Origin of the sequence: Micromonospora sp. AKA38, from assembly GCF_027925725.1 — a bacterium.
GTDB lineage: Bacteria > Actinomycetota > Actinomycetes > Mycobacteriales > Micromonosporaceae > Micromonospora.
In genome coordinates this window covers 342838-399107 of the sequence record NZ_BNEI01000002.1, presented here as the reverse complement: position 1 = coordinate 399107, position 56270 = coordinate 342838, and the positions used below count along the sequence as shown (strand labels likewise).

The 56270-nt window shown below is 74.3% G+C and carries 50 protein-coding genes and 5 tRNA genes (2 of these 55 only partly in view); 30 read left to right on the top strand and 25 right to left on the bottom strand.

Annotated features, from left to right (window positions below; all coding sequences use genetic code 11):
- Positions 1 to 669, bottom strand: the 5' portion of a protein-coding gene (locus TPA0908_RS05355) for a phosphotransferase family protein (protein WP_281935205.1). The gene continues 405 nt to the left of window position 1, outside the view; only the first 669 of its 1074 coding nucleotides appear in the window; the start codon lies at positions 667 to 669; its stop codon lies off the left edge, out of view.
- A 147-nt stretch (positions 670 to 816) separates the two neighbouring features.
- On the opposite strand from TPA0908_RS05355, the gene TPA0908_RS05350 reads away from it, so the two are divergent.
- A complete protein-coding gene (locus TPA0908_RS05350) occupies positions 817 to 1521 on the top strand; it encodes an ACT domain-containing protein (RefSeq protein ID WP_281935203.1) in 705 nt (234 codons plus the stop codon).
- 81 nt (positions 1522 to 1602) lie between these two features.
- Positions 1603 to 2730, top strand: a complete 1128-nt coding sequence (locus TPA0908_RS05345; RefSeq protein WP_281935201.1) for a GNAT family N-acetyltransferase — start codon at positions 1603 to 1605, stop codon at positions 2728 to 2730.
- A 637-nt stretch (positions 2731 to 3367) separates the two neighbouring features.
- Here the strand turns inward: TPA0908_RS05345 and TPA0908_RS05340 are convergent.
- Positions 3368 to 3559, bottom strand: coding sequence for a DUF397 domain-containing protein (locus TPA0908_RS05340; protein ID WP_281935198.1), 192 nt, complete (start codon positions 3557 to 3559; stop codon positions 3368 to 3370).
- Positions 3550 to 4353, bottom strand: a complete 804-nt coding sequence (locus TPA0908_RS05335) for a helix-turn-helix domain-containing protein (RefSeq protein ID WP_281935196.1) — start codon at positions 4351 to 4353, stop codon at positions 3550 to 3552. The genes TPA0908_RS05340 and TPA0908_RS05335 overlap by 10 nt, the downstream gene beginning before the upstream one ends.
- A 256-nt stretch (positions 4354 to 4609) precedes the next feature.
- Between TPA0908_RS05335 and TPA0908_RS05330 the strand changes: the two genes are divergently transcribed.
- The 5 genes from TPA0908_RS05330 (at position 4610) to TPA0908_RS05310 (ending at position 11029) form a co-directional block, all read left to right on the top strand.
- On the top strand, positions 4610 to 4750 hold the full coding sequence (locus TPA0908_RS05330; RefSeq protein WP_281935194.1) for a hypothetical protein: 141 nt from the start codon (positions 4610 to 4612) through the stop codon (positions 4748 to 4750).
- Positions 4747 to 5040, top strand: coding sequence for a hypothetical protein (locus TPA0908_RS05325; protein ID WP_281935192.1), 294 nt, complete (start codon positions 4747 to 4749; stop codon positions 5038 to 5040). Before TPA0908_RS05330 ends, TPA0908_RS05325 begins: the two co-directional genes overlap by 4 nt.
- A 68-nt stretch (positions 5041 to 5108) precedes the next feature.
- Positions 5109 to 5297: a flavin reductase gene (locus TPA0908_RS05320; RefSeq protein WP_281935190.1), complete on the top strand. Its 189-nt coding sequence runs from the start codon at positions 5109 to 5111 to the stop codon at positions 5295 to 5297.
- Between the two features lie 198 nt (positions 5298 to 5495).
- Complete coding sequence (locus TPA0908_RS05315; RefSeq protein ID WP_281935188.1) at positions 5496 to 8381, top strand: glycoside hydrolase family 9 protein; 2886 nt, start codon at positions 5496 to 5498, stop codon at positions 8379 to 8381.
- A 200-nt stretch (positions 8382 to 8581) separates the two neighbouring features.
- Positions 8582 to 11029, top strand: coding sequence for a non-reducing end alpha-L-arabinofuranosidase family hydrolase (locus TPA0908_RS05310; protein WP_281935186.1), 2448 nt, complete (start codon positions 8582 to 8584; stop codon positions 11027 to 11029).
- A 74-nt stretch (positions 11030 to 11103) separates the two neighbouring features.
- Here TPA0908_RS05310 and TPA0908_RS05305 read toward each other — a convergent pair whose 3' ends face one another.
- The 3 genes from TPA0908_RS05305 to bioB form a co-directional block, all read right to left on the bottom strand.
- Positions 11104 to 11610, bottom strand: coding sequence for a GNAT family N-acetyltransferase (locus tag TPA0908_RS05305; RefSeq protein WP_281935184.1), 507 nt, complete (start codon positions 11608 to 11610; stop codon positions 11104 to 11106).
- Positions 11611 to 11614: 4 nt separating this feature from the next.
- Positions 11615 to 11797, bottom strand: coding sequence for a biotin synthase auxiliary protein BsaP (gene bsaP, locus TPA0908_RS05300; RefSeq protein ID WP_281936254.1), 183 nt, complete (start codon positions 11795 to 11797; stop codon positions 11615 to 11617).
- Between the two features lie 91 nt (positions 11798 to 11888).
- Positions 11889 to 12884, bottom strand: coding sequence for a biotin synthase BioB (bioB, locus tag TPA0908_RS05295; RefSeq protein WP_281935182.1), 996 nt, complete (start codon positions 12882 to 12884; stop codon positions 11889 to 11891).
- 156 nt (positions 12885 to 13040) lie between these two features.
- On the opposite strand from bioB, the gene TPA0908_RS05290 reads away from it, so the two are divergent.
- The 4 genes from TPA0908_RS05290 to TPA0908_RS05275 all read left to right on the top strand — a co-directional run bounded on the left by TPA0908_RS05290 (position 13041) and on the right by TPA0908_RS05275 (position 17398).
- Complete coding sequence (locus TPA0908_RS05290; protein WP_281935180.1) at positions 13041 to 14198, top strand: 8-amino-7-oxononanoate synthase; 1158 nt, start codon at positions 13041 to 13043, stop codon at positions 14196 to 14198.
- Positions 14195 to 14923, top strand: coding sequence for a dethiobiotin synthase (gene bioD, locus TPA0908_RS05285; protein WP_281935178.1), 729 nt, complete (start codon positions 14195 to 14197; stop codon positions 14921 to 14923). The genes TPA0908_RS05290 and bioD overlap by 4 nt, the downstream gene beginning before the upstream one ends.
- Positions 14924 to 15098: 175 nt before the next feature.
- Positions 15099 to 16724 (top strand): sensor histidine kinase, encoded by a 1626-nt coding sequence (locus tag TPA0908_RS05280; protein ID WP_281935176.1) that lies wholly within the window; start codon positions 15099 to 15101, stop codon positions 16722 to 16724.
- A complete protein-coding gene (locus TPA0908_RS05275) occupies positions 16721 to 17398 on the top strand; it encodes a response regulator (protein ID WP_281935174.1) in 678 nt (225 codons plus the stop codon). The genes TPA0908_RS05280 and TPA0908_RS05275 overlap by 4 nt, the downstream gene beginning before the upstream one ends.
- Before the next feature lie 24 nt (positions 17399 to 17422).
- Here TPA0908_RS05275 and TPA0908_RS05270 read toward each other — a convergent pair whose 3' ends face one another.
- From TPA0908_RS05270 to TPA0908_RS05260, 3 genes are all read right to left on the bottom strand, one after another.
- Positions 17423 to 18244, bottom strand: a complete 822-nt coding sequence (locus TPA0908_RS05270; RefSeq protein ID WP_281935173.1) for an ABC transporter permease — start codon at positions 18242 to 18244, stop codon at positions 17423 to 17425.
- A complete protein-coding gene (locus TPA0908_RS05265) occupies positions 18241 to 19173 on the bottom strand; it encodes an ABC transporter ATP-binding protein (RefSeq protein ID WP_281935171.1) in 933 nt (310 codons plus the stop codon). Before TPA0908_RS05265 ends, TPA0908_RS05270 begins: the two co-directional genes overlap by 4 nt.
- A 114-nt stretch (positions 19174 to 19287) precedes the next feature.
- Complete coding sequence (locus TPA0908_RS05260; RefSeq protein ID WP_281935170.1) at positions 19288 to 19965, bottom strand: class I SAM-dependent methyltransferase; 678 nt, start codon at positions 19963 to 19965, stop codon at positions 19288 to 19290.
- Between the two features lie 181 nt (positions 19966 to 20146).
- Here TPA0908_RS05260 and TPA0908_RS05255 point away from each other — a divergent pair, with 181 nt between their 5' ends.
- On the top strand, positions 20147 to 21001 hold the full coding sequence (locus tag TPA0908_RS05255) for a hypothetical protein (RefSeq protein ID WP_281935168.1): 855 nt from the start codon (positions 20147 to 20149) through the stop codon (positions 20999 to 21001).
- A gap of 30 nt (positions 21002 to 21031) precedes the next feature.
- Here the strand turns inward: TPA0908_RS05255 and TPA0908_RS05250 are convergent, their stop codons facing one another.
- Positions 21032 to 22390 (bottom strand): glycosyltransferase family 2 protein, encoded by a 1359-nt coding sequence (locus tag TPA0908_RS05250; protein WP_281935166.1) that lies wholly within the window; start codon positions 22388 to 22390, stop codon positions 21032 to 21034.
- A gap of 286 nt (positions 22391 to 22676) precedes the next feature.
- On the opposite strand from TPA0908_RS05250, the gene TPA0908_RS05245 reads away from it, so the two are divergent.
- Positions 22677 to 23849 carry an alkane 1-monooxygenase gene (locus TPA0908_RS05245; RefSeq protein WP_281935164.1) on the top strand — a complete coding sequence of 391 codons (1173 nt, stop codon included), beginning with the start codon at positions 22677 to 22679 and terminating at the stop codon, positions 23847 to 23849.
- A 127-nt stretch (positions 23850 to 23976) separates the two neighbouring features.
- On the opposite strand, the gene TPA0908_RS05240 is transcribed toward TPA0908_RS05245, so the two are convergent.
- Positions 23977 to 24579, bottom strand: a complete 603-nt coding sequence (locus TPA0908_RS05240) for a TetR/AcrR family transcriptional regulator (protein ID WP_199199863.1) — start codon at positions 24577 to 24579, stop codon at positions 23977 to 23979.
- Positions 24580 to 24852: 273 nt separating this feature from the next.
- On the opposite strand from TPA0908_RS05240, the gene TPA0908_RS05235 reads away from it, so the two are divergent.
- The 4 genes from TPA0908_RS05235 (at position 24853) to TPA0908_RS05220 (ending at position 26025) form a co-directional block, all read left to right on the top strand.
- Positions 24853 to 24925 (top strand) — tRNA-Gly (locus tag TPA0908_RS05235).
- Positions 24926 to 24960: 35 nt separating this feature from the next.
- A tRNA-Cys gene (locus tag TPA0908_RS05230) sits at positions 24961 to 25031 on the top strand.
- A gap of 13 nt (positions 25032 to 25044) precedes the next feature.
- A tRNA-Val gene (locus TPA0908_RS05225) sits at positions 25045 to 25119 on the top strand.
- A gap of 87 nt (positions 25120 to 25206) precedes the next feature.
- Entirely contained in the window at positions 25207 to 26025 is an 819-nt protein-coding gene (locus tag TPA0908_RS05220; RefSeq protein ID WP_281935161.1) for an isocitrate lyase/PEP mutase family protein, read from the top strand.
- A 95-nt stretch (positions 26026 to 26120) separates the two neighbouring features.
- Here the strand turns inward: TPA0908_RS05220 and TPA0908_RS05215 are convergent, their stop codons facing one another.
- Complete coding sequence (locus TPA0908_RS05215) at positions 26121 to 26363, bottom strand: DUF6458 family protein (RefSeq protein WP_107159425.1); 243 nt, start codon at positions 26361 to 26363, stop codon at positions 26121 to 26123.
- Between the two features lie 149 nt (positions 26364 to 26512).
- Here TPA0908_RS05215 and TPA0908_RS05210 point away from each other — a divergent pair.
- The 3 genes from TPA0908_RS05210 to TPA0908_RS05200 all read left to right on the top strand — a co-directional run bounded on the left by TPA0908_RS05210 (position 26513) and on the right by TPA0908_RS05200 (position 28494).
- A tRNA-Gly gene (locus TPA0908_RS05210) sits at positions 26513 to 26585 on the top strand.
- A gap of 13 nt (positions 26586 to 26598) precedes the next feature.
- Positions 26599 to 26670, top strand: a tRNA-Val gene (locus tag TPA0908_RS05205).
- A gap of 177 nt (positions 26671 to 26847) precedes the next feature.
- On the top strand, positions 26848 to 28494 hold the full coding sequence (locus TPA0908_RS05200; RefSeq protein ID WP_281935158.1) for a PKD domain-containing protein: 1647 nt from the start codon (positions 26848 to 26850) through the stop codon (positions 28492 to 28494).
- 65 nt (positions 28495 to 28559) lie between these two features.
- Here the strand turns inward: TPA0908_RS05200 and TPA0908_RS05195 are convergent, their stop codons facing one another.
- Positions 28560 to 29114 (bottom strand): hypothetical protein, encoded by a 555-nt coding sequence (locus TPA0908_RS05195; RefSeq protein ID WP_281935157.1) that lies wholly within the window; start codon positions 29112 to 29114, stop codon positions 28560 to 28562.
- A gap of 741 nt (positions 29115 to 29855) precedes the next feature.
- Between TPA0908_RS05195 and TPA0908_RS05190 the strand changes: the two genes are divergently transcribed.
- Positions 29856 to 30857 carry an NAD-dependent epimerase/dehydratase family protein gene (locus TPA0908_RS05190; protein WP_281935155.1) on the top strand — a complete coding sequence of 334 codons (1002 nt, stop codon included), beginning with the start codon at positions 29856 to 29858 and terminating at the stop codon, positions 30855 to 30857.
- 211 nt (positions 30858 to 31068) lie between these two features.
- On the opposite strand, the gene TPA0908_RS05185 is transcribed toward TPA0908_RS05190, so the two are convergent.
- The 3 genes from TPA0908_RS05185 to TPA0908_RS05175 form a co-directional block, all read right to left on the bottom strand.
- Positions 31069 to 32073: a twin-arginine translocation signal domain-containing protein gene (locus TPA0908_RS05185; protein ID WP_281935153.1), complete on the bottom strand. Its 1005-nt coding sequence runs from the start codon at positions 32071 to 32073 to the stop codon at positions 31069 to 31071.
- A gap of 65 nt (positions 32074 to 32138) precedes the next feature.
- Positions 32139 to 35057, bottom strand: coding sequence for an AfsR/SARP family transcriptional regulator (locus tag TPA0908_RS05180; RefSeq protein ID WP_281935152.1), 2919 nt, complete (start codon positions 35055 to 35057; stop codon positions 32139 to 32141).
- 56 nt (positions 35058 to 35113) lie between these two features.
- Positions 35114 to 36088, bottom strand: a complete 975-nt coding sequence (locus TPA0908_RS05175) for an Acg family FMN-binding oxidoreductase (protein WP_281935149.1) — start codon at positions 36086 to 36088, stop codon at positions 35114 to 35116.
- 175 nt (positions 36089 to 36263) lie between these two features.
- Here TPA0908_RS05175 and TPA0908_RS05170 point away from each other — a divergent pair, with 175 nt between their 5' ends.
- Positions 36264 to 36902, top strand: a complete 639-nt coding sequence (locus TPA0908_RS05170) for a response regulator (RefSeq protein ID WP_281935148.1) — start codon at positions 36264 to 36266, stop codon at positions 36900 to 36902.
- A gap of 12 nt (positions 36903 to 36914) precedes the next feature.
- On the opposite strand, the gene TPA0908_RS05165 is transcribed toward TPA0908_RS05170, so the two are convergent.
- Entirely contained in the window at positions 36915 to 38582 is a 1668-nt protein-coding gene (locus TPA0908_RS05165; RefSeq protein WP_281936251.1) for a sensor histidine kinase, read from the bottom strand.
- Positions 38583 to 38674: 92 nt separating this feature from the next.
- Positions 38675 to 39685 carry an Acg family FMN-binding oxidoreductase gene (locus TPA0908_RS05160; protein ID WP_281935146.1) on the bottom strand — a complete coding sequence of 337 codons (1011 nt, stop codon included), beginning with the start codon at positions 39683 to 39685 and terminating at the stop codon, positions 38675 to 38677.
- Positions 39686 to 39855: 170 nt separating this feature from the next.
- Between TPA0908_RS05160 and TPA0908_RS05155 the strand changes: the two genes are divergently transcribed.
- On the top strand, positions 39856 to 42195 hold the full coding sequence (locus TPA0908_RS05155; RefSeq protein ID WP_308447812.1) for a heavy metal translocating P-type ATPase: 2340 nt from the start codon (positions 39856 to 39858) through the stop codon (positions 42193 to 42195).
- Between the two features lie 47 nt (positions 42196 to 42242).
- Here TPA0908_RS05155 and TPA0908_RS05145 read toward each other — a convergent pair whose 3' ends face one another.
- From TPA0908_RS05145 to TPA0908_RS05120, 6 genes are all read right to left on the bottom strand, one after another.
- Positions 42243 to 43106 (bottom strand): universal stress protein, encoded by an 864-nt coding sequence (locus tag TPA0908_RS05145; RefSeq protein ID WP_281935144.1) that lies wholly within the window; start codon positions 43104 to 43106, stop codon positions 42243 to 42245.
- Positions 43103 to 45505, bottom strand: a complete 2403-nt coding sequence (locus TPA0908_RS05140) for a phosphoketolase family protein (protein ID WP_281935142.1) — start codon at positions 45503 to 45505, stop codon at positions 43103 to 43105. The genes TPA0908_RS05145 and TPA0908_RS05140 overlap by 4 nt, the downstream gene beginning before the upstream one ends.
- A 128-nt stretch (positions 45506 to 45633) precedes the next feature.
- On the bottom strand, positions 45634 to 46464 hold the full coding sequence (locus TPA0908_RS05135; protein ID WP_281935140.1) for a universal stress protein: 831 nt from the start codon (positions 46462 to 46464) through the stop codon (positions 45634 to 45636).
- A 66-nt stretch (positions 46465 to 46530) separates the two neighbouring features.
- Entirely contained in the window at positions 46531 to 47355 is an 825-nt protein-coding gene (locus tag TPA0908_RS05130) for an oxidoreductase (RefSeq protein ID WP_281935138.1), read from the bottom strand.
- Positions 47352 to 47915 carry a TetR/AcrR family transcriptional regulator gene (locus TPA0908_RS05125; protein WP_281935137.1) on the bottom strand — a complete coding sequence of 188 codons (564 nt, stop codon included), beginning with the start codon at positions 47913 to 47915 and terminating at the stop codon, positions 47352 to 47354. Before TPA0908_RS05125 ends, TPA0908_RS05130 begins: the two co-directional genes overlap by 4 nt.
- A 67-nt stretch (positions 47916 to 47982) precedes the next feature.
- On the bottom strand, positions 47983 to 48783 hold the full coding sequence (locus tag TPA0908_RS05120; RefSeq protein ID WP_281935136.1) for a PP2C family protein-serine/threonine phosphatase: 801 nt from the start codon (positions 48781 to 48783) through the stop codon (positions 47983 to 47985).
- 102 nt (positions 48784 to 48885) lie between these two features.
- Between TPA0908_RS05120 and TPA0908_RS05115 the strand changes: the two genes are divergently transcribed.
- The 6 genes from TPA0908_RS05115 to TPA0908_RS05090 all read left to right on the top strand — a co-directional run bounded on the left by TPA0908_RS05115 (position 48886) and on the right by TPA0908_RS05090 (position 54265).
- Positions 48886 to 49122: an HTH domain-containing protein gene (locus TPA0908_RS05115; protein ID WP_107159391.1), complete on the top strand. Its 237-nt coding sequence runs from the start codon at positions 48886 to 48888 to the stop codon at positions 49120 to 49122.
- On the top strand, positions 49122 to 49697 hold the full coding sequence (locus TPA0908_RS05110; RefSeq protein WP_281935134.1) for a Clp protease N-terminal domain-containing protein: 576 nt from the start codon (positions 49122 to 49124) through the stop codon (positions 49695 to 49697). The genes TPA0908_RS05115 and TPA0908_RS05110 overlap by 1 nt, the downstream gene beginning before the upstream one ends.
- A 91-nt stretch (positions 49698 to 49788) precedes the next feature.
- The gene (locus TPA0908_RS05105; protein WP_281935132.1) at positions 49789 to 50796 is read left to right on the top strand and encodes a diacylglycerol/lipid kinase family protein; all 1008 of its coding nucleotides are present in this window, start codon (positions 49789 to 49791) and stop codon (positions 50794 to 50796) included.
- Positions 50789 to 51790: a YihY/virulence factor BrkB family protein gene (locus TPA0908_RS05100; protein ID WP_281935130.1), complete on the top strand. Its 1002-nt coding sequence runs from the start codon at positions 50789 to 50791 to the stop codon at positions 51788 to 51790. The genes TPA0908_RS05105 and TPA0908_RS05100 overlap by 8 nt, the downstream gene beginning before the upstream one ends.
- Positions 51791 to 51866: 76 nt before the next feature.
- Positions 51867 to 53357 carry a phosphatase PAP2 family protein gene (locus TPA0908_RS05095; protein ID WP_281935127.1) on the top strand — a complete coding sequence of 497 codons (1491 nt, stop codon included), beginning with the start codon at positions 51867 to 51869 and terminating at the stop codon, positions 53355 to 53357.
- 5 nt (positions 53358 to 53362) lie between these two features.
- Positions 53363 to 54265 (top strand): endonuclease/exonuclease/phosphatase family protein, encoded by a 903-nt coding sequence (locus TPA0908_RS05090; protein ID WP_281935125.1) that lies wholly within the window; start codon positions 53363 to 53365, stop codon positions 54263 to 54265.
- Between the two features lie 177 nt (positions 54266 to 54442).
- Here TPA0908_RS05090 and TPA0908_RS05085 read toward each other — a convergent pair whose 3' ends face one another.
- Positions 54443 to 55405: a TIGR03557 family F420-dependent LLM class oxidoreductase gene (locus TPA0908_RS05085; RefSeq protein ID WP_281935123.1), complete on the bottom strand. Its 963-nt coding sequence runs from the start codon at positions 55403 to 55405 to the stop codon at positions 54443 to 54445.
- Between the two features lie 298 nt (positions 55406 to 55703).
- Here TPA0908_RS05085 and TPA0908_RS05080 point away from each other — a divergent pair, with 298 nt between their 5' ends.
- Positions 55704 to 56270, top strand: partial view of a cellulase family glycosylhydrolase gene (locus TPA0908_RS05080; RefSeq protein WP_281935121.1) — the 5' end (the start) only. 834 nt of this gene lie beyond the right edge of the window; 567 of the gene's 1401 nt are visible here — the first part of the coding sequence; the start codon lies at positions 55704 to 55706; its stop codon lies off the right edge, out of view.

The window sequence follows — 56270 nt, the reverse complement described above, 5'->3', positions numbered from 1 at the left end:
GTCCAGCCGGTAGTCGCCGTGCACGATCCGGCCCGCGTTCGCGCCCTCCGGCACGCTGCCGGCCAGCGCGTCGCGCAGCTCGTCGATGCCGGGCAGCGGGCGGCTGCGGGACCGGTCGAGCTGCCCGGCCCAGCGCCGGACCTGCCGGGCCAGGTAACCGTCGGGGCGGCCGAAGTCGGCCAGCCCGACCTCGGCCGGCTCCACCCGGTGCAGCGTGGCGAGCGTGTCCATCATCGCCATGGCGAGGTCACGCCGCTGGCCGGCGGTGAGCGCGTCGGTCTGCTCGCGCCGCCGGTAGACCTCGCCGTCGACGTGGGCCATCAGGTAGAACGGCGCGCCGATGACGCTCTCGTCGGCGCAGAGCAGCAGCGCCTCGGGGACCGGCACGCCGGTCGGGGCCAGCGCCGAGATCACCCGGTGTTCCCGGGCCATGTCGTGCGCGGTGGCCAGCACGTGCCCGAGCGGGGGCCGGCGCAGCACCACCTCGCGGTCACCGGCGCGCAGCAGGTAGGTCAGGTTGGACTTGCCGCCGGCGATCAGGCGCGCGGACAGCGGCCCGGCCAGCTCGGGCCGGTGGGTGGCCAGGTGGGCGGCGAGTCGGTCGAGGTCGAGCCCGCGCGGGGCCGGACCGGTCGGTGGCCGGGTGGCGTCGACGGCCGGATCGGTCATCCGGATAGTCGACGGCAGCTCAGCTTTGTTGTCAAGGTCGGATTTTCCCGGCGGGACATGCCGCGGCAACGGGGACGAAACGGCCGGCCGGCAGGCTGGGAACAGCCTGCCGGCCACGCGCCGGCCCGCCGAGCGGAGGGGATCAACATGCTGCTGAGAGTTCGGGTGACCCTGCCCGACCGACCGGGCACGCTCGGCCAGGTGGCCCGGACACTCGGTGTCTCCGGGGCGGACATCGTCCAGGTGGTGGTCCTGGAGCGGCTCGGTGGGCGGGCGGTCGACGACTTCACCGTGGTCTGGCCGGGCGCGGCGCGGGTGGAACGGCTGCTCGCCGGGCTGGCCGCGATCCCCGGCGTCCGGGTGGACGGGGTGTGGCGGGCGATCGGCACGCCGACCACCACCGGCCAGGACGCGGAGCTGCTCGCCCAGGTGGCGGCGAACCCGACCGACGGGGTGGCCACGCTCGTCGACGCCGTGCCCGGCCTGCTCGCCGCGGACTGGGCGGTGGCCGCGGTGGTGCCGCTGGACTGGGCCGCGCGTCCCGGTGGGGCCGGCTCGGCCACGGTCGGGCACGCGAGCTGGCGGACCCCGACGCCGCCCCGGTTGCCCGAGGTGACCCCGCTGCGCGCCCGCGCGCTGACCAGCCCGGAGGGGCACCACTACGCGGTGGCGCCGTTCGGCCGGGCCGGGCTGGTGCTGGTGGTCTCCCGCGACCACGGCGAGCCGCTCTCGGCGGCCGCGTTCCACGCCACCGAGGTGGACCGGCTCGCCCAACTCGTCCGCGCCAGCGCGGTGATCCTCGGTGACCGGCTGGACCTGGTGGGCACGCCGCCGGTGACCACCGTCACCTGACCCGGAGGCGGGGCGTCACCCCGGGGCAACGGGGGCGCAACAGGCGACCGGCATGGTCGGTGGTGAGGAAGGGAGACAACCATGGCGCTGTGGCGGATCCGAGCCACCGTGGACGACCGGCCGGGTTACCTGTCGGTGCTCACGGCGAGCCTCGCGTTGCGCGGGGTCAACATCCTCACCGTGCAGGTGCACACCACCGAGGTCGGCGCCGTCGACGACTTCCTGGTCGACGCGCCCGAGCAGATCACCGAGGCCGACCTGCGGGCCGCGGTCGAGCGGGGCCGGGGACGGGACTGCTGGGTGGCGCGCAGCGAGGCGCGTGGGCTGGCCGACGAGCCGACCCGGGTGCTCGGCCTGGCCGGTCGGCTGCTCCGCGATCCGGAGGGCCCCGGCGCGGCGCTGCGGACGCTGCTGGGTGCCGACGCGGTGACCTGGCGTCCGACGTCCACCGCCGCGCCGGGCGGCGTGGGCGGCACCACGATGCTGCTCGCCGACCCGGCGGGCGGCGCCTACGAGCTGCGCCGTCGGGAGCCGAGCTTCACCCCGGCCGAGTACGCCCGGGCGCAGGCGCTGGTCGAGCTGGCGGCGACGCTGGACCGCCGGGACACCCACCGGGTCACGCTGGTGCTGCCCGACGGCGGGGAGGTGTCGGTGCGGCCGGCCACCGCAGACGACGTGCCGGCCGTACGCGAACTGCACGTCGGCTGCTCGGAGCGGAGCCGGCAGCGGCGCTACCTGAGCGGCGCGTACCCGTCGCCGGCCCGGCTGCGTCGGCTGCTCGAACCGGCGCGGGGGGTGACCCTGCTCGCCACGGCGGGCTCCGGCGGGGCGGCGGAGTCGGTCGTGGCGATGGCCAACCTGCTCGGCGAGGGCGACGAGGCCGAGGCGGCGCTGCTGGTCCGGGACGACTGGCAGCGGCGGGGCCTCGGCTCGGCGCTGCTGCGTCGGCTGCTCGGGCACGCCGGCCGGGCCGGTTGCGCCGCTGTGCTGCTGCACGTGCAGGCCGAGAACACGCCGATGCTGCGGACGCTGCGCCGGCTGGACCGGCCGGTGACGCTGGACCGCGACGGCGGCGTGCTGACCGCGACGTTGCCGCTGACCCCCGCCGGCCGGGTGGGCGTGCCGGGCGGCCGAGGGCCGGGGGCCGTCCGACCGGCGTGGCCCGGCCGGGACACCGCGGCGGGCCTGCCGGCGCAGCGGCCGGGTTAGAGCTGACGGCAGCCCGGCCGGGGCCACTCGGTGAGCCGCAACGGCGCGGCACGCCGACGGGGGCCCGGCGGGGAGCCGACACCGGCGCCGATGCGGCGCCACCCTGACCGACCTCCGATGCGGGGGACGGTGACACGGACGGGGCCTCCGGTGCGGGGGCCCCGTTCGTGTCCCTGGGCGGCGGGTAGCTGACGGTTCGTCCGCCGCGACCTGCCCGCCGGCAAGATGCCGACCACGCGTCGCCAGCCCCGACGCCCGCCGACGCCCGACACGGCAGAGCGCCCCGGGCCGTACGGGTCCGGGGCAAGTGCGGCGGGCTCGAGGTGAGGGTTTCGTCGATCATGGACTTGTGGTGCCAGGAAATGTTCGATTCGGCATGAAATCGGAGGTGCCACAAGTCCAAGATCGGCAGAGGTTCGCCGCTTCCTGAAGTGTGTCGGGGTCAGCCAGGATGAATGCTCCGGGCAGCCCGGAGTGGGTGCCAGTGGACAGTGGCACGAACGCAAATGAATATGGGGCTGCTCCGCGCAGGTCATCAGGTGCTCGACCCGCTCGACCATCACGCCAGACCGCCGCAGGCCCGGCGGGGGAGCGCCCCGGGCCGCACGGGTCCGGGGCGCTCTCGGGTCAGGAGCGGTCAGCCGCGCTCGGCGATCTGGGCGACGAACGCCCGCCAGGACGCCGGCTCGAAGGCGAGCGTCGGGCCGGTCGAGTCCTTCGAGTCCCGTACGCCGACGACGCCGGGAAGGTTGTCGGCGACCTCCACGCAGGCCCCTTGGTTACTGCCGCTGCGGGTGCTCTTGCGCCAGTGCGCGCCAGTCAGGTCCATGACTTTGCCACTTCCGTTATCAGCTCGGAGGACTGTTGCAGTGTCAGCGCCTCGGCGAGGATGGCTTCCCATTGCTCGCGTAGGGCCGCCACCTCGGGGGTCCGCTCGACCACCTGACCCCGCAGCCGGTTGTCGAGGTAGCCCACGTCAACCAAGTCCGCCAGGGTCGCGACGACAAACGGCCCGTCGAGGCCAGCGTACGCGCCGACCCCACGCGGTACGACGTGGATTCTGACGCGCCGCCGGTGCTGGCTGAGCTGCGCCAGGTGGAACAGTTGCTCGCGCATCACTGCGGGGCCGCCGACGGGCCGCCGAAGGACTGCGTCGTCTAGAACGGCAACGAGGTGCGGCGGGTCGTCGCTGGCGAGGATCTGTTGCCGTGCAAGCCTTTTGGCTACTCGCGTCTCCACCTCCTCGGCGCTGATCCTGCCATCGCTGCCGAACACGGCGCGTGCGTACGCCTCGGTTTGTAAGAGTCCGGGTACCCACGCCACCTCATACCACCGCAACGTGCGGGCCTGCTGCTCGAAGGTGATCCACTCGCGTAGCCAGAGCGGCGCGGCGTCGAGTTCGGAGAGCCGATCGAGTAGGCGCGCGAACATGCCCCCGGTCTTCAGCGCGCGATCGATCGAGGCGGCGTAATCGCCGGTCGGCGGGCGCGAGCCGGTCTCAACGGCGCTGACGTGCGTGCCCGAGTAGCTGATGAGCTTGCCGAAATCGTCCTGACTGAGGCCGCGAGACGCACGTGCGTGCCGTAGCTCGTCGAGCAGGACTTCGGCGGCTGTCATGGTCATGTTCCCCAAGCCTCCCCCACCTTCAGCCGATGCGCCTCCATGGCTCCCCACCAGGGCAAACGCTGGTCGCCGCACTCTCTCCAACGTGGCCGAACACCTTCCGACACTAGGCGGTCACGCACAAGAGTGTCACCAGTGCGGCGCGGCCGGCAGGGACCACCCGAGACCCGGCGACCGTGTCAGTCAGGGGACCGCCTCGTCCGGCAGGCACCAGCGCGGGGCGGTCCCCCTTCCATTTCCCCCGCGAGAGGAGGGCGTGTCCGTGCCCGAGGAGAAGCCGACCCCCAGCCCGCAGTCGACCCCGCCGCCGGTCCGACCGAACCGCGTTCCGTCGTCGCGCTGGCTGTCGTCGCCGGCCGCGACGACGCTCTTCCCGCGACCGGGCGACGGCCGGTGACCGCGCCGCGCCGCCGCCGGCCGGAGGTGCCCGCGCTGCGTGCTGGCGACGTCCTGCACCTGACCGGGGAGGCGTCGCCGCAGTTCACCCGGCCGATCACGGTTCGGCTGATCCGTGTGTTGGACTGGACGACGTACGACGGTTGGTTGTGGGCCGACGTCTACCAACTCGGCCCGGACGGCAACGCGACCGCCCGCCGGTCCCTGTTCCTGCGGCGGAGCGGAGTGCGCGTGCTGACCCCACCGCCGCCGGTGTCGCAACGCCGCCCGCGCGTCGGCGCTCTCGTGTGATGGCCCGCCGCCCCGGCCCCGCCGACCACGTCCCGTCGCGGCCCACCTGGCGCTGCCGTGCTTGCGGGGTGGCCTGGCCGTGCTCGACGGCGAAGCTGACCCTCCTCGCGCGCTACCGCGAGCGGAAGGCCGAGCTGAGGGCGTACCTCCTGACCCTGCACGAGACTGCGGCCGAGGAACTGGCCGAGCTGGACGGCGGCCGGTGCCCGGCGGGCCTCGAAGACCGCTTCACCGCCTGGGCCGAGCCTCGCGGCTGACCCTCCCCGACCGACCCGCCTCGCTCCCGGCCGTCTTCCCAAACCGGCGGCGGCGAGATTACATTGTCAACCATCCATGGGAGCGCTCCCGCGCTCCTGCGGCCCACCCCACCACCACCGCCGCACGGCGGCCCGACCGGCACCGTCCGACGCCGATCGCGCCGCCGTGCGGCAGCCCATCCTCCACAGGAGCTCGCCATGCCCCGACCGACCCCGCCGCCGCGCGGTCGCCCGTCCCGCCGGCTGCTCGCCGCCGGCGCCGCGCTGGTGGCCGCGTTGGCCACCACCGTGCCGCTGCCGGCCGCCGCCGCGCCGGCCACCGCGTCCGCCCCGGCCGCGCAGGCCGCGGCCGCGTACAACTACGCCGAGGCGTTGCAGAAGTCGCTGTTCTTCTACGAGGCGCAGCAGTCCGGCCGCAAGCCGTCCTGGAACCGGGTCTCCTGGCGGGGCGACTCGGCGTTGACCGACGGCGCCGACGTCGGCGTCGACCTGACCGGCGGCTGGTACGACGCCGGCGACCACGTGAAGTTCGGCTTCCCGATGGCGTTCAGCACCACCATGCTGGCCTGGGGCGCGGTCGAGTACCGGGACGGTTACGTCGCCTCCGGCCAGCTCAGCTATCTGCTCAACAATCTGCGCTTCGTCAACGACTACTTCGTCAAGGCACACCCCGCGCCGAACGTCCTCTACGGCCAGGTCGGCAAGGGCGACGACGACCACAAGTGGTGGGGGCCGGCCGAGGTGCTGCCGATGGCGCGGCCCGCGTACAAGATCGACGCGAGCTGCGGTGGCGCGGACCTGGCCGGCGAGACGGCGGCGGCGATGGCCGCGTCGTCGATGGTGTTCCGCCCCACCGACGCCGCCTACGCGGACAAGCTGCTGGGCCACGCCAAGCAGCTCTACACGTTCGCCGACACGGTGCGGAAGTCGTACAGCGAGTGCATCACCGACGCGGCGTCGTTCTACAAGTCCTGGAGCGGCTACCAGGACGAGCTGGTCTGGGGCGCGACGTGGCTGTACCGGGCCACCGGCGACGCGGCCTACCTGGCCAAGGCGGAGAGCGAGTACGACAAGCTCGGCACCGAACCGCAGTCCACCACCCGCTCCTACAAGTGGACGCTCGCCTGGGACAACAAGCAGTTCGGCGCGTACGTGCTGCTGGCCAACCTGACCGGCAAGCAGAAGTACGTCGACGACGCCAACCGCTGGCTGGACTACTGGACCGTGGGCGTCAACGGGCAGAAGGTGCCCTACTCGCCGGGCGGGATGGCGGTGCTCGACTCCTGGGGCGCGCTGCGCTACGCCGCCAACACCGCGTTCGCCGCGCTGGTCTACAGCGACAGGACCACCGACGCGACGCGTAAGACGCGCTACCACGACTTCGCGGTCCGGCAGGTCAACTACGCGCTCGGCGACAACCCGCGCAACTCCAGCTACCTGATCGGGTTCGGGACCAACTCCCCGAAGAACCCGCACCACCGCACCGCGCACGGTTCCTGGTGGGACAGCCAGACCGTGCCGGTCGAGACCCGGCACGTGCTCTACGGCGCGCTGGTCGGCGGCCCGTCGGCGGCCAACGACGCGTACACCGACAGCCGGTCGGACTACGTGATGAACGAGGTGGCCACCGACTACAACGCCGGCTTCACCTCCGCGCTGGCCCGGCTGACCAACGAGTACGGAGGCAGCCCGCGCGCCGGCTTCCCGACCGCCGAGACGCCGGACATGGACGAGCTGACCGTGGAGACCACGGTGATGCAGGCCGAGCCGCGGGCCACCGGGCTCAAGGCGATCATCTACAACAAGTCGGCGTTCCCGGCCCGGGCGCTGACCACCGGAAAGTTCCGGTACTACTTCCGGCCGGACGGCACCGGCCCGGTGACCGTCACGCCCGGCTACACCCAGGGCTGCCCGTCGCCGTCGACGGCCAAGCAGTTCTCCGGCGACATCTGGTACGTCGAGGTCGACTGCACCGGCTACACCATCGCGCCGGCCGGGCAGTCGCAGCACCGGATGGAGGTGCAGTTCAAGATCGGCGTGCCGGAGGGCGGCACCTGGGACCCGACGAACGACCCGTCGTACCAGGCCACCGCCGGGCCGAACCGCAAGGTGCCGCTCTACTCCGGCGGTGTGCGGGTGTGGGGCGACGAGCCCGGCCCGGCCACTCCGGACACCACCGCGCCGACCGCCCCCGGCACCCCGGTCGCCTCCGGCGTCACGGCCACCGGCCTGACGCTGACCTGGGCCGCCGCCACCGACACCGGCGGCAGCGGCCTGGCCGGCTACGAGGTGACCCAGGCGCAGACCGGCAGCGACGCGCTGGTGCTGCGCCCGGCCACCACGAACACGCTCGCGGTGACCGGGTTGACGCCGGAGCGGACGTACCAGTTCACCGTGCGCGCGGTCGACGGCGCCGGCAACCGGTCGGTGGCCTCGGCGGCGCTGGCCGTCACCACGCCGGCCGCCCCGGCGCCGGACACCACGCCGCCGACCGCGCCCGGCACGCCCACCGCGTCGGCGGTCGGCCCGACCGGGCTCACCCTGACCTGGGGTCCGGCCACCGACGCGGTCGGGGTGACCGGGTACCGCGTCTACCGGGGCGGGACCGTGCTGGTCGGCTCCACCACCGGCACCACGCTGGCGGTGACCGGGTTGACCGCCTCCACCGCGTACACGTTCACCGTGGTCGCGGTGGACGCGGCCGGCAACGTCTCGCCGGCCTCGCCCGGCGTCACGGTCACCACCACGGCCGCGCCGACCGGCGGCGGCTGCGCGGTGACCTGGACGGCGAACACCTGGGACACCGGGTTCACCGCGAACGTCACGGTCACCAACACCGGCACCAGCGCGATCAACGGTTGGACGCTCGCCTTCACGTTCCCGAGCACCGGGCAGAAGGTCGGGCAGGGCTGGTCGGCGAACGTCACCCAGACCGGCACGGCGGTGACCGCCTCGAACCTCGCCTACAACGGGACGCTGGCGGCGGGGGCGTCGACGAGCTTCGGCTTCAACGGCACCCACACCGGCACGAACCCGAGGCCGACCGGCTTCACGCTCAACGGGAGCGCCTGCACCGTCTCCTGACCACCGATCCGGCGGGCGCGGTCGGTCATCACACCGGGTGACCGACCGCGCACGCGGTCCGGAAATCTTCCGAAACTTTTCCGAAACATATTGTCCACCCGCGCGGTCGATGGAAATATCGAAGGAATTAGATACCTCAACCTTGACGTCCAGTCGTCCCCGCCCAGACGGCTCGGGTGTTGGCCAGTAAGGAGGCCACGGTGGCAATGAGCCCATCCGCTGCTCGCGGCGGGACCCGACGGCGGCGATCGCCCGCCGTCCGAGCGCTGCTCGCCGGTGCGGTCAGCGTCGTGACGGTGGCCGCGGTCGCGGTGATGATGCCGTCGGCGAACGCCGCGGCGAGCACGCTCGGCGCGGCGGCCGCGCAGTCGGGCCGGTACTTCGGCACGGCGATCGCGGCCGGCCGGCTCGGTGACTCGACGTACAGCACCATCGCGGCGCGTGAGTTCAACATGATCACCGCCGAGAACGAGATGAAGCCGGACGCCACCGAGCCCCAGCGGGGCCAGTTCAACTTCAACTCCGGTGACCAGATCTACAACTGGGCCACCCAGCGTGGCCTGAAGGTGCGCGGTCACACGCTGGCCTGGCACGCCCAGCAGCCCGGCTGGATGCAGAGCCTCAGCGGCAGCAACCTGCGTCAGGCGATGATCGACCACATCAACGGGGTGATGGCCCACTACAAGGGCAAGCTCGCCGCGTGGGACGTGGTGAACGAGGCGTTCAACGAGGACGGCAGCCGCCGTAACTCCAACCTCCAGGGCACCGGCAACGACTGGATCGAGGTGGCGTTCCGCACCGCGCGGGCGGCCGACCCGTCGGTCAAGCTCTGCTACAACGACTACAACATCGAGAACTGGTCGTACGGCAAGACGCAGGGTGTCTACCGGATGATCCAGGACTTCAAGTCCCGGGGCGTGCCGATCGACTGCGTCGGTCTCCAGACCCACTTCACCGGCGGCAGCTCGCTGCCGAGCAACTTCCAGACCACGCTGTCCAGCTTCGCCGCGCTCGGCGTGGACGTGGCGCTCACCGAGGCCGACGTCACCAACGCCTCCACCAGCCAGTACGCCGGCCTGACCCAGGCCTGCATGAACGTGCCGCGCTGCATCGGCATCACCGTGTGGGGCGTACGCGACAGCGACTCCTGGCGCTCCGGCGAGAGCCCGCTGCTGTTCGACGGTGGCGGCAACAAGAAGGCCGCGTACACCTCGGTCCTCAACGCGCTCAACGCGGCGGCCCCGACCACCTCGCCGACCGCGACGCCGACCTCCGGGCCGACCACACCGCCGCCGTCCGGCGGCAGCGGCCGGATCGTCGGCGTGCAGTCGGGCCGGTGCGTCGACGTGCCCAACGCCACCCAGACCAACGGCACCCGGGTCCAGCTCTACGACTGCAACGGTCAGTCGAACCAGCAGTGGACGTACACCAGCAACAAGCAGCTGATGGTGTACGGCAGCAAGTGCCTCGACGCGAACGGCGCGGGCACCGCGAACGGCACCGGCATCATCATCTACGACTGCAACGGGCAGCCGAACCAGCAGTGGAACATCAACTCCAACGGCACCATCAGCGGCGTGCAGTCCGGCCGCTGCCTCGACGTCTGGGGCACCGGCAACGGCCAGCAGATCCAGCTCTACGACTGCCACGGCCAGACCAACCAGCAGTGGCGGACCGACTTCGGCACCACCACGCCGCCGCCCACCACGCCGCCGCCCACGACCACGCCGCCGCCGAGCGGCTGCGCGCTGCCGTCGACCTACCGCTGGTCGTCGACCGGCGCGCTGGCGAACCCGGCGAACGGCTGGGTCTCGGTCAAGGACTTCACCAACGTGGTCTACAACGGCAAGCACCTGGTCTACGCGTCGAACGTGAACGGCAGCGGGCAGTACGGCTCGATGAACTTCGGCCTGTTCACCAACTGGTCCGACATGGCCTCGGCCAGCCAGACCGGGATGAGCCAGGGCACGGTGGCGCCCACGCTGCTGTACTTCGCCCCGAAGAACATCTGGGTGCTGGCGTACCAGTGGGGGCCGACGTCGTTCAGCTACAAGACGTCAAGTGACCCGACCAACGCCAACGGCTGGTCCGCGGCGCAGACGCTCTCCACCGCGACCCTCCCCGACGCCCCGTACGGCGTCATCGACCAGACGCTCATCGGCGACGACCAGAACATGTACCTCTTCTTCGCCGGGGACAACGGCAAGATCTACCGGTCGAGCATGCCGCTCGGGAACTTCCCGGGCAGCTTCGGCTCGAGCTACACGACGATCATGACCGACTCGACGAACAACCTGTTCGAGGGCGTCGAGGTCTACAAGGTGGCGGGCCAGAACCAGTACCTGATGCTCGTCGAGGCGATCGGCAGCCAGGGGCGGTACTTCCGCTCCTTCACCGCCACCAGCCTGGGCGGCACCTGGACCCCGAACGCGGCCACCGAGAGCAACCCGTTCGCGGGCAAGGCCAACAGCGGTGCGACGTGGACCAACGACATCAGCCACGGTGACCTGGTCCGCAACAATCCCGACCAGACCAAGACCGTCGACGCCTGCAACCTCCAGTTGCTGTACCAGGGCAAGAACCCCAGCGCGAGCGGCGACTACAACCTGCTGCCGTGGCGGCCGGGTGTGTTGACCCTGCAACGCTGACGGATCACTGACCACCGGGGCGTGCCCGGCACCGTGCGGTGCCGGGCACGCCCGTCGGTGTGGCGCCGCCGGAATCAGTCGGCCAGGTCGTCGGCGAGCAGGTCCATCAGCAGGGCGTCGTGCCAGCGCCCGTCGGCGCCCCGCTCGTAGCGCCGCATGATGCCCACCGGCCGGAAGCCCACCTTCGCGTACGCCCGGATCGCGGCCGTGTTCGCCGCCGCCGGGTCGATGGTGAAGCGGTGGTGGCCGTACTCGTCGGCCAGGTGCCGGGCCAGCGTCCGGATCGCGTCCCCGCCCAGCCCGGCGCCGCGTACCTCCGGGTCGAGGAAGATGTCCAGGCTGGCGTGGCGGTAGTCGGGGTCGGTCTCCGCGTACCACTGGATCGCACCGACCAGCCGGCCCTCGTGCTCGACCACGAACACGGCCAGCGCGTCGTCGGCCAGGTCGGCGCGGACCGCCTCGGCCAGGTCGTCACCGCCCCGCCACCAGCGGCGCACCTCCGGGGTGGCGCGGATCGCGGCCAGCGCGGCCACATCGGCGTCCGTCGCCGGCCGCAGCGTCACCGTCCGCCCGCGCAGCATCGCGTCAGCCCCGCCGCTCGCCGTGCTCGACACAGACCGCCGACCATCCGGCCGGCACGACCTGCACCTTCATCCGCCGGCGGCAGGACGCGCACCAGCGCGGCGGCTCCCACGCCCGCGCCGCCGCGCAGGCCGGGTGCGGGCCGGCGGCCACCGACTCACCGCACCTGTCGCACCAGCGCGTCACCGCGCCGGCGTCGTCGGCCGTGCCGGCGCGGTTGGCCGCGTCGGCGTCACCGGCCGGCGCGTCGGGTCGGACCAGCTTCGTCACCGTCGCCTCACAGGGTCGCCGAGAGCGCCTTCACCGGCATCTTCAGGTCGGTCAGGAGTTGCAGGTCGTCGGTGGCCGGCCGACCCAGCGTGGTCAGGTAGTTGCCGACGATGACCGCGTTGATGCCGCCGAGCAGGCCGTCGCGGGTGCCGAGATCACCCAGGGTGAGCTCGCGACCGCCCGCGTACCGGAGGATGGTGCGCGGCATGGCCAGCCGGAACGCGGCGATGGCCCGCAGCGCGTCCTTGCCCTCGACCACCGGCCGGTCACCCAGCGGCGTGCCGGGGCGCGGGTTGAGGAAGTTCAGCGGCACCTCGTGCGGGTCCAGCTCGGCGAGTTGCGCGGCGAACTCGGCCCGCTGCTCCACCGTCTCGCCGAGCCCGAGGATGCCGCCGCAGCAGACCTCCATGCCGGACTCGCGGACCATCCGCAGCGTCTCCCAGCGCTCCTCCCAGGAGTGCGTGGTGACCACGTTCGGGAAGTAGGAGCGGCAGGTCTCCAGGTTGTGGTTGTACCGGTGCACGCCCATCGCGGCCAGCTCGTCGACCTGCTCCTGGGTGAGCATGCCGAGCGAGGCGGCGACCTGGATGTCGACCGCTTCGCGGATGGCGGCCACGCCGGCGCGCATCTGCGCCATCAGCCGGGCGTCCGGGCCACGGACGGCGGCCACGATGCAGAACTCGGTGGCCCCGGTCGCGGCGGTCTGCTTCGCGGCCTCGACCAGCGCCGGGATGTCCAGCCAGACCGACCGGACCGGCGAGGTGAACAGGCCGGACTGGGAGCAGAAGTGGCAGTCCTCCGGGCAGCCGCCGGTCTTCAGCGAGACGATGCCCTCGACCTCGACCTCCGGGCCGCACCACCGCATCCGGACCTCGTGGGCGAGTTGGAGCGCGGCCGGCAGGTGCTCGTCGGGCAGGTTCAGCACGGCGAGGATGCCGGCCTCGTCGAGGCCGACGCCGTTCTCCAGCACCCGGGTCCGGGCCTGGTCGAGGATCTCTGGCATGGCTCGTAACCTAACAGGCCGCCGGAAGCGCGGGAAACCGTCGTGAGCGGCCCGGCGAGCCGGGACCACGCCACGCCGGGGTCGCCCGCCCGGGTGGTAACTTCGCCCGGCGGAAGCGCCCGGCGGGGCGGGCGGTCGGCGGGAGGGGACGGTGCGGTGGCGGACTGGCTGGCGGCACTCGACCGCAGCGCCGAACAGCGGGCCGAGGCGGGCCTGACCCGCACGCTGCGTCCCCGCGCGGCCGACGACGACGTCGTCGACCTGGCCGGCAACGACTACCTCGGCCTGGCCACCCACCCGGAGGTCACCGCCGCCGCCGCGACGGCTTTGTCCCGGTACGGGTTGGGCGCCACCGGGTCACGACTGGTGCGCGGCTCCACCGACCTGCACCACGCGCTCGAGGACGACCTGGCCGCCTGGCTCGGCGTCGACCGGGCGCTGGTCTTCTCCTCCGGCTACCTGGCCAACCTCGCCGCCGTCCGGGGCCTGACCCAGCCGCGTACGCTGCTCGTCTCCGACGCGCACAACCACGCCTCGCTGATCGACGGCTGCCGGATCTCCCGCGCCGAGACGCTGGTGACGCCGCACCGGGACGTGGCCGCGGTGGCCGCCGCGCTGGCCGCCGCGCCGGGCCGGCCGGCCGTGGTGGTGACCGAGTCGGTCTTCTCCGTGGACGGCGACGTGGCACCGCTCGCGGAGCTGCACGCGGTGGCCCGCCGGCACGGCGCGTTGCTGCTCGTCGACGACGCGCACGCGCTCGGCGTCACCGGCCCGGCCGGCGCCGGCGGGGTGGCCGCGGCCGGGCTGGCCGGCGCGCCCGACGTGGTGGTCACCGCGACCCTGTCCAAGGCGCTCGGTGGGGCCGGCGGCGTGGTCGCCGGGCCGGCGGAGTTCGTCCGCCACCTGGTGGAGACCGGCCGCACGTTCATCTTCGACACCGCGCCGCCGCCGGCGGTGGTGGCCGGGGTGCGGGCCGCGGCGCGGCTGGCCCGGGACGGCGACGCGCTCCGCGCCGAGCTGACCGACCGGGTCGCGCTGGCGGTGCGCCGGCTGGGCGCGGCGGGGCTGCCCGTGTCCGCCCCCGACGCGGCGGTGGTCTCGGTGACCGCGCCCGGCCCGGAGGCGGCGACCGCCTGGGCGGCGGCCTGCCGCGACCGGGGCGTGGCGGTCGGCTGCTTCCGTCCGCCGTCCACGCCGGACAACCGCTCCCGGCTGCGCCTGACCATCGGCGCCGGGGTGGACCGGGCGGACTTCGAACGGGCCCTGGACGTGATCGTGGCGTGCGCCCCGCAGTCCCGAACGGAGGACTCATGAGCGACGGCTGGACCGGCGCGGTGCTGGTGACCGGCACCGACACCGGGATCGGCAAGACCGTGGTGACCGCGGCCGTCACCGCCGCCGCCCAGGCGGCCGGGCTGCGGGTGGCGGTGGTCAAGCCCGGTCAGACCGGTACCGCCACCGGCGAGCCCGGCGACGTCGACTCGGTGACCCGGCTGGCCGCCCCGCTCACCGGCCGGACGCTGGCCAGCTACCCGGACCCGCTCGCCCCGCTGGCCGCGGCCCGGGTCGCCGAGCTGCCGCCGCTGGAGCTGTACAACGCGGTCGACGCGGTCCGCGAGGAGGTCGACAAGCACGACCTGGTGCTGATCGAGGGAGCCGGCGGGCTGCTCGTACCGATGGGGTTGCGGCCGTCCGGCGAGCCCTGGACGGTGGCCGACCTGGCGGTGTCGCTGGGCGCGCCGGCCGTGGTGGTGGCGCGGGCCGGGCTCGGCACGCTCAACCACACCGCGTTGACGCTGGAGGCGCTGGAGCGGCGGGCCGTGCCGGCCGGCGTGGTGATCGGCGCCTGGCCGACCGAGCCGGAGCTGGTGCACTGGCTGAACCTGTCCGAGCTGGTGCCGAACCTGCTCGGCGCGGTGCCCGCCGGCGCCGGCGGGATGGACCCGGGCGTGTTCCGCCGGTCCGCGCCGGGTTGGCTCACCCCGGCGCTCTACGGTGTCCTCGACGACTGGCGGGCCTGGGCCGAGGAGAGCGGCTGAGGAGTAAGGCGGGGCCCCTTCTTAACGCATTCGGTATAGGCGGGGGCCCCTTTTAACGCCACCCTCGGCTCACCGCGTCGGGCGCCGGGGCGTGTTTACCCTGCCCTCTACGGCGGGCTGAGTACCTGACCTTCGTCGGTGTCCGGCCCCGGCCGGCGTGGGTAGCGTGACCGCCGTGGAACTGCGCCCGCTGTCCCCGACGGCCCGTCGCCGGGCCGGTGACCTGCTGCTCTGGGCCGTGCTCGCGACGCCGGTGACGTACGCCCGGCTCACCCCGCCGTGGCGGTCGCACGAGGTGCCCCTGCTGGTCGGCGTGTTGGCGCTGCTCGGCGTGGCGGTGGCGGTGAGCCGCCGGTGGCCGCTCGTGGCGGTGTCGGCGGTGGTGGCCGGCTCGCTCGTCGACGGCAACGTGGTGTTCGCCATCCCGGTCCTCGGCTACCTGGCCGGGCTGCGCAGCGCCCGCGCCGCCCCGGCGGCGGCGGTGTTCGCCGCCATCGCGGTGACCGGCACCGTGCTCAACCTCGGCCTGCTCGGCACCGAGCCGGCCGCCTGGTTCCAGCTCACCTCGGTGCTGCTCTTCGCCGGCGTGTTCCCCTGGCTGCTGGGCCGGCTGCGGCGCCAGCACCGGGCGCTTGCCACGGCCGGGCGACGGCACGCCGCGCAGGAGCGGCGGAGCGAGGCGGAACGGGTACGCCTGCGCGAGCGGGCCCGCATCGCCCAGGACATGCACGACTCGCTCGGCCACGACCTGAGCCTCATCGCGTTGCGGGCGGGCGCGCTGGAGCTGGCGACCGGACTGTCGCCGGCGCACCGTGCGGCGGCGGGGGAGCTGCGGGCCAGCGTCGCCGCCGCCACCGAGCGGCTGCACGAGGTCATCGGGGTGCTGCGCGAGGAGCGCCCCCGGCGCCCGCCCGGCGAGTCGGTCGCCGACCTGGTCGACGGTGCCCGCGACGCCGGCATGACCGTGCACCTGCCCGGCGAGGCGGCCGCCGACGTGGGCCTGCCGCCGCTGGTCGCGCATGCCGTGCACCGGGTGGTCCGGGAGGCGCTGACCAACGCCGCCCGGTACGCGCCGGACGCCCCGGTCACGGTCACCGTGGCGCGCGCCGCCGACGCGGTCACGGTCGCGGTGGTCAACCCGCAGGCCCCGGCCGGTCCGCTGCCCGGGCCGGCGTCGCAAGGCTCCGGCCTGCTGGCGCTGCGCGAGCGGGTACGCCTCGCCGGCGGCGCCCTGGACGCCGGCCGGTGCGACGGCGGTTGGGCGGTCACCGCTCGCCTTCCGTTGTCCAGGGGCGCGTTGTCCGCCCCGACAGACGGCCGTCGGCCGGACGTGCGACCCGGCGGCGACCCGGTGCCCGTCGCCAGCCTCGGCCCCCCGCGGGCCGGTCGGCGGCCCGGCGGCGGGCCGTGCGGCGGTGACTCGCACGACGGCGGCGATCCGTACGGCGGCGGGCGGCGCGGCGTGGAGGCCCGGCGGCTGCGGGAGGCCCGCCGGCGGGTCCGCCGCAGCCTGCTCGTCGCGTTCGGTGCGCCGGCCGGGCTGGCGCTGGTGCTCGCGCTGGTCTACTACCCGCTCGCCACCGCCGGGGCGGTGCTCGACCGGCCCGGCTTCGACCGGCTGAGGCTGGGCGAGCAGCGTGACGCGCTCGGGCTGCCCCGGCGGCAGGCCGAGCCGCCCGCCACCGGCACGGCCCCCGGCTGCGAGTTCTACACCGACGGCAACTTCCCGTTCGCGGAGCCGACCTGGCGGCTCTGCTTCAGCGACGGGAAGCTGATCAGCAAGGAGCGGATCGCGTCATGACCGACGACCACGGGCGGCCGCTGCGGGTGGTGCTCGCCGACGACGAGGCCATGGTGCGCGCCGGGGTGCGGGCGATCCTCGCCGCCGACCCGGGCGTCGAGGTGGTCGGCGAGGCGGGCGACGGCCACGCGGCGGTGGAGCTGGTGCGTGCGCACCGGCCCCGGGTGGCGCTGCTCGACATCCGGATGCCCCGCTGCGACGGGCTCGACGCGGCGGCGCAGATCCGCCGCCTGGTGCCGGAGACCGCACCGGTCATGCTCACCACGTTCGGCGACGACGACCTGATCGCCCGCGCGCTCGGCCTCGGCGCCGCCGGCTTCCTGCTGAAGTCCGGCGACCCGAGGGAGCTGCTGGCCGGGGTGCGCGCGGTGGCCGACGGCGGGGCGTACCTGTCACCCCGGGTGGCCCGCCGGGTGATCGAGTTGAGTGGGGGGCGGCTCGCCCGTGGCCCGTCCGCGCGGGATCGGCTGGCCGGGCTGACCGACCGGGAGCGGGAGGTGCTCGCGCTGGTCGGGGCAGGGCTGTCCAACGCCGAGATCGCCCGCCGGCTGCACCTGGTCGAGGGCACCGTGAAGAGCTACCTGACCAGCGTCTTCACCCGACTGGACGTGCGTAACCGGGTGCAGGCGGCGATCCTCGCGTACGAGGCGGGGCTGGTCCCGCCCACCGGCTGACCAGCCCCGCCCGTGCCGGCGCGGTCAGGCGTCGCGCCGGGCCAGCGCCCACCGGCCGCACGCCAGCGCGGCGGCGGCCCAGCCGGCGAGCAGCAGCAGCCCGACGGCCGCCGGGTACGGCTCGGTGTCGCCGGCCAGGAAGTGGCCGCCGGCGACGCCGGGGAACGCGTCGGCGATCCGGGTGAGCACCGTGATGTCCGGCTCCTGCAACGACAGCGGCACGATGTACAGCAGCGCCAGGAGCACGGTCAGCGTCAGCACCGGGCCGCGCAGCGCCGCGGCGAGCCCGAGCGCCAGCACGCTCACCAGCGCCAGGTATCCGGCGCAGGCGACGATGTCGGCCACCGTGCCGCCCAGCGGCGCCCGCCCCCACTCGCCCAGCACCGGCCGGGCCACCGCCGCGCCGACGCCGCCGAGCAGCAGCCCGACGCCGAACGTCACCGCGCCGACCACGAGCGCCTTGGCCGCCAGCACCCGACCCCGGGACGGGGTGCAGCGCAGCGTGGTGCGGATGGTGCCGGTGGCGAACTCGCTGGTGATCGCGAACAGGCCGAGCGCGAGCACGACGAACTGGGTCAGCTCCAGCGAGCCGGCCACCACGTCCCCGACCGGCAGCACGCCCGGGTCCACGGTCGGGTCGTCGTCGGTGTTCGCGTTCACCGCGTAGATGGCGAGCTGGGCGGCGGTGGCCGCCATGGTGACGAGCGCCGCGACCAGCGTCCACCAGGTGGAGCGGACCGACCAGAGCTTGGTCCACTCGGCGGCCACCGCGCCGACGAGCGGACGGCCGGCCGGGGTGGGCCGGGACGTCGGCCGGGTCTCCTGGAGCGTGGGCGGTGCGGTCATCGGGTTTCGCCTCCGGTCGGGCCGGCGACGTACTCGACGCTGGCGGCGGTCAGTTCCAGGAACGCCTCTTCCAGGGAGGGCGCGACGGCGGTCAGCTCGTGCAGCCGCACCCCCAGTTCGTACGCCAGGTCACCGACCCGGTCGGCGGTGCTGCCGGCGACGGAAAGGCCGTCGTGCCCGGCGGTGACGGTCGCGCCCTCGGCGGCCAGTCGGTCGCCGAGCGCGGCGAGCGCGGCCGGTTCCGGCCCGCGTACCCGGATCGAGGCGGCGGGCCGGGTGGCGATCAGCTCGGCCAGCGGCGCGTCGGCGACCAGCCGGCCGCGGCCGAGCACCACCACCCGGTCGGCGGTCTGCTGCATCTCGCTCATCAGGTGGCTGGAGATCAGCACGGTGCGTCCCTCGTCGGCGAGTCGGCGGGTGAACCCGCGGATCCACCGCACCCCGTCCGGGTCGAGGCCGTTGACCGGCTCGTCGAGCAGCAGCACCGGCGGGTCACCGAGCAGCGCGCCGGCGATGCCGAGCCGCTGTCCCATCCCCAGCGACAACGCCCGGCCCGGCTTGCCGGCGGCCCGGGTGTCCAGACCGACCAGGTCGAGCACCTCGGCGACCCGCCGGGCCGGTACGCCGTTGCTGCGCGCCATCGCCCGCAGGTGCGCCACGCCGGAGCGGGCCGGGTGCACGCCGGTGGCGTCGAGCAGCGCGCCGACCTCGTACAGCGGGTGCCGCAGGGTGCGGTACGCGCGCCCGTTGACCAGGGCCGCTCCGGCGGTGGGCCGGTCCAGGCCGAGCACCATCCGCATGGTGGTGGACTTGCCGGCGCCGTTCGGGCCGAGGAACCCGGTCACCTGGCCGGGGCGGATCTCGACGGTCAGGTCGTCGACGGCGGTCACCCCGCCGAACCGTTTCGTCAACCCACGAAGTGTGATCATGCGGCGACGCTAGGCGTCGGCGGGCACCCCCCACCGCCACCGAACGGCACCCACCCACCCCCACTTTGGTAAGGCCGGGCCCCTTCCTAACGCCTCCGGTGGAGGAACGGGACCCTACTGACCGCGGCGCCGGGCGCCGGGTGGGTTCGGGTCCAGCTCCCACACGGTGGTGTGCTTGACCCGGACGCTCTCCAGCGCCTCGGACACCGGCACGTCGTACCCGGCCAACCGGTGGAAGCGCTCGCGGGGCAGGAACGCCCGGTCCGGGTCGCCCACCAGCACCCGCGCGCCGGACCGGGCGGCCCGGAGCAGGAAGCGCAGCATCCGCCGGGCCATCGCCTCGCTGTAGAACACGTCGCCGGCCAGCACCACCTCCGCGTCCCCGGCGTCGGAGTCGAGCACGTCGCCGAACTCGGCGTCGACGCGTACCCCGTTGGCCTCGGCGTTGAGCGCGACGGCCGCGACGGCCCGCTCGTCCACCTCGACCGCCCGGACGGCGGCGGCGCCGGCCCGGGCGGCGGCGATGGCGACCAGGCCGGAGCCGGCGGCGAGGTCGAGCACCCGGCGGTCGGCGACCAGCTCCGGGTGGTCGGTCACGTACCGGGCGAGCGCCTGCCCGCCGGCCCAGGCGAAGGCCCAGAACGGCGGCGGCTGGCTGCTGCGGAACTCGCCCTCGGTCAGCTCCCAGAGGCCGATCGGCTCGTCGGCCTGGTGCAGCCGCACCTCGGGGACGAAGGCGACCGGGGCGAGACGCGCGTGCAGCCGGACGAAGGCGGCGGACAGCTCGGACACCCGAAGATTGTGTCGCACGGCCGATCCCGGGCGTGTCGGCGGGCGGTCGTGACCGGTTCACCACTGTCGGTGAAACCACCCCCCGATGTTGACGTTGGGTGCGAACACGCCCGTCTACCGGCCGGCCGGGACCGCTCCTAGCGTTGCGGGTGGACACGACCGACCGAGGTGAGGAGGCCTGGTGAGCGGGTGGCGGCACGCGCTGCGGATCGGGCTGGTGCTGACCTGCCTGGCGGGTTCCGGGTTCGCCGGGGCCGCGCCGGCCGGGGCGGCGGCGGCCTTCTCCACGGAGCTGAGCGGCCTGCCGGACGAGTTCACCGGCGGCAACCGGGTGGAGACGCTCTCGGCGGTGGTGTCCCGGTCCGACCGGGGCGCGCGCTCCGACTGCGTCAGGGTGCGCTGGTCGATGCTGCTCCAGGTGCAGGGCCTGCGGCTGGACCAGGTCAAGGTGGACCGGGTGGAGGAGACCGGCTCGTTTCCGCTGGAGATCCGCACCGACGGGGACACCGCGCGACTGACCGACCGGGAGCTGGACCCCGGGGTGCTCTGCCCGGGGCGCACGGTGACCGCGCGCTACCGGGTGGCCTTCGCCGAGGACGTGGGACGCGGCCGGGTGAGCATCGCCGCCGAGGCGTACGACCCGCAGTTGCGGCTGCTGGCCCGGCGGACCGCCTCGCGCCAGGTGGTGGGCGAGGTGGTCGAGCCGACGCCGGAGCCGACGCCGACGAGCGCCGAGCCGACCGACCCGCCCAGCGAGGAGCCGCCCGCCGAGGAGCCGACGGCGGACGAGCCGACCGACGCGACGGTGGTCGAGCCGCCGCTGCCGGGCGCGGCCGGGCGGCCGGTCGCCGAGACCGGCGGCTTCGGAGTGGTGCAGGCCGCCTTCGGGCTCGGTGGTCTGCTGCTCTTCCTCGGGGCCGGGCTGTTGCTGCGGATGCGACGCCTGCTCCGCCCCGCCGGCGAGCCCACCGACGGCCCGGCCGGGGGCCCGGCGCCGTCGTTCGAACGGCGACGGACCCCGCGACGGTGGCGGTGACGCTGGCGGTGACGCTGGCGGTGACCGGCCTCAGCCGGCGGCTGCGGCCTGCGCGTACGCCGGCGCGGCGTCGGCGTACCGGGGGCGCAGCGACAGCACCGTGCCGAGGCCCGGCACCTCCTGCCGGTCGACGGTGAACTCGGCCGCCAGTGACCGGTGCAGGTACGCCAGCGACTCCGGGTCGACGGCGCACATCTCCGGCGCGCTCTCGTCGGTGGCGACCAGGTGCACCTCGCCGGCCAGCAGCAGCGACGAGTTGACGAACTGGCACAGCTCCGGCCAGAGCAGGTAGCGCCAGAAGTCCACGCTGACCACCGCGTCGAGGCTGCCCGGCGCCAGCGGCGGGGCAAGGCCGATCAGGTGGAAATTGGTCGGCCCGACCGGCGCGCCGTGGTCGAACGTCAACGCCTCCGGGGGCAGCCCGGCGTCGGCGCTGCCGTTGCCCACCCAGAGCACCCGGGGCCCGGGCAGCCGGCCGGCGAGCCCTGTCACGGCGGGGCCGATGGCGCACGTCGCGGCCGTGACGGACGCGCGGACCAGGGAGCGGTAGAACAGGATCCGCTTGACCGCCTCCGGGCCCACGATGACGCTGAGGAACTCCCACTCCAGGCAGGGGTAGAGCGCCATGACCGACCGGGTGTTCGCCATCATCTCGGCCCAGTTGCGGCCCATGTTGCGGTGGTGCGGCAGGTGGACCACGCGGGCGTCGTCGTCGTACCCGAACGTCGCCCCGGCCTGGTCGACCCGGTAGAACAGCTCGATGTCCTCCATGCCGTAGCTGAGCGCGAACTCCTCGCGGAAGCCGCCGACCCGGTCGAACAGCTCGCGGGGCAGCGAGATGTTGTGCGTGTAGGCGACGGTCCAGCCGACCGCCAGCCAGTCCCGGCGCTCGTCCGGCACGCCGTCGGGGGGAAAGCGCATGTCGCCGGCGTACGGCGAGAGGCGGGGGATCGCCGCCGGTTCGTCGCGCAGCACGGCGGGCAGGTGGGCCAGCCCGATGTCGTCGCGGCGGCCGATCAGCACCGGGGCCGCGCCCGGCGTGCGGTGGTGGGTCAGGTGCCGCTCCAGCAGGTCGGGCATCGACCAGGAGTCGGCGTCGAGGAAGACGATCAGGGGCGCGGCGGCGTGCCGTACGCCCTCGTTGCGCACGCCGGAGCGGCCCCGGCGCTCGGCCAGCTCGATCAGCCGCAGGCGCAGGCCGGCGCCGGCGGCCAGCGCCTCGGGGTAGCCGTCGGACGATCCGCCGTCGCGCACCACGACGACCTCGAAGCGGTCCGGCGACAGCGTCTGGCGGGCCAGCGCCCGCAGGGTCAGTTCCAGGCAGTGCGGGTCCTGGTAGGTCGGCATCACCACGGTCAGTTCGGGGGTGCCGGAAGTCGGCAACGACATGCGTGGGGTCTCCGTTCGTCGGTCCACGACGGACGGCGCCGCCGGGGCCATCGGCGCGGCGGGTTCGTTGCGGGACCGCCGACGCGCGGGCGTGCGAGAGAGGGCCGGCCGGGGGTGGGGCCGGAAGACAATTTGACGAGGATGATTCACGATAACCGTACGCATAGGTATCAGTCACTGAAGGTAGGGGTAGATAGGGGTGACTCGCTTTACAAAAACTTTTCTCTTGTAAAAACCCCTGCCGGCTGACACAGTCGGGTCAGGAGCAACCGATCGGAGTCCGACGATGCGTACCGACACCGTTCCGTGGCGGGACCCCCGCCGGCCGCTCTGGCCGCTCGCGCTGCTCGTGCCGACGCTGCCGTTCCTGGCCTGGTCGCTCTGGCACGCCACCGGGTCCGGCTGGGCCTGGTGGCTCACCCCGGCGGTGGTCTTCGGCGCCATCCCGCTCGTCGACCTGATGATCGGCGACGACCGGGCGAACCCGCCCGAGGCGGCGGTGCCGGCGTTGCAGGCCGACGGCTACTACCGCTGGCTCACCTACCTCTGGCTGCCCGCCCAGTACGCGGCCCTGGTGCTGTGCTGCGCGGTGTGGGCCGGTGGCCGGCTCTCCTGGCCGGCCGCCGCCGGCCTGGTCGCCACCGTCGGGGTGGTCGACGGCATCGCCATCAACACCGCCCACGAGCTGGGGCACAAGCGGGAGCGGGCGGAGCGCCGGCTGTCGAAGATCGCGCTGGCGCCGACCGGGTACGGGCACTTCCACGTCGAGCACAACCGGGGCCACCACACCCGGGTCGCCACGCCCGAGGACCCGGCCAGCTCGCGCCTCGGCGAGTCGTTCTGGGCGTTCTGGCCGCGTACCGTCGCCGGCAGCCTGCGCTCGGCCTGGCGGTTGGAGGCCGGCCGCTTCCGGCTGCGCGGGCGCAGCCCGTGGACCTGGCGCAACGACGTGCTCAACGCCTGGGCCCTGACCGTGCTGCTCTTCGCCGTGCTGGCGACGGTGTTCGGGCCCGGCGTGCTGATCTTCCTCGTGCTCCAGGCGGTGGTCGGCTTCTCCCTGCTGGAGGCCGTCAACTACCTGGAGCACTACGGCCTGGCCCGGCAGCGCACCGCCGCCGGTCGCTACGAGAAGGTCGACCCCCGGCACAGCTGGAACAGCGACCGGGTCGTCACCAACGTCTTCCTGTTCCAGCTCCAGCGGCACAGCGACCACCACGCCAATCCGCTGCGCCGCTACCAGGCGCTGCGCAGCTTCGACGCCTCGCCGCAACTGCCGGCCGGCTACGCCACCATGGTGGTCGCCGCGCTGCTGCCGCCGGTCTGGCGGCGCGTGATGGACCACCGCGTGCTGGCCCACTACCGGGGCGACCTGTCCGCCGCGAACGTCCACCCGCCGGCCCGGGAGCGGGTGCGGGCCCGCCTGGCCCGGACCGGCGCCGCGGAGCCGTCCGCCGGCTGAACTCCGGGCCCGGCCGTCCCTCACCCCCTGGTGGGCGGCCGGGCCCGGCCGTTGGCTCGGTCCAGCCGGCCGGCCTGTTGCCGGGCCTCCTGCCGGCTCCGTCCAGCCGGCCGGGGCTGGTGCCGGCTCAGTCCAGTTGGCCGGGCTCCAGGCTCAGCTCGCGGGCGGCGACCAGGCGGATCCACTCGGCGATCTGCCGGCGGGTGATCACCCGTTCGTGCACCGAGAGCTGCACCGCCAGGCCGTCCATCACGGCACTGATCCGCCAGGCCGCGCCGGCCGGGTCGGGGCAGGTGAAGGTGCCGTCGGCGACCCCGTCGGCGATCACCGTCGCCAGGTCCTGCCGCCAGCGCAGGTCGAGGCGGCGGGAGAGCTTCTCCAACTCCGGCGTCCGCAGCGACTCGGACCAGCCGTCGATCCAGATCGACCAGGAGGCGGCGCGGCCGGTCGGCGCGTAGAGGCGCAGCATCCGGCGCAGCTTCGCCAGCGGCGGCGCGGCGGAGCGGAGCACCGCGTCCAGGCGCGCCAGATCCTGCTCGACCGCGTACGCGAACGCCTGCGCGAGCAGCCGGTCCTTGGTGGCGAAGTGGTAGAAGACCAGCGCCTGGCTGACCCCGGCGGCCTCCGCCACGTCGGCGGTACGCGTGTTGGCGAGCCCTCGTTCCGCGATCACCTCGCAGGCCGTGCGCAGCAGCGCGTCCAGGCGGATCTCGGCGGCTCGTCTCGTCACGCCGTTACGGTAGCCCATCTGGATGACCACGAGGAGTTACCGGAGCGGCCGGTCGGCGATGGGACAGTCGGAAGGTAGACACTCCGTCGGTGGCCAGGATCCGCAGGTGGTCGTGCGTGTGATCGGCCTGCCGGATCCCGCCCAGGCTCCTAGGACGCCTGCCGGAGATCGCGCATTGCTCATCCCGGACGCGCCGGAAACGGGTATCCGATTTGGCAACGTTCCCTCGCTCGGCTAAAGTTCTCATCCGTCACCGGGAAACGCCGGGGGCGTGCGGACGTAGCGCAGCTGGTAGCGCATCACCTTGCCAAGGTGAGGGTCGCGGGTTCGAATCCCGTCGTCCGCTCGGAGAATGCCGCCACGCAGTTCGGGGGCAACCTCGGTGGAGTGGCCGAGAGGCGAGGCAACGGCCTGCAAAGCCGTGTACACGGGTTCAAATCCCGTCTCCACCTCGGCAGTTGACGAGGGCGATTGGCGCAGTGGGAGCGCGCTTCCTTGACACGGAAGAGGTCACTGGTTCAAACCCAGTATCGCCCACCATCGGAAAGGCCGTGTCGATCACTCGACACGGCCTTTCTCGTCGGGTGCGGGGCACCGGGAACGCCCCGCGTGGCCGAGACTGGCCCGGTGAACGAACAACAGACCCGAGCCCAGCACTTCCGCAGCCTGCACGTGCCCGGTGAGCCGTTGGTCCTGGTCAACGCCTGGGACGCGGTGAGCGCCCGGATCGTGGCCGCGGCCGGCGCCCGCGCGGTCGCCACCACCAGCGCCGGCGTGGCGTGGAGCCGGGGCGCGCCGGACGGCGACGCGCTCACCCGCGAGACCGCCGTCGACGTGATCCACCGGGTCGCCGCCGCGGTGTCCCTGCCGGTCACCGCCGACATCGAATCCGGGTACGGCGACACCCCCGACGAGGTGGCCGGGACGCTGACCGCGGTGCTCGCGGCCGGCGCGGTGGGCGTGAACATCGAGGACGCCCGGTACGACGCGGGCCCGCCCCTGCGTCCGGTCGACGAGCAGTGCGCCCGCCTGGCCGCGGTCCGCGCCGCCGCCGACCGCGCCGACATCCCGCTGTACGTCAACGCGCGCGTCGACACGTTCCTGTGCGGCGTCGGCGGTGTGCCGGAGACGGTGGCGCGGGCCGAGGCGTACCTGGCTGCCGGCGCGGACGGCGTCTTCGTGCCGGGGACGGTCGACCCGGAGACCATCGCGGCGCTGGTGGCGGCGCTCCCCGCCCCGCTGAACGTGCTGGTCGGGCCGGGTGCCCCGGCGGTTGCCGAGCTGGCCCGGCTCGGGGTGGCCCGGATCAGTCTCGGGTCGACCGTCTTCGGGGCGGCGTACGCGGTGGCCCGGCGGGCGGCGACCGAGGCGCTCGACGCCGGGACGTACGACGCGCTGGCCGGCGGGCTCGACCACGGCACGCTCAACGCGCTGATGCGGGACTGACCCGGGGACGCGGACGGGGGCGCCCAGCGGCGCCCCCGTCCCGGCCCGGCCGGGGACCGATCAGCTCCGTCGGCCCCCGGGTGTGTGCGGTCGGATCACATCGGCGGGGCGACGTCCCGGCGCTCCTCGACCCGGCGGTACTCCACCGGCTGGTCGACGGTGGTGACCACCTGACGGCGGCGGCCCCAGACCAGCGTGGTCATGATCAGGCCGAGCACGCCGGCCGCCATCAGGATCCAGCCGACGACGTCGAGGTCGACACCGCCGACGTTGGCGTTCAGCGCGAACGTGAGGATCGCGCCGACCGCGATCAGGAAGATGCTCGTACCGATACCCACGACAGCCTCCTTCAGGGGGATGATTGTGCTGTCGCCCGGCTCTGTACCCCGGCGACGAGCAGCGCAACCACGGTCCGTGGGGGGTCGCCGCGGGGCGATCTTGGCATCGGGTAGAGTTTCCCTCGTCGCCGACGCGAGCCGGCGACGGTGCGGACGTAGCGCAGCTGGTAGCGCATCACCTTGCCAAGGTGAGGGTCGCGGGTTCGAATCCCGTCGTCCGCTCGCGAACTGCCCCGGGCGATTGGCGCAGTGGGAGCGCGCTTCCTTGACACGGAAGAGGTCACTGGTTCAAACCCAGTATCGCCCACCGAAGAATCACCTCTCTGCCGCCGGTCGACCGGCGGGCATCTCCCCCCGGCGGCCGGCACCGGCCACATCGGTCACCCGTTCGCCCCGAGGGCCGGGTGAAGATCAACCGTGCGGGTTATGGGCCGCCGGCTCGACGCGTGTCAGGGTGAGGCCCGACACGCAGGGAGGCGGTCACATGCGGACGATCGGGCAGGGACGATGGCGGCGCACGGTCGCCCGGGCGGGCGTGGCGGTGGTCGTCGCGGCGGCCGGGGTGACGGTGGGCGGCGCGCCCGCGCAGGCCACCGCCACCCGGACCGTGGCGTTCTGGAGCATGGACGAGCCGGCGGCGGCGACCGTGCTGACGGACAGCAGCGGCAGCGGCCGGCACGGCGCGGTCGGCGGCGAGGTGGTCACCGGCGCGATCTACGCCGGGGCCACCGGCCACCGGTTCGCCACCCATCTGCCCACCGACCAGGAGTACGTGCCCGGCCACGTGGACCTGGTGCCGCACAGCACCGACCTCAACCCGGACGCCGGGGACTTCTCGGTGACCATCCGCTACCGCACGACGTACTCGTTCGGCAACATCCTCCAGAAGGGACAGGGGAACACCGCCGGCGGCTACTGGAAGTTCGAGGCGCCGGGTGGCAAGCCGAAGTGCCTGTTCCGCGGCGGCGACGGCGCCTCGCGCACCGGGTACACCGACGTGCCGATCGCCGACGGCCAGTGGCACACCGTCACCTGCAACCGCACCGCCGCGTACGTGGAGATGTACGTCGACGGCGTCCGCACCAGCCGGCTGTCCGGGCCGACCGGCACCATCGCGAACTCGTGGCAGCTCTCCGTCGGTGGCAAGAGCCAGTGCGACGGTACGAAGGTGACCTGCGACTACTTCGCCGGTGACATCGACTACGTGAAGATCCTGAAGGGTTCCGGCGGGCCGGCCAACCAGGCTCCGGTGGCCGCCCTGACGCCGTCCTGCGCCGGGCTGGTGTGCACGTTCTCCGGCGCCGGTTCCACCGACGCGGACGGCGCGATCCAGGACCACCGGTGGGCCTTCGGCGACGGGTCCGACGTCGACACCGTCTCCGTGCCGACCACGTCGCACACGTACGCCGCGGCCGGCACCTACCCGGTCACGCTGACGGTCACCGACGACCGGGGCGCCACCGGCACCACGACCGTCGACGTCACCGTCGCGCCGGTGCCGGAACGGATCTCGTTCGTCGGGCAGGCCACCGCGAACGCCAACTGGACCAGCCACACGGTGACCGTCCCGTCCGGCGTGCAGCCCGGTGACACGCTGCTGCTCCTGCTCGGCCAGAACACCCACACCGGCACCGGCGAGCCGACCGGGGTGACCGGCTGGACGCGCCTCGACCGGTTCGACGGCGGCTACGCCACCACCACCGCCTGGTGGAAGACCGCGACCGCCGGGGACGCGGGCACGGCGGTGCGGGTGGCGCTGGACAGCCAGGCGAAGGGCAACCTGGTGGTGGCCGCGTACCGGGGGGTCGCGCCGGGCGCGCCGGTCTTCGCCCGGGCCACCGACCCGGCCAGCACCGCCACGCGGACCACCCCGTTCGCGCCGGTGACCGCCGCGCAGAGCTGGGCCGTGTCGTACTGGCTGCACGGCGACGCCACCTCCACCGCGCTCACCCCGCCGGCCGGCGTCGCGGTCCGCAGCAACAGCTCGCAGACCGGAGGTGGTCGGGTGACCGGCCTGCTGGCGGACTCGGCGAGCAGCGTCCCGGTCGGCAGCTACGGCGGGCTGGCCGCGACGGGCGCGGCGGCGAGCACGACCGCCACCACCTGGACGTTCGTCCTCCCGCCGGCCTGACCCCGTTTTTCCGGTACGCACGCGAAGGCCGGCACCCTCGGCGGGGTGCCGGCCTTCGCGTTGTCTCAGCTGTTCCAGTGCTTGCCGACGAGGTCGGTGGCCTGCTTCTCCCACTGCGCGTACGCGTCCGGGTAGGCCGACACCTGCACCGTCTGCGCGGCCTTGGTCAGCGGCATGTCCTGCCAGCCGTCGACCTGCTTCAGACCCTTCAGGAACGCGAGCGTCGAGTACTCGGGGTCGGTGATCTGCTCCGGGGCGCCCCAACCCGAGGAGGGGCGCTGCTGGAACAGACCCAGCGAGTCGTGGTCGTTGCGGTCGCCGAGGTGGCCCAGGTTCTCCAGCTTCGACTCCTGCAACGCGGTCGCGATCGAGATGACCGCGGCCCGCTCCGGCAGCCCGGCCTTCTTCGTCGCCGCGATGATCGCCTTCACGTTGGCGGTCTGCTCGTCGTTGAGGTTGATCGTCGACTGCTCACCCTGCACGCTCGCCACCGCCGTGACCGGCTTGGCCGTGGCGGCGTGCGCGGACTCGACATGACCGGCGATCGGACCGGCGAACACACCACCGGTGAAAGCCAGACCAGCAATACCCAGCACGCTCTTACGCAGCATCGTGTTCATGGTGGGGGGCTCCATTCGGGGGTCAACGCACCGGGGGGTGCGGGCACCGTCAGGCGCACAACAAAAGTTCGGCTGCTCGCGGGGCGGGGGCCTCGACGCGGCGCCGGAAGTGTGTGCAACGACCGGGGGGCCACCGTCATTCCCGGCGGGGGCCGCTTGCCTTCCTCGGCCGTGCACCCGTCTACAACGCCGCCACCCCGTCGACGATTCCGCCGCCAGCGTGCCGCCCACCACCACCGAACCGGACAAAACGCCCCCACCGCGCGGGAGCACGCACAAGGCGCCGAATGCCGAACCGCCCAGACACCCATACCGTTCCACCCACCCGCCCCTACCACCACGAGTGGAACGCCATGGTTGTCATACGACTGCCCAGACAGCCATACCGTTCCACCCGCCGGCCCATGCCGCCCTCAGCGGCACGCCACAGGTGCCTCAAGGCTGCGCAGACACCCACACCGTCCCACCCGCCACCGCAAGTGAAGCGTCATGGGTGCCTGGCAGCCCCGCGACGTGCCACCACCGGAGCACCGCCCACCCGGCGCCCCCGCCCGATGCTCCGACCGCCTCACCCGTTGACCATGAGGTTGGCGGTGACGAAACGGACACCGAGTGCCGCCAACCTCATGATCAACCCAGGGGGGAGCGGGCCAGGGAGTGGGTGGGCGGTTCTGCCGTTGGCAGATCCGCTCACCGTGAACAGGTCCTCCCGGCACGGGGTTCCGGGGGCAGGGTGGGGCGATGCGACTGTTGATGCTGGGTGGCACGGGTTTCGTCGGTGGGGCGGTGGTGGCCGAGGCGGTCCGCCGCGGCTGGGCGGTGACCGTCTTCAACCGGGGTGTGCACGGCGAGGTGCCGGCCGGCGTGCACCGGTTGCGGGGTGACCGCGACGAGCCGGGCGGGTTGGCGGCGCTCGCCGGTGGCGAGTGGGACCTGGTGGTGGACACCTGGGACGGCGCGCCCCGGGCCGTGCGGGACGCGGCACAGGCCCTGACCGGCGCGGTGCCGCACTACGTCTACGTCTCCAGCGGCTCGGTGTACGCGCCGACGGCCGGGCCGGGCACCGGGGAGGAGGCGCCGACCGTCGCGGCCGAGCCGGACGCGGACGACGGCGACTATCCGCGCAACAAGGCCGGCGGGGAGCGGGCCGCCGTGCAGGTGTTCGGCGAGCGGGCGTTGCTGGTGCGGGCCGGCCTGATCCTCGGGCCGGGGGAGGACATCGGGCGGCTGCCGTGGTGGTTGCACCGGGTCGCCCTGGGCGGTGACGTGCTGGCCCCCGGGCCACCGGATCTCCCGGTGCAGTACGTGGACGTCCGCGACCTGGCGGGTTGGCTGCTGGACCGGGGCGCCGAGGGCGTCGGCGGGGCGTACAACGTGGTGAGTCGGAGCGGGCACACGACGATGGGTGAGCTGCTCGACGCGGTGGTGGCGGCGACCGGTTCGGACGCGACGCTGCGGTGGACGCCGCCGGCGCCGATCCTCGCCGCCGGCGTGGAGCCGTGGAACGACCTGCCGATCTGGATCCCGCGCGGGCACGAGTACCGCTGGTTGCAGGAGCGCGACGTCGAGCGCGCGTACGCGGCGGGTCTGGTCTGCCGGCCGGTCGCCGAGACGGTCGCGGACACCTGGCGGTGGCTGCGGGAGGTGGGTCGGGTGCCGGCGCGGGCCGGCCGACCGGCGCGCGCCCCGGTGGGCCTGGCTCCGGAGCGGGAGGCGGCGCTGCTGGCCACCCTGCCGGCCTGACCGCGACGCCGGTCGCCCTCCGTTCGCCGAGCGCAGGCGGCCGACCCGCCGGCACCGGCCCGACAGACAACGGGGGCGGGCCGGGCGGCGCGGGCGACAACGAGGGGCAGGCCGGACGGCGACGGGGGCGGTGCGGCGGGGCCGGGTCCCGACGGCCCCGCCGCTTCCCCGCGCGCCGCCGTCGCACCCGGCGGCGTGCCCGGTCCGGCACTCAGGGGTGGGTGCCGACCTGGCTGGCCTCGGTCTCCCAGATGCCGTACTGCCGCTCGGCCGGGGGCAGCCCGTAGAAGCAGACGCTGTCGACCTGCCCGGCCGTCTCGTTCGCCACCGACGAGCCGAAGCTCACGTAGCGGTAGCCGCGGTCGGACTTCGCGCCGTCGATCCCGGCCTCGGTGATCTTCATGCTGAGGCCCGGGTTCCAGCCCCGCACGTAGTCGATCATCTTGTACGGGTTGTGCTCGCCGCCGCCGTCCGCGCCGCGCGTCAGGTAGCTGGAGCTGTAGCAGTGCACGGTGGCGACGTCCGGCCGGTACGGGCCGGTGAGCATCGCACCCAGCCCGTCGCCGGTGTCCCGGACGAACGCGTCGAACCACTGCCCGGAGTTGCCGAAGGTGAACCCGGAGCCGTCGCCGTTCCAGCGGCCGGCCGGCATGTTGATCGCCCAGAGCAGGTTGCCCCGGTCCTGGGCCGGCTTGTTGTCGCGGATGGTGGCCAGCCGGTTCCACCGGGCCAGCCACGGGTTGTTCGGCTGGTGCCAGTCGGGTTCGTTGCCGATCTCCCAGACGAAGAGCGTGTTCGGGTGCGCGTCGACGTACGGCAGCAGTTGGTCGAGTTGTCGGCGGGCCAGGGCCGGGTCCGGGTCCTCCGAGGACTGGATGATCATCTCGGTGAGTCCGGTGCCGCGCAGCTCGTCGAGCTGCCCGTCGCTGAACTGCCGCCGGTTCGGGTCGCCCCAGAACATCGAGATGCGGGCGGTCTGCGGACGCATCCGGCGCAGCAGGTCCACCTTGCGGGCGAAGTCGATGTTGTTGGTGGCACTGCCGGGCGAGACCACCGCGCCCCACTTCATGTAGTACGCGGCGGACGCCGGCGCGGGAACGCCGAGCACGCCGCCCGCGCCCAGCACGGCGGCGGACGCGCCGACACCGCCGAGGAACCGGCGTCGGGACAGGCCGGGTCCGCCGGTCGGCGGCGGGACGGTGGTGCGGTCGGTCATCGGGAGCCTCCCCTGGTCCGATGGGTTCGGTCCCCACCGTGCCGCCCGCCGGCCGTCCCGTCCTCTCAGCTCGCTCTCACCTCGCTCGCGGCGCGCGCCCGCGCCTCCCCGAGCAGCCGCAGCGCCCGCTCACGTTCCTGCTCCTCGCCGTGCACGCGGCACAGCGCCAGGCAGCCGCGCAACGCGGACCGGGCCGCCGGGAGCCGACCCAGGGCGAGGTGGGCGGCGCCGAGACGGCGCAACGCGATCAGCTCGCCGATGCCGTCGCCGACCTCCCGGCTGCCGGCGACCGCCTCGGTCAGCTCCGCCACCGCCCGCTCGTACTCGCCGGTGCGCAGGTGCAGGTCGCCGAGGTGACCCCGGCTGATGGCGGCGCCCCGCCGGTAACCCAGCTCCTCGCAGAGCGCCAACGAGCGGCGCAGCAACCGGCCGGCGTCCGCCTCCGCGCCGTCGCGCCCCAGCACCAGGGCCAGGCTGGTCGAGGTGTACGCCTCGCCGAACCGGTCGTCGAGCTGCCGGAACAGCGCCAGCGCCGCCCGGAAGGCGGTCTCCGCCGCGTCGGTGCGCCCGGCCACCCGGTGCGCCGCGCCGAGGCCGAACAGCACCTGCGCCTGCCCGGTCGGGTCGCCCAGCTCGACGGTGAGCGCCTCGGCCCGCCCCAGCGCGGTCATCGCGGCGGCGTCGTCGCGGCGCAGCCGGTGCGCGGTGCCGGCGGCCCGCAGCGTCAGCGCCTGCCCGGCGCGCTCGCCGAGCCGCTCGAACCGGCTCAGTGCCGCGTCGAGGCAGCGCAGCGCGTCGTCCAGCCGGTCCAGGTCGAGGTACCGCTCGCCGCGGGCCCGCAGCAGCCACGCCTGCCCGGTCTCGTTGCCGGCCGCCTCGCACGCGGCCAGCGCCTGCCCGGTGGTGGCGTCCCAGTCGTCGAGGTGCTCGCGCAGCTCGAAGAAGCGGCCGAGCGTGTTCGCCAGGTTCCAGGCCGCCTCGTCGAGCCCGGCCGACGCGGCCCGCCGGACCGCGCCGATGAGCGGGCCACGGGCCGCCTCGAACCACGACACCGGGTCGGCGAGCACCACGTCCAGCTCGGCCGCCGTCCACCGGGACCAGCGCGGCGCCGTGCCGGCCGGGCCGCGCCGGAAACCACCGGGGGTACGCCGGTAGGCCTCGTCGGTCAGCGTCAGCCAGCCGCCGACCAGCCGGGCCAGCGCCGCCCGTCCGACGCCGGCCGATTCCTCGGCCGCGCCGCGTTCCCCGGCGTACGCCCGGACCAGGTCGTGCAGCCGGTAACCGGCCGGGTCGACGTCCACCAGCCGGGCCTCGACCAGCCGTTCGGTGAGTTCCTCGGCGGTGGCCAGCGGCAGGTCGAGCAGCGCCGCGGCGGCCCAGGACGGCACCCGGGGCAGGTCCACCGCACCGAGCAGCCGCAGCAGGCGGCGTTCCGCGCCGGTCAGCTCCTGGTAGCTGGTCGCCAGGCTGGAGCGGACCGCCAGGTCGCCGGTGCGCAGCACGTCCAGTCGGGCGCGCTCGTCGGCGAGCTGGTCGGCGAGCCGCCGTACCGGCCAGTGCGGGCGGGCGGCGAGCCGGGCGGCGGCGATGCGGATGGCCAGCGGCAGGTGGCCACAGCGTTCGGCCACCCGGCGGCAGTCGGCGTGTTCGGCGGTGACGCGGGCCGGCCCGAGCGCGTGGCGGAGCAGGTCGACGGCCTGCTCGGCGGTGAAGACGCCGAGGTCGACGTGGGCCGCCCCGGGCAGGGCGGTGAGCCGTCGCCGCGCGGTGACCAGCACCGCGCATCCCGGCTCGGCGGGCAGCAACGGGCGGACCTGGTTCTCGCCGGCCGCGTTGTCCAGCACGACCAGCAGCCGCCGGCCGGCGGTGCGGGCCCGGAACAGGGCGGCCCGTTCGTCCGTCCCGGCGGGCACCGCGCGCGGGTCCTCGCCGAGGGCCTGGAGGAACCGGCCCAGCACCGCGCCCGGGTCGAGCGGCTCGCCGCCGCCGCGCAGGTCGACGAAGAGCTGCCCGTCGGGAAAGGACGCCCGGACCAGGTGTCCGACGTGGACGGCGAGGGTGGTCTTGCCGCCGCCGGCCACGCCGGAGACGGCGACGACCCGCGGCGCGGTCGTCGTGGCGGCGGTCAGCCGGGCCACCAGGTCGGCGGCGACGGCGTCCCGGCCGACGAAGTCGGGGGCGTCCATCGGCAGTTGCGCGGCGGCCGGCGCGGGCGCCCCGTCGGGGGCGTCGTCGAGCAGCGGATCACCGGCCAGGATGCGCCCGTGCAGGGCCTGGAGCGCCGGGCCGGGCTCCAGGCCCAGCTCGGCGACGCCGGCGGCCCGGCCCTGCCGGTAGACCTCCAGCGCCTCGGCCCGCCGGCCGGCCCGGTGCAGCGCCCGCATCAGCCGCTCGCGCAGTTCCTCCCGCAGCGGCTCGTCCCGCACCATCCGGTGCAGCCGGGGAATCAGCTCGGCGTGCCGGCCGAGGCCGAACTCGACGTCGACCCGGTCCCGTTCGGCGGCGAGGCGCTGCTCGGTCAGCTCGGCGACGGCGGCGTGGAAGCCGGCGGCGCCCGGGTCGCCGGGCAGCCGCACGTCGGCCAGCACCGGCCCGCGCCAGGCGGCGAGCGCGTCGCCGTAGCGGCGGGACGCCTCGGCCAGCCGCCCGGCGGCGACCAGCTCGGCGGCCTCGGCGGTGGTGGCGGCGAAGACGGTGGCGTCGAGCGCGTGGGGGGACACGACGAGCCGGTAGCCGCCGGGGCTGGTGGCGATGGCGTCGCCGAGCACACCGCGCAGCCGCCAGATCAGCGTCTGCACCTGACCGACGGCCGTGTCCGGCGGTGCGTCGCCCCAGAGCGCGGCGAGCAGCAGGTCCAGCGGGACGACCCGGCCGGCGTGCACCAGCAGGACGGCCAGCACCGCCCGCTGCTTGGGGCTGCGCAGCGGGACCGGCTGCCCGGCCCGGATCACCTCGAGCGGGCCCAGGATCCGATAACTGACCATGCGGGCGACACCGTACCACCGGATCGACCGCTGTCGCTCCGGTCGCGGTGGCGGGGTCAGGCCCGCGCGACCGGCAGGTCGAGCACCTCGTCGACCGGGCGGCGCGGGGTGCCGCGGCCCGGTTGGCCGTACCCGACCCGCATCACCATCTGCGGCGTGCCGAACCGGCCCAGGGACAGCCGCAGCGCCTCCCGCGCGGCCGGCACCTCGATCGGCTGGGAGAGCATCGACACGGCGAGCCCGGCGTCGGTGGCGGTGAGCAGCACCCGTTGCAGGGCCTGCCCGGCGACGACCTGGTCGGTGCCGGTGTTGCCGGGGGTGCCGAGCACGGCGACCAGCGGCTCAGGTTCGAAGTCCCGGCCGGGCGCCCGGTTGCGTCCGCCGAAGCCACGCTGCGGTAGCAGGTCCTGCGGTTCGTTCTGTGGGCCGCCGGCGGCGGCCGGCACGCCGTCCGGGGCCGGCTCGGAGCGGATCCACGCCACCCGTTCGGCCACGTACGCGGGGTCGCGTTCCAGCACCCGGTGGGCGCTGCGGGCGACCTCGGCGAACGCGTTGACCGCGCTGGTGCCGATGACCAGTTCCAGCCAGCACTGCTCGGCGCGGGCCGCCTCGCCGAGCCGCCAACGGGCCTCGGCCGGCACCGGGTCCGGCCAGAACGGCGCCCGGTTGCTGAACCGGCGGCCGATCGCCCCGTACAGGCTCTGCTCGGTCGGGGTGGGCCGGCGCGGCACGTCCGGCGTCAGCCGGGCCACCACGTCCGGTTCGGCGGGGTACGGGCGCAGCCGGACCGTCGCCGGGGTGCCCGCCACGGCCAGCGCCAGCCGCAGGTTGAACAGCGCCGCCCCGCACGCGATCCGCGCGCCCCAGCCGGTCGGGTCGGTGGCCGGCAGGCCGCGCAGCGGGTCGACGGCGACCTCGATGCCGCCGTCGTGCAGTCGGAACCGCCACGGCTGGGTGTTGTGCAGCGACGGCGCGCGTACCGCGTCGGTGACCGCGGCCCGCAGCTGCCCGACGGTGTATTCGGTCGTCATGGTCGTGCTCCCTCCGTACGGCGTCGGGCCTCCGGTTCCTACGGTGCGTCACCGGAAGCGGCCTGAGCAGGGCCGGAGGTCCCCACCTGGGCCGGTCCGACCGGCCCGGGGCGGCGCGTCGACGACGGGACCTTCGGCCCGTGCGGGACGCCGGGGCAGCGGGTAGAAAGGACTGATGATCCGGGTGTTCCTGCTCGACGACCACGAGGTCGTCCGTCGTGGCCTGGCCGATCTGCTGACCAGCAGCGGCGACATCGAGGTCGTCGGCGAGTCCGGCCTGGCCCAGGAGGCGGCGCGGCGGATTCCCGCGCTCCGCCCCGACGTGGCGATCCTCGACGCCCGGCTGCCCGACGGCAACGGCATCGACGTGTGCCGGGACGTGCGCGCCGTGGACTCGTCCATCAAGGGCCTGATCCTCACCTCGTACGAGGACGACGAGGCGCTGTTCGCGGCGATCATGGCCGGTGCGGCCGGCTACGTGCTGAAGCAGATCCGCGGCACCGACCTGGTGGACGCGGTCCGCCGGGTGGCGGCCGGGCAGTCCCTGCTCGACCCGGCGATCACCACCCGGGTGCTGGAGCGCATCCGCAGCGGCGTGGAGCAGCCGCGGGAGCTGAAGTCGCTCACCGAGCAGGAACGGCGGATCCTGGAGTACGTCGCCGAGGGGCTCACCAACCGCGAGATCGCCGGCAAGATGTTCCTGGCCGAGAAGACGGTGAAGAACTACGTCTCCAGCGTGCTGGCGAAGCTGGGTCTGGAGCGGCGCACCCAGGCGGCGGTGCTGGCCACCCGGCTGCTCGGCAAGAACCACTGACCCCCGGCCGGGTCAGTCGAGCGGGACGCCCCAGCGCAGCTCGGTGCCGTGCGGCTCGACCCGGCGCAGCGTGAACTCCCCGCCGAGCCGTTCGGCCCGCTCCCGCAGGTTGACCAGGCCGCTGCGGGCCGCCGTCGGGTCGCAGCCGATCCCGTCGTCGGTGACCGTGATCTCGACCCGGCCGGCGTCCGCCGCGACCCGCACCGACACCCGGTCGGCCTGCGCGTGGCGGACCGCGTTGGACAGCGCCTCGCGCAGCACGGCCACCAGCTCGGGACGCAGCTCGTCCGGGACGGCGCTGTCGATCGGGCCGACCAGGTCCAGGTCGGGTCGGTGCCCGAGCGTCTCGGCGGCCACCTCGATGGCCTCGCGGATCTCGGTGCGCAGCGCCGCGCTCATCGGGGTGCGCAGCTCGAAGATGGTGCGGCGGATGTCGCGGATGGTGGCGTCCAGGTCGTCGACCGCCTGGTTGATGCGCTTCGCCACCTCGGGTCGGGCGTTCATCGCCCCGCTCTGGAGTTGCAGGCCGGTGGCGAAGAGCCGCTGGATCACCACGTCGTGCAGGTCGCGGGCGATCCGTTCGCGGTCCTCCAGCACCACCAGCAGTTCCCGTTCCTCCTGGCCGCGCGCCCGCTCCATGGCCAGCGCGGCCTGCCCGGCGAAGCTGGCCAGCAACGCGAGGTCGTCGTCGCCGGCCGGGCCGTGGTCGGGCCGGTGCGCGATCACCAGCACGCCGTGCAGCGTGTCGGCGGCGGCGAGCGGGGACACCACCGCCGGGCCGGCGACCACCGGCTGGGGCCAGGGCGCCGCCGCGGCCAGGTCGTCGACCTGCTCGTGCCGGCGCTCGGTGACCGAGCCGGCGAAGCTGGTCTCGCCGGCCGGCAGCACCGCGCCGACCAGTTCCCGGGCGATCGGGTCCGCGCCGTCGACCACCTCGACGGTGAACTGCGCCTCGTCCTCGTCGTAGAGCAGCACCAGCGCCAGCTCCGCCTCGGCGACCTCGCGGGCGCGACGCGCGACGAGCGACAGCGCGTCGGTGCGGCGCACCTCGCCCAGCAGCACCGAGGTGATCTCCGCGGCGGCGGCGAGCCAGCGTTCCCGCCGGTGCGCCAGCGCGTAGAGGCGGGCGTTCTCGATCGCCACGCCGGCCGCGGCGGCGAGCGCGGACACGATCTCCTCGTCGTCCTCGGTGAACTCGGCGGCGCCCTGCTTCTCGGCCAGGTAGAGGTTGCCCCACACCTGGTCGCGGATGCGCACCGGCACGCCCAGGAAGCTGTGCATCGGCGGGTGGTGCGGCGGAAAGCCGTACGACCGGGGGTGCCGGGTGATGTCCGGCATGCGCAGCGGCTTCGGCTCGTCGATGAGCAGGCCGAGCACGCCCCGCCCGTGCGGCAGCTCGCCGATGCGCGCGTGCAGCTCGGCGTCGATGCCGTGGACGATGAAGTCGTGCAGCATGCGGTCCGGGCCGATCACCCCGAGCGCGCCGTAGCGGGCGCCGGCCAGCTCGCACGCCGACCGCACGATCCGCTGCAACGTGCTGCGCAGGTCCAGGTCGGAGCCGATGCCGACCACCGCGTCGAGCAGCGCACGCAGCCGTTCCCGGCTGGTGACCACCTCGCCGACCCGGTCGAGCATCTCCTGGAGCAGCTCGTCGAGGCGGACCCGGGACAGCGGGGACAACCCGAGCGACGGCGTGACGGGCTCGTGCCGGGGGTTCGGTGCGGCGGCCACCGGCCGATGCTATCGCCCGGTGGCCGCCGCCGACGAGACCGTCAGGACGGCTGGTCACGGACCGCCGAGGTGTCGACGGTCTGCGCGGCGTCCAGCCGCGGGGTGTGCGGCGGCCCGGCGTGCTCCGGGTCGGCCAGACCGAGCCGCATGCTCAGGTAGGGGTGGCCCAGGCCGGCCAGCGTCTGCCGGAGCACCTCGCGGGTGCCGTCGACCTCGACCACGCCGGAGAGCGGCACCAACGACACCCCGTGCCGGGTGGCTTCGAGCCAGGCGGCGGAGAGCGCCTCACCGGCGCGCAGCCAGCTCAGCGGCTCGTCCTCGGCGCCCCAGAGGATGGCGTAGACGGCGGCCTTGTCGTGGCCGGGGCCGATCGGCAGCGAGCCGGGGGTGCCGAAGTCGCGGCCCGGCACGGTGGTCTGCGCCGCCTGGTCGGGCAGCACCTCCGGCGGCAGGCCGGTGCCGGTGCCGGCCCGGTTGGTCCAGTACGCCAGCTCCTCGCGCAGCTCCGGGCTGTCCGCCTCGACGGCGGCGGCCTGCTGGGCGGCGCCGGCCAGCTCGATCTTCTGCATGTCGTCGAGGATCTGCAGGTCGACGCCCTCCCGGGTGGCGGCCCGGTCGATGTCGCCCAGCACGGCAGCGGGGATCGGCTCGTCGCTGACCGGACGCCGGTCGGTGTGCCGCACCCGCATGCACTGCACCAGGCGCATCGCGTCCGGGTCGGCGCCGGTGTGCCGCAGCCCGGTGAGCCGGGCCATCAGGTCGGGCTGGTGCGGGTCGGGCAGGCGCTCCACCACCGGCGTCCAGCCCTCGGCGGCCAGTGCCACCCGGGCGTGGTGCAGCGCCGCGCCGCAGCTCACCACCAGCAGTCGGCCCTCCGGGTCCATGACGCTGAGGTGCCGCTCGCGGACCACCCGCAGCTCCAGCGCGTCCGGCCGGACCGTCCAGTGCCAGGGCTGGGTGTTGTGCACCGACGGGGCGTGGCCGGCCGTTCCGGCGGCCTCCGCGAGCGCGGTGGTCAGCGGGCGATCGGTAGCCGGCGTCTCGTGGCTCATCGTCACGACCTTCCTGTCTCTCCCCCATCGTGCCCCACCTGCGGGGCGCCCGGGTGGGGTTGCCGCTCCATCCTCGGGCATGTCCGGACCTGCCGCACGGGGTCCTTCGGCCCCTCGGTTTACCCGCGTTCGCCCTACCTGCCCCGCTTCGGCACTGAGACGATCCGCACGTGGGGACCGAACCGCGCGAGTGCGTACCCGAACGGCCGGCCCGCGCCCGACGGGCCGCGACCGCCGAGTGGGCCCCGTTGGCGCTGCTCACGCTCGCCGTGCTGGGCGGCGCCGCGGCGTGGTTCGCGGGCGCGCGGGGCGCGGCCGACCTGGTCTGGGCCGCGGTCACCGTGGCGGCGCTCGCGCCGGCCGCCTGGACCATGCTGCGCCAACTGTGGCGCCGGCAGTTCGGGGTGGACGTCATCGCGGTGCTGGCGCTGCTCGGCGCGTTGCTGGTGCGGGAGTACCTGGCCGGCGCCGTGATCGCGGTGATGGTGGCCACCGGGCGGGCGTTGGAGGAGTACGCCCGGCGCCGGGCCACCCGCGACCTGCGGGCGCTGCTGGAACGCGCGCCCCGGCAGACGCGGCGGCGTACCGCGGACGGCGGGATCGAGGTGGTGTCGCTGGACCGGGTCGTCGCCGGTGACCGGCTGGTGGTCGGCCCCGGTGACGTGGTGCCGGTGGACGGCACGGTCGAGGAGGCGGCCACGCTCGACGAGTCGGTGGTGACCGGCGAGTCCCGGCTGGTCGGCCGCGCCGTCGGGGAGCAGGTGGCCAGCGGCGTGGTCAACGCCGGCGCGGGCTTCGGGCTGCGGGCCGACCGCAACGCGGCGGAGAGCACGTACGCCGGCATCGTCCGGCTGGCCGGGGAGGCCACCGCGCGCAAGGCCCCGATGGTGCGGCTGGCCGACCGGTACGCGGCCGGGTTCGTGCCGTTCACGCTGCTGCTCGCCGGCCTGGCGTGGCTGCTGTCCGGCGAGTTCGTGCGGGCGGTGGCGGTGCTGGTGGTGGCCACCCCGTGCCCGCTGTTGCTGGCCACCCCGATCGCGGTGGTCTCCGGGCTGTCCCGGGTGGCCCGCCGGGGCGTGCTGGTGCGCGACGGCGGTTCGCTGGAGCAGCTCGGCCGCGCCCGTACCCTGCTGCTGGACAAGACCGGCACGCTCACCGCCGGCCGGCCCCGGGCCGCGGAGACGGTGGTCGCGCCGGGCGGCGACCGGGACGAGGTGCTGCGGCTGGCGGCGTCCGTCGAGCAGCTCTCGCCGCACGTGCTGGCCGCCGCGCTGGTCCGGCAGGCCCGCGAGCGGGGGCTGCCGCTGGCCGGGCCGACCGACGTGACCGAGGAGCCGGGGCGGGGCGTGACCGGCCGGGTCGACGGCCGGACGGTGCGGGTCGGCCAGCTCGACGGCGAGCCGCCGGTGTGGGCGGACCGGGTCCGGGACCGGGCCGAGCGGTCCGGCCGGTCCACGGTCTGGGTCAGCGACGTGCACGGGCCGCTGGGCGCGATCCTGCTGGAGGACCCGGTCCGCCCGGACGCCCGGCGGACCGTGCGGCGGCTGCGCGAGGCGGGGCTGACCCGGCTGGTGATGGTGACCGGCGACCGTCCGCGTACGGCCCGGCAGGTCGCCCAGGTGGTCGGCGTGGACGACGTGATCGCGCGCTGCGCGCCGGCGGAGAAGGCCGACCGGGTACGCGCGGAGGCGGCGCGGGCGGTGACCGTGATGGTCGGCGACGGCGTCAACGACGCCCCGGCGTTGGCCGAGGCGCACGTCGGGGTGGCGATGGGCGCCACCGGGGCGACCGCCTCCGCCGACGTGGCCGACGCGGTGCTCACCGTGGACCGGCTGGACCGGCTCGCCGACGCCGTCGAGATCGCCCGGTACGCCCGCCGCATCGCGGTGCAGAGCGCCACCGTCGGCATGGGCCTGGCGGTGTTGGCGATGCTGGTGGCCGCCGCCGGCCGGCTGCCCCCGGTCGCCGGCGCGTTCCTCCAGGAGGGCATCGACGTGCTGGTGATCCTCAACGCGCTGCGGGCGCTTGGTGGTGGGCTGCGGCAGCGGGAGGTGCCCCCGCACACCCGGGAGCTGCTCGACCGGTACGAGCGCGAGCACGGCGGCGTCCGGGACGTGCTGGCCCGGTTGCGGGACACCGCCGACCTGGTGGCGACCCGCCCGGACGACCCGGGGTGTGTGCCGGCGGTGCGGGACGTGCACCGGCGCCTGGTCGACGAGGTGCTGCCGCACGAGGCGGCCGAGGAACGGCAGCTCTACCCGGCGCTGGCCGGTCCGCTCGGCAGCGACGAGGCGACCTCGACGATGAGCCGGGCGCACGTGGAGATCGTCCGGCTGGTGGAGCGGATCGGCGGGCACCTGGCGGCGCTGGACGGCGGACTGCCCGCCGAGGAGGTGCCCGACCTGCTCGCCGCGCTGTACGGCCTGGACGCGGTGCTGCGCCTGCACCTGGCCCAGGAGGAGGAGGACTACTTCTCGCTCAACCCCGCCGACGGCCCTCCGGGGCGTTAGGAGGGGCCCCTTCTTATGCAGAATGCGTTAAGAAGGGGCCCTTCCTTCTACTCCCGGACCACCGCGACGGGGCAGTGCGCGTGCTGGATGAGCTGCTGGCTGACCGAGCCGAGCAGCATGCCGCGCAGCCCGCCCCGGCCCCGGCTGCCGACCACCACGAGCTGCGCCGCCCGGCTCGCCTCCACCAGCAGCGACGCCGCGCTGCCGGGCACCGCCGAGATCTCCACCGGCACGTCCGGGAAGGTCTCCCGCCACGGCGCCAGCTCCGCCTCGGCGGCGGTCCGCTCGCCGGCGGCGACGTCCTCCGGGTCGAAGTCCGGCGGCACCCACCGGTCACCCGGCGGCTCCCAGACCCGCAGCACCCGCAGCGGCACGTCCCGCTGGGCGGCCCGCTCCACGGCGAAGCCGAGCGCCCGCAGCGCCGAGGGGGAGCCGTCCGAGCCGACCACCACCGGCCCGGACGTGGCGGCCTGGCCGTCGCGGACCACGACCACCGGGCAGTGGGCGTGCGCGCTGACCGAGACCGCGGTGGAGCCGGCGAGCAGGCCGCCGAAGCCGCCGTGCCCCCGGCTGCCGAGCACCAGCATCCCGGCCCCGGTGGAGCGTTCCTGCAACACCAACGCGGGCGGGCCGTCGAACACCTCGCCGTGCACGGTGATGCCGGGCCGCTCGGCGGCGGCGTCCGCCGCCGCCTTGCGGACCAGTTCCTCGACCTGCCGGCGGGCGTTCTCGTCCGGCCAGATGCCCGGGGCCACGCCGGGGCCGATCCAGCCGGCCACGGTCAACCACTCGAAGACGTACGCCAGCCGCACCGGCCGGCCCGACCGGCCCGCCTCGTCCAGCGCCCAGTTCAGGGCCACCGACGCGTCGGTCGAGCCGTCGTAGCCGACCACGATCTCCTCATTACTCATGCGTCACCCTTCACGGCCGGGTCGGTCTCGCGGATCCAGCGCCACTCGGCGACCTGGGGGTCGTCCTCGCCGTACTCGCGGGTGTGGTCGCGGCAGGCCTGGCGCGCGTCCACCATCTCCTGGCGCAGGTGCGCGGCGCGCGAGCGCAGCCCCGGCACCCGGTCGATGGTGTCGATGACCAGGTGGAAGCGGTCCAGGTCGTTGAGCATCACCATGTCGAACGGCGTGGTGGTGGTGCCCTCCTCCTTGTAGCCGCGCACGTGCAGGTTCTCGTGGTTGGCCCGGCGGTAGGTGAGCCGGTGGATCAGCCACGGATAGCCGTGGTAGGCGAAGATGACCGGCTTGTCGCGGGTGAAGATGGTGTCGAACTCGTTGTCCGGCAGGCCGTGCGGGTGCTCCGAGGGCGGTTGCAGGCGCATCAGGTCGACCACGTTGACCACCCGCACCTTCAGGTCGGGCAGGTGCCGGCGCAGCAGGTCGGCGGCGGCGAGCGTCTCCAGCGTCGGCACGTCGCCGGCGCAGGCGAGCACCACGTCCGGCTCGGCGTCGTCGTCGGTGCTGGCCCAGTCCCAGATGCCCAGGCCGCGGCGACAGTGCTGGACCGCCTCGTCCATGGTCAGCCAGTTCGGCGCCGGCTGCTTCCCGGCCACCACCACGTTGATGTAGTGCCGGCTGCGCAGGCAGTGGTCCATGGTGGAGAGCAGCGTGTTGGCGTCCGGCGGCAGGTAGACGCGGACCACCTCGGCCTTCTTGTTGACCACGTGGTCGATGAAGCCGGGGTCCTGGTGCGAGAAGCCGTTGTGGTCCTGCCGCCAGACGTGGCTGGAGAGCAGGTAGTTCAGCGAGGCGATCGGTTCCCGCCAGGGGATGTGCCGGGTCACCTTGAGCCACTTGGCGTGCTGGTTCACCATCGAGTCGACGATGTGGATGAACGCCTCGTAGCTGGTGAAGATGCCGTGCCGGCCGGTCAGCAGGTAGCCCTCCAGCCAGCCCTCGCAGAGGTGCTCGGAGAGCACCTCCATCACCCGGCCGTCGGGGGAGAGATGGTCGTCGCCGGGCTCCCGGCGGCCGACGAACGCCCGGTCGGTGACCTCGAACGCCGCGCCGAGCCGGTTCGAGGCGACCTCGTCCGGGCCGAACAGGCGGAACGTCTGCGGGTTGCGGGCGATCACGTCGCGCACCCAGGGGCCGAGCGTGCCGGCCGCCCCGGCCACCGTGCCGCCGGGCTCCTCGACGTCGACGCCGAAGTCACGGAAGTCCGGCAGCTCCAGGTTGCGCAGCAGTTTGCCGCCGTTGGCCACCGGGTTCGCGCTCATCCGCCGGTCGCCGGTGGGCGGCAGCGCGGCCAGCTCGGTGACCGGCCCGCCGGTGGCGTCGAACAGCTCCTCCGGCCGGTAGCTGCGCAGCCAGCGCTCCAGCTCGGCCAGGTGCGCCGGGTTGTCGCGCACCTCGGCGATCGGCACCTGGTGGGCGCGGAACGTGCCCTCGACCTGCGTGCCGTCGACGGTCGCCGGGCCGGTCCAGCCCTTCGGCGTCCGCAGGACGATCATCGGCCAGCGGGGACGCTCGACGTCGCCGCCGGAGCGGGCCCGGCGCTGGATCCCGGCGATCTCGTCGACCGCCCGGTCCAGCGTCGCGGCGAGCAGGTGGTGCACCGCCGCCGGGTCGTCGCCCTCGACCAGGTACGGCTGGTAGCCGTAGCCGCGCATCAGGTCGCGCAGGTCGTCGGCGGGGATCCGGTCCAGTACGGTCGGGTTGGCGATCTTGTAGCCGTTGAGGTGCAGGATCGGCAGGACCGCCCCGTCCCGCGCCGGGTTCAGGAACACGTTTGACAGCCAGCTCCCGGCCAGCGGGCCGGTCTCCGCCTCGCCGTCGCCGATCACGCAGGCGACCAGCAGGTCCGGGTTGTCGAACGCGGCCCCGTACGCGTGGCTCAGCGCGTACCCCAGCTCGCCGCCCTCGTGGATCGAGCCGGGCACCTCCGGCGCCACGTGGCTGGGGATGCCGCCGGGGAACGAGAACTGGCGGAACAGCCGCTGCATGCCGGCCTCGTCGCGCGGGATGTGGTGGTACAGCTCGCTGTAGGTGCCCTCCAGCCAGGTGTTGGCGACCAGCGCGGGGCCGCCGTGGCCGGGGCCGGTGACGAAGATGGCGGACAGGTCCCGGTCGACGATGACGCGGTTGAGGTGCGCGTAGAGCAGGTTGAGGCCGGGGCTGGTGCCCCAGTGGCCGAGCAGCCGGGGCTTGACGTGCTCGGGCCGGAGCGGCTCGCGGAGCAGCGGGTTGTCGAGCAGGTAGATCTGCCCGACGGTCAGGTAGTTCGCGGCCCGCCAGTAGGCGTCCAGCCGGCGCAGCTCGTCGTCGGTCAGGGGGCTGTGCAGGTCCAGCGCGGTGTCCATGCTGCCTTGGCCTCTCGTGGCTCGGGGTCGTCTGCCACCCGGGGAGGAGATCGACCTCCCCGGCGCGTCCAGCCTCACCCCCGGGCGGGGGTGTCGGTCAGGGCCGTAGGTCCCGGGTCGGGCGGGCGTCATGCCCCCTCCCGGGCGCCCGGGTCGAGCCCCCGGACGACGATCAGCGGTGCCGGCGAGTGGTAGAGCAGGGCCTGGCTGACCTCGCCCAGACTGGACCGCACCGGCCCGTCGCCGCGCGCGCCGACCACCGCGAGCTGCGCCGACCGGGAGCGGTCGAGCAGGACGTCCGCGGGTACGCCGCGGACGGTCTGGCAGTCGGCGGCCACCCCGGGATGCCGCACGGCGTGCCGGTTGACCGCCGCTTCCAGCAGGCCGTCGTCGGCGTCGCGGCGCTCCGGTTCGACCACCCGGACGGCGAGCAGTCGGGCGCCCCGGCGTTCGGCGCAGTCGAAGGCGTACCCGAGCGTGTGGCGGGCGCCCGGCGAGCCGTCGTAGCCGACCAGCAGCGGCCCGGGCGGGGCCGGCTCGGACCGGCCGATCAGGACCGGACAGCCGGCGCGGGCGGCCAGCTCGACGGCGGGCGCGTCGGCCGCTACGCAGGCCGGGCAGGTGGAGATGCCGCCGTCACCGAGCGCTACCAGGAACGCGGTGCCGGCGGCCCGCAGCAGCGCCTCGACCGGTGAGCCCTCGACGATCTCGCCGCTGACCGCCACCCCTGGCGCGGCGTCGGAGGCGAGCTGGCCGGCCCGCTCCAGCAGTCGCTCGGCGTCGATGCGGGTGCCGCCGGCCGGGGCGGGGCCGCCGGTCGCGGCCCAGTTGAACGCGTGCATCAGGTGCAGCGGCCGGTCGTGGGCGGCGGCCTCGCCGGCGGCCGTGCGGACCACCGTCAGGCCCTCCGCCGACCGGCCGACGCCGACCACCACCGCGCCGTGCCTGGGTGCGGCCATGCCGGCTCACCTCCCGACCGGGTTCTTCACCCACGGTAGTCGGGTGGCCGGGCCGGCCGGACCGGGTCAGCGGAACTGGAGGCGGTTGACCGCGTCGAAGAACCGGGCGCCGAACAGCCGGCGGGTGTGCACCATCGCCCAGGCGGCGGCGGTGACCAGGTAGCGGGTGCGGGGGCGGCGGGCCAGCACGGCCCGCTCGATCACCCGGGCCACCGCTTCCGGCGGGGCGGCGAGCGCCGGGTTCCGGTAGGACTTCGCCATCGACGCGTCGACCGCGGCCACCATCCGGCGGTACGGCCCGGTCGGCTCGGTGCCGGCGCCGAGCGAGGACGCGGCGACCGCGCCGAAGCCGGTGCGGATCAGGCCCGGCTCGATGACCGCCACGTCCACCCCGAACGGCCGCACCTCCTGGCGCAGCGCGTCGGAGATCGCCTCCACCGCGTACTTGCTGGCGTGGTAGTAGCCGCCGCCGGGGAAGACCAGCCGGCCACCCATCGAGCTGACGTTGACGATCCGGCCCCGGCCGGCCCGGCGCATGCCGGGCAGCACGAGCTGGGTGAGCCGGGCGAGCCCGAAGACGTTGGTCTCGAACTGGGCCCGCACCCGGTCCATCGGGGCCTCCTCGATCGGGCCGTACTCGCCGTAACCGGCGTTGTTGATCAGCACGTCGACCTGGCCGTGTGCGGCTTCCACCGCGGCGACGGCGGCGCGCATGGACGCCTCGTCGGTCACGTCGAGGGCGAGCAGTCGGGCGCCGGTGTCGGCCAGGTCGGCGATCGCGTCGACCTTGCGGGCGGTGGCGTACACGGTGAGGTCGGGGCGGCGGGCGAGCCGCGCGACGGTGGCCCGGCCGATGCCGGAGGAGGTGCCGGTGATCAGGACGGTGGTCATGCGTGGTCTCCCGGAGAGGTCAGGCCGGCGACGAGCAGCGCGACGCCGTCGCGCAGCCGCTGCCGGGGCAGGTCGGGGTCGGTGAGGTCGGCCTCCAGGCCGCGGGTGAGCGCGACGAGCACGTCGGCCACCGCGCGGGCCCGGGGCCCGGCGGCGTCCGCCAGCGTGCCGGCCACCAGGTCGGTCATCTCGGCGGTGTACGCCTCGACGAGGTCGCCGGTGAGCTTGCCGCTGGCGTCGAGCAGCTCGGTGGCGTGCGGGCTGTCCCGGTGCAGCGTGAGCGTGAGTTCCAGCTTGGCGGCGAGCACGTCGTGCAGCCGGTCGGCCAGCTCGCCGCCTCCGGTGGCGGCGGCCTGCCGGGCCCGGTCGAGCGTGTCGGCGAAGAGCCGCTCGGCCAGTCGCCGGTAGGCGTCGTTCTTGTTGCGCACGTACTGGTAGACCGCCGGCCGGGACATGCCGGCGGCGGCGGCGATGTCGTCCATGGTGGTGCGCCGCATCCCGTGCCGGGTGAAGCACGCGTACGCGGCGGCCAGGATCGTCTCCAACCGATCGTTCGACATGCTGACAAGTCTTGCATAAAACGTCAGGACGTCAACCGTGTCCCCGGTCACGCCGGGGCGGGGTTGTTCAGCGGGGGGCGGGCAGGGCGGGGTGCACGCGCACCACGACGGCGGTGGCGTTGTCCGCGCCGCCGGCCGCCAGGCTGGCGTCCAGCAGTGCCCGGACCGTCCGTGCCGGCTCCTGGCGGGCGGCCAGCAGGTCCCGCAGCCGGTGGTAGCCGAGCTGGTCGCTGACCCCGTCGGTGCAGAGCAGCCAGGTGTCCCCGCGACGCAGCGGGGCGGCGAGCAGGTCCGGTTCCGGCTGGTCCGGGTGGCCGACGTAGCGCAGCAGTTGGTAGCGGGCCCGGGCCGCCTCTGGGGAGTCGGCCGGCCACCAGCCGTGCAGCAGCCCCAGCCAGGCCAGGGTGTGGTCCACCGTGACCAGCTCCAGCAGCCCGTCGCGCAGCCGGTACGCCCGCGAGTCGCCGAGGTGCACGAGCCAGCCCCGGTCGCCGTCCGGCTCGACCACCAGCGCGGTGAGCGTGCACCCGGTCAGCCCCGCGCGGGTGGCGCCGGCCCGGCGGACCCGACGCTGGGTCTCGGCGGCGGCGGCGTGCAGCCCGGCGGCGTCGACGACCGGCCACCCGGCGCGGACCCGCCCGACGAAGGTCTGCGTCGCGGTCGCGCCGGCCACTCGGCTGCCCTCGCCCTCGCCCATGCCGTCGCAGACCACGGCCAGCGGCAGTTCCTCGTCGACGTGCAGCACGTCGAAGTTCGCCGGATAGCGGTGCCCGACCACGCTGCCGCCGGCGACCTCCAGCGTGAGCCGCCCGGCGGTCAGCCGGCGGGTGGCCTCGACCGGCCGGTCCGGTGGGCGGCGGTGGAACACCAGCGGACCGTAGCACCGGCGCGGGCGGCGAACGGGCAGGTCGGGGCGTGTCTAGTGTCAACCGGGGTTGACGAGATGGCGCTGTCAACCTACATTGACAGCATGAGTCAGGCAACGGAACTCGCGGCGGCGGCCGGCAGCACCGACCCGAAGGTCGGCCTGCGGGCCGTGCTCGCCCTGCGCCGGCTGCTCGAACGGCTCGAGGTGGTCCAGGTGGACAACGCCCGGCGACAGGGCTGGTCCTGGCAGGAGATCGCCGACGCGCTCGAGGTCAGCCGACAGGCGGTCCACAAGAAGCACGCCGGGCGGCCGGCGGTGCGCGAAAGCTGGGAGGCGTGATGTTCGAACGATTCACCGACCGGGCCCGGGCCGTGGTGCACCACGCGCTCGTCGAGGCACAGACCGAGGGCCGGCGGCCGGTCGGCACCGAGCACCTGCTGCTCGGCGTGCTCGCCGACCGCGACAACCTGGCGGTCCGGCTGCTGTCGGCCGACGGCGTCGAGGCCGACGCCCTGCGCGCGGCGGTGGCCCGCCACACCGCACAGGGCGTCGACGGGCTCGGCGCGGCGGACGCGGCGGCGCTGCGCGAGATCGGCATCGACCTGGCCGCCATCGTGGCTCGGATCGAGGAGTCGTTCGGCCCGGACGCGCTCCGCGAGGCGACGCCGCGCCCGCGCCGGTGGTGGCGTCGCCGGCACGACAGCGGCCGGTTCTCGCCCCGGGCCAAGAAGGTGCTGGAGCTGTCGCTGCGCGAGGCGCTCCGGCTGCGTCACCGGCACATCGGCACCGAGCACATCCTGCTCGGCCTGCTGCGCGAGGGCGACGGCCTGGCCGCGCAGGTGCTCACCGAGGCCGGTGTCGACGTCGACGACCTGCGGCGGCGGGTCGACGCGGCGCTGCGCGAGGCGGCCTGACCCCCCGCCGGAATCCAAACCTGATTGCGGTCCTCGCAACGACCCCGCCCGCCGGGTCGCCGCCGCGCCCGGTGTCCTGCACACTGGCGCCGTGGACGGTGCAGACGACAAGCTTCCGGTGACCGCCGAGAACCGGACCCCGCGCTCGGCCGTGGTGGTGAACCCGGTGAAGGTGGCCGACCTCGACGAGTTCCGGCGGATCGTGGACGGCGCGCTCGACACGGCCGGCTGGCCGGCCCCGACCTGGTACGAGACCACGGTCGAGGACCCGGGCCGCGGCCAGGCGGAGGAGGCGGTGAAGGCCGGCGCCGAGGTGGTCTTCGCCTGCGGCGGCGACGGCACCGTGATGGCCTGCGTGACCGCGCTGGCCGGCACCGAGGTGGCGTTGGCCGTGCTGCCCCAGGGCACCGGCAACCTGCTCGCCGCCAACCTCGGCCTCTCCAACGACCTGGCCGCCGGGCTGGAGGTCGCCGTCGAGCGCGGAATGCGCCGGCTCGACGTCGGGGTGGTCGACGACAAGTGTTTCGCGGTGATGGCCGGGATGGGCTTCGACGCCCAGATGCTCGACTCCACCTCCGAGACCACCAAGAAGCGGATCGGCTGGCCGGCCTACCTGGTCGGCGCCGCCCGCCACCTGCGGGACCGGCCGATGCGGGTCTCGGTCCGCATCGACGGCCGGCCGCCGCTGCGCCGCCGCGCCCGCTCGGTCCTGGTGGCCAACGTCGGCCGCCTCCAGGGCGGGGTGCGCCTGCTCACCGACGCCGAGCCGGACGACGGCTGGCTCGACGTGGCGGTGCTGACCCCGCGCACGATCGGCCACTGGGTCGCCATGGGCTGGGCGCTGGTCCGCCGCACCGGCAGCGTGCCCCGGATGGAGGTGTTCCGGGCCCGCACCGTCGAGATCGCCAGCAACCGGGCCCAGCCCCGGCAGCTCGACGGCGACCTGATCGAGCCGGGCCGCTCGCTCACCGCCACCATCCGGCCCGAGTCGCTCTGGCTCTGCGTGCCACGCCCCGAGGACCACCCCGACCTGGCGGAGGACGCCGAGGCGGCGGCGGAGCGCGGTGAGCGCCTGATCAAGGAGGCGCGGCGTGAGTAGCACCAAGCTCGTCCCCGAGACGCGGTTGATGGCCGAGAACGAGCTGTCCGCCGACGACGCCTGGCGCACCCTGCGCCGGCACGGCGGCTGGTGCCTGCTGCGGGACGCGTTCATCCGGTTCCGCTACGGCGACGGCTTCAGCCACTCCCGGGCCCTGGCGTTGCAGCTCTGCCTCGCCGTCGTGCCGTTCCTGATCGCGCTCACCGGCCTGATCACCGACCTCGGCGCGGACGAGGGCGGCAAGGTCGTCGCCGACACGGTGCTGGCGATCACGCCGGGCCAGAGCGAGACGGTGGTGCAGGAGCTGCTCTCCGACGCCGACCGCACCGAGGACGCCGGCGAGCTGGCGCTGACCCTCGGTCTGATCACCGGGCTGGTGGCGCTGACCACCACGATGGCGCAGATCGAGCGCGGCGCCAACCGGATCTACGGCGTCGAGCGGGACCGCCCGGCGTTTCCGAAGTACGTCCGCGCGGCGATTCTCGCGGTGGTCGCCGGTGTGCCCGCGCTGACCGGGTTCCTGATCCTGGTCGGCGGCGGCGCGCTGGGCGACTCGGTGCGCCGGCACTACGAGTGGGGCGACGTCGCCACCGTCGTCTGGGACGTGGTCCGCTGGCCGTTGAGTCTCGGCCTGACCGTGCTCGCGGTGGCGGTGCTGTTCCGGCACACGCCCCGGCGCAAGCAACCCGGCCTGTCCTGGCTCTTCTTCGGCGCCGGCATCGCCATCGCGCTGTGGTGGCTGGCCAGCCTGCTGCTCGCCGCGTACGTCAAGTACAGCGGCGGGTTCGGCCAGACCTACGGCGCGTTGACCGGCATGATGGCGCTGCTGCTCTGGGCGAACCTCACCGGCATGGCGCTCTTCGGCGGGCTGGCCTTCGCCGCCCAGTTGGAGGCCATGCGGATCGGGGTGGAGGAGCCGGCCCAGCCGGATCTGTGGGAGCCGGAGGCGCAGCGCGAGGAGCTGTTCGACACCGGGGAGATGACCGCGCTCTGACGCCGCGCCGACGCGGCGTGTGAGAGCCACGCCGATCGGGTACAGCGCGCCTCGCAGAAGAAAAGGGAGGTGCGGTGTGACCGCGGTCAAGGAAGCCGGGCGCCGGCCGCTCGGCCACTTCGCCGAGCGGAGCCTGGTCGGGCTGCTCGCGGTGGCCGGCGCGGGCGTCGCCTTCGGCGTGCTGCTCATGCTCGTCCGGTTCCGCTGGAGCCCGCTCCAGGACGCCGACCACGCGGCGGCCGAGTGGTTCAACAACCTCGTGGCGCCGCACCAACCGCTGGTCACCGTGCTGAAGGCGATCACCGACCTGGGCGGTCGACCGGTGCTGATCTGGCTGATCACCATCGCCGTGGTGGGCCTGCTGATCCGCCGCCAGTCCCGGCTGGCGGTCTACCTGATCGTCACCGGCGTGGGCGGGCTGATCCTCGACCCGTCGCTCAAGGCGCTGGTGGGGCGGCTGCGCCCGGTGGTGGACGTGCCGATCGCCAGCGCCCCCGGCAACAGCTTCCCCAGCGGCCACGCGCTCGGTTCGTTCGTCGCGTACGGCGCGCTGCTGCTGGTGTTCCTGCCGGCCATGGCACCGCGCTGGCGCAAGCCGGCCATCGCCATCGCCGCCGTGCTGGTCTTCCTGGTCGGGCTGACCCGGATCGCGCTGGGCGTGCACTTCGTGTCGGACGTGCTCGGCGGCTGGCTGCTCGGCGCGGCCTGGCTGGGCGTCACCGCGTACGCGTTCCGGCTGTGGCGACGCGAGCGCGGCCGGCCGGTGCCGCCGCTGAGCGAGGGCCTGGAGCCGGAGGCGGGCGAGGAGATCAAGCCCGCCCCGGCCGAGGAGAAGGTGCTGGAGCACCCCCGCTCCGCGGTGGCCGAGCTGCTGGTCGGCTGGGTGATCGTCTTCGGCGCGCTGTACGCCTTCGGCATGTACGTCAGCTACCACGCCAAGGGCACGTTCTTCGACACGCTCGACACCGAGGTCCCGCGCTGGTTCGCCGCCCGGCACACCGACGCGCTCACGGACCTGAGCTGGTGGTGGAGCAAGTTCGGCGACACGCACGCCATCCTGCTGGTCTCGCTGGTGTTCTGCCCGATCGTGCTGGCCCTGTGGCGCCGCTGGCGGCCGGTGCTGTTCGTGGTGCTGGCCATGTTCGGCGAGCTGAGCCTGTTCCTGGCCAGCGCCCGGGTGGTGGAGCGGCCCCGCCCGCCGGTGGAGAACCTGGACGGCCAGATGCCCACCTCGTCGTTCCCGTCCGGGCACATCGCGGCGACCATCTGCCTCTGGGTCGCCATGGCGATCATCGTGTTCCCGCGTACCGACCGCTGGTGGCGGTGGCTGTTCGTGGCGATGGCCGTGATCATGCCGGCCGGCGTGGCGACCTCCCGGATGTACCGGGGCATGCACCACCCGACCGACTTCATGGGCGCGATCCTGCTCGGCACGCTCTGGCTGTCGCTGCTCTGGTGGGTGATCCGGCCCAACGCCGACGTCGCCCAGGGCAACCAGCCGGCGATCGAGTCCGAGCAGGTGGACGAGCTGGACGACGAGCTGGCCAAGGCCGGTCGGCCGGACTGACGACGATGCTGCGGGTGATGACCTGGAACATCCGCACCGGCGGTCGGGACCGTGACGGCACCGACCGCCGGGACCGGATCGTCTCGGTCGTCACCGCGCAGCGCCCGGATGTGCTGGCCCTCCAGGAGCTGCGCGGGCTGGACCGCACGCTGGGCGGGTTGGCGGAGCGGACGGGTCTGGTGCCGTACCTGGCCCGGTCCTGCTTCGGCCAGCCGGTGGCGGTGCTGGTCCGTCCGTCGCTGCGGGTGCTGCGGTCCGGGCGGGTGCGCCGGCCGTTCCACCACGCCGCCGCCCTGGTGCGGGTGGCCACCGGGGCGGGGCCGCTGACCGTGTTCAGCACCCACCTCAACCCCTGGTCGGGCGGGCGGCGGCGGATCGAGGCGGGCTGGCTGGCGGCGGCCGTGCGGCGCAGCGGGGGAGAGCTGGCAGTGCTCGCCGGGGACCTGAACACGCTGGAGCCGGCCGTCGACCACACCGCCCGGCTGGCCGGGCTCGCCGCCGCGTACCGGCGTCGGCACCTGCGCCGCGACGGCCGTACCGTGGACACCCGCGCGGTGGCCCGGCTGCTCGACGGCGGCCTGGTCGACCTCTGGCCGCGGGCCGGTGGCGACGGGCCGGGCGGGCTGACGGTGCCGACCGGCCACGGCGGCGCGGAGTTCGCCGGGATGCGGCTGGACTACCTGCTCGCCACGCCGGCCCTGGCCGACCGGGTCCGCGCGGTCCGCGTGATCCGCGACGCGGAGGCCGACACCGCCTCCGACCACTACCCCCTCCTGGCCGAACTGGACCTCACGCCCGCCGCGTTGGACCAGTCGCGGATCTTCGGCAGCAGCCGCCCGGCGCGTGCGCCCAGCAGCACGAGCCCGAGCAGCGGCAGCGCCAGCAGCAGGGGTCGCGGCCGGTTCTAGAGGATCAGGTTGAGCAGCACGGTCAGCACCACCGAGGCCACGATCGAGAAGAGGATCATCAGGAGACAGCCGAACCCGCCGCCGGCGGGCCGGATCTCGGTGTTTCCGATGCGCATGACGTCACCTCCTCGGAACGACGGCCGGGCGGTGCCGCGGCCTGCGGCACCGCCGGGCCGGTCACAGCTCGCGCAGCCGGGGCAGCAGCTCCTCCTGGGCCCAGTCGAGGAACATCGGCTGACGGTCGCCGCCGACCTGGACCAGCGCCACGTGGGTGAAGCCGGCGTCGACGAACTTCTTGAACGCCTCGACGTGCCGCTCGACGTCCGGGCCGCAGGAGATGCCCTCGGCCACGTCCTCCTCGCGGACGAACTGGGTGGCCGCGTCGAACGCGTCCGGGTTGGGCAGGTCCGCGTTGACCTTCCAGCCCATGCCGAACCAGCGGAACTGGTCGTGCACGATCTTGCGGCACTCGTCCTCGTCGGGGCCGTAGCAGATGGCCACCTGGCCGTAGCGGGGGCGACCCGCGCCGCCGGCCTCCTCGTACATGTCGACGAGGTGGGACAGCGGGTCGGTGGCGATCATGGCGTCCGCGTACTCGGCGGCGAGCGTGGCGGACTGCCGGCCGGACGCCGCCACCGCCATCGGCACCGGCCGTTCGGGCCGGTCCCAGACGTACGCGTCGGGCACGTCGAAGTGGTTGCCGGAGAACGTCAGCGTCTCGCCGTTGAGCAGCGGCCGGATGATCTGCAACGCCTCCTCGAACATCTCGTGCCGCTGCTGCACGTGCGGCCAGCCGCCGACCACGTGTTCGTTGAGGTTCTCCCCGGCGCCGAGGCCGAGCGTGAACCGCCCGTCCGACAGCACCCCGATGGTGCTGGCCTTCTGTGCCACCACCGCCGGGTGGTAGCGGCGGATCGGGCAGGTGACGAACGACAGCAGCTCCGGCCGGGTGGTGGCGTGGGCGACCGCGCCGAGCACCGACCAGGCGTACGGCGAGTGGCCCTGCGACTCCAGCCACGGGTAGTAGTGGTCGGACATGACCAGGTGGTCGAAGCCGGCGGCCTCGGCGCGCACGGCGTGGTCGACCAGTTCCTTCGGACCGGCCTGCTCGCACATCAGGGTGTAGCCGACGTTCACCATGGCGCCTCTCCTCCCGGGGTGGATCGTCCCGGGATACCCCGTCGGCAGCGTGTCAACCTTGACGAGTGGTTTGAGGCTGCCTACAGTCCGCTTAACCGGTTCAGACCGGAGAGGCGCACCATCCTGTGGTGGGGATGACCGCCCCTGTGGCGGCCCGTGGCGACGCGGGCCGCCACAGGACTTAACCGGTTGCCTTCAGAGGCCCATCGGCCTACGCTGATGCCGGCGTCCGGGACCGTCATCACCATCACCGCACCCCCACACGGGCACGGGGGAGATCTCCCTCCAGAGGACAGCCATGAAGAAAATGCTCTCCGCCGCGGGCGTCGCCCTGCTGACGGCGCTCACCGCCGTCTTCGCCTTCGGGCAGCCGGCGCAGGCCGCGACCGGGTTCTCCGTCTCGAACGGTCGGCTCTACGACGCCAACGGCACCGAGTTCGTCATGCGCGGCGTCAACCACGCGCACACCTGGTACCCGCAGCAGACCAGCTCGTTCGCCAACATCAAGGCCCTCGGCGCCAACACGGTCCGGGTGGTGCTGGCCAGCGGTGACCGCTGGACCAAGAACAGCGCCGCCGACGTGGCCAACGTGATCTCACTGTGCAAGGCCAACCGGCTCATCTGCGTGCTGGAGGTGCACGACACCACCGGTTACGGCGAGGACGGCGCCGCCACCACGCTGGCCAAGGCGACCGACTACTGGCTGAGCATCGCCGACGTGCTCAAGGGCCAGGAGAAGTACGTCATCGTCAACATCGGCAACGAGCCGTTCGGCAACCAGGGCTACAGCGCCTGGACCACCGACACCTCGAACGCGATCAAGCGGCTGCGCGCCGGCGGCCTCACCCACACCATCATGGTGGAC

What these genes read in the sequence shown, in the direction of transcription:
- TPA0908_RS05350 (WP_281935203.1), top strand. Translation starts at nt 817, where the DNA reads ATGCTGCTGAGAGTTCGGGTGACCCTGCCCGACCGACCGGGCACGCTC.
- TPA0908_RS05345 (WP_281935201.1), top strand. Translation starts at nt 1,603, where the DNA reads ATGGCGCTGTGGCGGATCCGAGCCACCGTGGACGACCGGCCGGGTTAC.
- TPA0908_RS05340 (WP_281935198.1), bottom strand. Translation starts at nt 3,559, where the DNA reads ATGGACCTGACTGGCGCGCACTGGCGCAAGAGCACCCGCAGCGGCAGT.
- TPA0908_RS05335 (WP_281935196.1), bottom strand. Translation starts at nt 4,353, where the DNA reads ATGACCATGACAGCCGCCGAAGTCCTGCTCGACGAGCTACGGCACGCA.
- TPA0908_RS05315 (WP_281935188.1), top strand. Translation starts at nt 5,496, where the DNA reads ATGCCCCGACCGACCCCGCCGCCGCGCGGTCGCCCGTCCCGCCGGCTG.
- TPA0908_RS05305 (WP_281935184.1), bottom strand. Translation starts at nt 11,610, where the DNA reads ATGCTGCGCGGGCGGACGGTGACGCTGCGGCCGGCGACGGACGCCGAT.
- bioB (WP_281935182.1), bottom strand. Translation starts at nt 12,884, where the DNA reads ATGCCAGAGATCCTCGACCAGGCCCGGACCCGGGTGCTGGAGAACGGC.
- bioD (WP_281935178.1), top strand. Translation starts at nt 14,195, where the DNA reads ATGAGCGACGGCTGGACCGGCGCGGTGCTGGTGACCGGCACCGACACC.
- TPA0908_RS05275 (WP_281935174.1), top strand. Translation starts at nt 16,721, where the DNA reads ATGACCGACGACCACGGGCGGCCGCTGCGGGTGGTGCTCGCCGACGAC.
- TPA0908_RS05270 (WP_281935173.1), bottom strand. Translation starts at nt 18,244, where the DNA reads ATGACCGCACCGCCCACGCTCCAGGAGACCCGGCCGACGTCCCGGCCC.
- TPA0908_RS05265 (WP_281935171.1), bottom strand. Translation starts at nt 19,173, where the DNA reads ATGATCACACTTCGTGGGTTGACGAAACGGTTCGGCGGGGTGACCGCC.
- TPA0908_RS05250 (WP_281935166.1), bottom strand. Translation starts at nt 22,390, where the DNA reads ATGTCGTTGCCGACTTCCGGCACCCCCGAACTGACCGTGGTGATGCCG.
- TPA0908_RS05245 (WP_281935164.1), top strand. Translation starts at nt 22,677, where the DNA reads ATGCGTACCGACACCGTTCCGTGGCGGGACCCCCGCCGGCCGCTCTGG.
- TPA0908_RS05200 (WP_281935158.1), top strand. Translation starts at nt 26,848, where the DNA reads ATGCGGACGATCGGGCAGGGACGATGGCGGCGCACGGTCGCCCGGGCG.
- TPA0908_RS05195 (WP_281935157.1), bottom strand. Translation starts at nt 29,114, where the DNA reads ATGAACACGATGCTGCGTAAGAGCGTGCTGGGTATTGCTGGTCTGGCT.
- TPA0908_RS05190 (WP_281935155.1), top strand. Translation starts at nt 29,856, where the DNA reads ATGCGACTGTTGATGCTGGGTGGCACGGGTTTCGTCGGTGGGGCGGTG.
- TPA0908_RS05185 (WP_281935153.1), bottom strand. Translation starts at nt 32,073, where the DNA reads ATGACCGACCGCACCACCGTCCCGCCGCCGACCGGCGGACCCGGCCTG.
- TPA0908_RS05180 (WP_281935152.1), bottom strand. Translation starts at nt 35,057, where the DNA reads ATGGTCAGTTATCGGATCCTGGGCCCGCTCGAGGTGATCCGGGCCGGG.
- TPA0908_RS05175 (WP_281935149.1), bottom strand. Translation starts at nt 36,088, where the DNA reads ATGACGACCGAATACACCGTCGGGCAGCTGCGGGCCGCGGTCACCGAC.
- TPA0908_RS05170 (WP_281935148.1), top strand. Translation starts at nt 36,264, where the DNA reads ATGATCCGGGTGTTCCTGCTCGACGACCACGAGGTCGTCCGTCGTGGC.
- TPA0908_RS05160 (WP_281935146.1), bottom strand. Translation starts at nt 39,685, where the DNA reads ATGAGCCACGAGACGCCGGCTACCGATCGCCCGCTGACCACCGCGCTC.
- TPA0908_RS05145 (WP_281935144.1), bottom strand. Translation starts at nt 43,106, where the DNA reads ATGAGTAATGAGGAGATCGTGGTCGGCTACGACGGCTCGACCGACGCG.
- TPA0908_RS05140 (WP_281935142.1), bottom strand. Translation starts at nt 45,505, where the DNA reads ATGGACACCGCGCTGGACCTGCACAGCCCCCTGACCGACGACGAGCTG.
- TPA0908_RS05135 (WP_281935140.1), bottom strand. Translation starts at nt 46,464, where the DNA reads ATGGCCGCACCCAGGCACGGCGCGGTGGTGGTCGGCGTCGGCCGGTCG.
- TPA0908_RS05130 (WP_281935138.1), bottom strand. Translation starts at nt 47,355, where the DNA reads ATGACCACCGTCCTGATCACCGGCACCTCCTCCGGCATCGGCCGGGCC.
- TPA0908_RS05125 (WP_281935137.1), bottom strand. Translation starts at nt 47,915, where the DNA reads ATGTCGAACGATCGGTTGGAGACGATCCTGGCCGCCGCGTACGCGTGC.
- TPA0908_RS05115 (WP_107159391.1), top strand. Translation starts at nt 48,886, where the DNA reads ATGAGTCAGGCAACGGAACTCGCGGCGGCGGCCGGCAGCACCGACCCG.
- TPA0908_RS05110 (WP_281935134.1), top strand. Translation starts at nt 49,122, where the DNA reads ATGTTCGAACGATTCACCGACCGGGCCCGGGCCGTGGTGCACCACGCG.
- TPA0908_RS05090 (WP_281935125.1), top strand. Translation starts at nt 53,363, where the DNA reads ATGCTGCGGGTGATGACCTGGAACATCCGCACCGGCGGTCGGGACCGT.
- TPA0908_RS05085 (WP_281935123.1), bottom strand. Translation starts at nt 55,405, where the DNA reads ATGGTGAACGTCGGCTACACCCTGATGTGCGAGCAGGCCGGTCCGAAG.